This is a genomic window from Acinetobacter sp. B51(2017), assembly GCF_003711395.1.
In the GTDB taxonomy this organism is placed as follows: Bacteria; Pseudomonadota; Gammaproteobacteria; order Pseudomonadales; family Moraxellaceae; genus Acinetobacter.
In genome coordinates this window covers 1-57,235 of the sequence record NZ_PJRJ01000015.1, presented here as the reverse complement: position 1 = coordinate 57,235, position 57,235 = coordinate 1, and the positions used below count along the sequence as shown (strand labels likewise).

Genomic DNA, 57,235 nt, shown 5'->3' with positions numbered 1-57,235 from the left:
GCACAAGCCATTGGTTACCACCCAGAAATTATTTTAGCCGGTCGTCGTTTAAACGATGCGATGGGGGCTTATGTGGTCACTCAGCTGGTTAAAGGCATGATTAAGAAAAAAATTCAAGTTGAAGGCGCTAAAGTTTTAGTGCTTGGTTTGAGTTTTAAAGAAAACTGCCCAGATATTCGTAATACGAAAATTATTGATATTGTGCATGAACTGCAAGAATACCATATTCAAGCTGATGTCTATGATCCTTGGGTAGATGCCGCAGAAGCTGAGCATGAATATAACATCACGCCAGTACAAGAGTTACAAAATGGTCAGTATGATGCGGTGATTCTAGCAGTTGCACATGATCAGTTTAAAGCGATGGGTGCCGCAGAAATTCGTGCATTAGGTAAAACTGAGCATATTTTATATGACCTAAAATATGTACTTGACCAATCTGAATCTGACATCCGTTTATAATTTGAATTAAGGAATATAAAGAATGAGCCAATATCAAAGCGTATGTGAGCAATTACAGCAACAGCCTAAAACTTGGTTAGTGACAGGGGTGGCTGGTTTTATTGGCTCTAATCTTTTAGAAACCTTATTAAAACTCAATCAAACGGTTGTGGGTTTAGATAACTTTGCAACAGGGAATCAACATAATTTAGACGAAGTGCAAAGCTTAGTCACTGCTGAGCAATGGGCAAAATTCCGTTTTATTGAAGGCGATATTCGTGAGTTTGCAGATTGTCAAAATGCCTGCCAAGGTGTGGACTATGTGCTACACCAAGCGGCTCTTGGTTCTGTACCACGTTCTATTGCCGACCCGATCACCACCAATGCTACCAACATTAGTGGTTTTTTAAATATGCTGACTGCAGCGCGTGATGCAAACGTTACAAGTTTTACGTATGCAGCCAGTAGTTCAACCTATGGTGATCATCCGGCATTGCCAAAAGTTGAAGAGAACATCGGTAATCCATTGTCACCGTATGCCGTAACCAAGTATGTAAATGAATTGTATGCCGATGTGTTTGCCCGTACTTACGGTTTTAAAGCCATTGGTTTACGTTATTTTAATGTATTTGGTCAGCGCCAAGATCCAAATGGTGCCTATGCTGCCGTGATTCCAAAATGGACAGCAGCTATGATTGCGGGTGATGATGTATTTATTAATGGCGATGGTGAAACTAGCCGTGATTTCTGTTTTATTGATAATACGGTACAAGCCAATATTTTAGCTGCGACAGCGCAAGATGAAGCTAAAAACCAAGTCTATAACGTAGCTGTAGGTGACCGTACTACGTTAAATGATTTGTTTAATGCCATTAAAACATCATTAAATGCAAATGGTGTAGTTTATTCAAAACAACCTGTATATCGTGACTTTAGAGCAGGTGATGTACGCCATTCACAGGCAAGTATTGCAAAGATAAAAACATTGGTTGGTTACGAACCGACGCATAAAATAGATGATGGAATTCAGTTAGCGACTATGTGGTATACAGATTTAACATGATAAGAATTCTAAAAAAAAACAATTTTGTTAAATCTGTCAGTATACTGAGTAGTGGAGTTTTTTTTGCTCAAATCTTAATGGTTTTTACCATTCCGCTACTGACTAGATTATATACTCCTTTAGATTATGAGAAGTTAACAATTTTTGTAGGTATTACACTAATACTTTCTGGTTTGTCAACCGGAAGGTTTGAAGTTGCTATACCTAAAAAAAATGAATTAAGTGAAGTGGTGAATTTAATCCACCTTTCTTTGAGCTTAAATATTCTATTTAGCATATTATATTTAACTCTCTATATCATATTAAGTTTATTTTTTGATTTAGAAAAATACTGGATATTAATTCCAATATGCTCATTTTTTATTGGATTGTATAACATATTCTATTATTGGGCCCTTTATAGAGAGAAATTCTCTGATATTAGTAAAACCAGAGTTTCTCAAGTTATAACTAGCAATTTAATTTCTATACTTTTTGGTTTTTTAGGTGTTGGTATTGGATTATTAGTAGGACATATAGTAAACTTTGCTACGGGATTTTTTAGATTGTCTAAAGACTATTTATTAAATTTTCATAAATATGAAAATAAAATCAATCTAAAAAAAACTTTTTATGATAATTCAAATTACATAAAGTTTGCTACACCTGAGTATATTTTTCAAAATATAAGTTATTATTTACCCTTGATTTACTTAACAACATTAGCTCCTTTAGTTGTTGGTTATATATTTTTATTAACAAAAATTATAAATATACCATTAAATCTAGTGGGTAGGTCTATTTCAAATATTTTTTATCTAAAAACAAAAGATAAAAATGATTATTTTAAATATTTTATAAAAAATTATATTTTTGGTTTTATTTTATCTAGTTCTTTAATAGGTTTCATGTGTGTAGTTATTTATTATTTTAATACATTTATATTTGGCGAAAACTGGAGTGGTATAAATGATATTTTGTGGTTAATGTTGCCTATTGGTGTGGGTCAGTTCCTAACGTCTACCTATTCAACAATATTCTATAATTTAAATAAAGAAAAGATCCTTATGTTTATATCAATGTTTGGTTTCTTTTTTAGAATTTCACCTTTTATTTTTTTTAAAGAAAGCATTGTAAATATGTTTTTGATATTTAATGGAATATTTTATGTCTTGTTTAGTATTTTAATATTTTTTTTAGTTTATCATTGGAAGTCTATTACGAATAGATAGAGTATATCTCCTGGAGTTATTTTAAATGATTTATTTTATTTTAGGTATATTTACTATCTTATCTGGTATAACTTGGACTGAGAGTGATGGTGGTATAGCATCTAGACTTACTTATGCTGATATATTTGGCTTTTTTATTATAATTTATTGCTTATTTTTGATTTTAATAAATAAAAATATCTTTTTTTTTCCGAAAACTTATAAGGCATATATTCCATTTTTGATTATAATGTTATTTTCTTCAATATTTTCTTTTAAATATGAAAAGGCTGTCTTTGAATATATTATTCATATTTTTATATTTGTTGTAAGTATTGCACTAATTAATATAGCTTATTACTCTAAAAATATTGATTTAAATAATATTTTTAAATCAATTCTATACGGTAGCTCTGTTATAGCTATTATAGGTTTACTACATTTCTTTATCTTTCCACAGTGGTTTCCTGGAACTGAAGGAGGATTGTCTGGAACTTTTAGAAACACTGGTCAAGCCGGAGCTTATTTTGGCTTATTTTTAGCTATTTTATTACCAGCTTTTTTGTCAAAAAAACTAAAACCTACCATTATTAACATTTCTTTATTCACAATAATAATTTTAGCTTTGATTTTTACATTTAAAAGGGCAGCTTTATTAGGTTTTTTTTCAGGATTGTTTTTTTTGATGATAGTAACAAGTTTTTCCTTAAATAAATATGATAAAAAAATATCTGTATACTGCGCATCATTGTTTTTTATATTTTTGATAATAATATCAATTTTTTTTAGCTGGGGGATAGAAAACATTCCAGGTATGCAAAATAGATTTGAATCTAAATTTAATGAAGATACTGTCGAAAATTTTACAGAGGGTTTCTTTGCTGAGAACCTTAGAGTGATGATTAGTGCTTTTTGGGATAAGCCTATATTAGGAGTAGGTTTTGGTAATATTTCAGGAGTTTATAGTGAAGTCTATGAAATTCATAGTTCATATATGTCAATTATAGCAGCAGGCGGTGTACTAGGTTTTATTGCATATTTATATTTTATGTACATGTTTTTTGATAGTTTGAAAAGTAAATATATTAGTGGTGACTGTAAAAGATATTTATATTATTTTTTTCCTTTTTTTATAGGGTTGATAATATCTTGGGGTTATACTTACCACTTAAGAAAAAGAGAATTTTGGATTCTTTTTATGGTAATTAGTTTAGTTGTTTTGATAGGCAAAAAATTGTCTAAAAAAGGTGATATCCATGAATAAAGAGAAAGTTTTACGAGTTTTACCGTACTTTTTTCAAAATCTATTAGTTACTTTGTTTAACGTGAACCAATATAAAATGCGACATAGTGGTAAATATTATTTTTACAAAAACTATTATAAAAAAATAGAGAGTATGAATGAATTCGAGTGGCAAGAGGAAATGAACAAGAAAAAGCAAGACTTTCTTGATTATGCGACCCAAAACTCTAATTGGTATAAAGATTATAGAGGTAAAGAATTAAGTGAGTTTCCTATTCTTTTAAAAGAACATGTAATCAATAATCTAAATATAATAAAAACAATTTCTGAAGAAAAAGGTAAAGTTAGCTTAACAGGGGGTACTACGGGTGCCTCTATGAAAGTTATATACACTCATCAGGATGTACAAGAAAGATTCGCTCTTATTGATAATTTTCGCGCGAAGCATGGATATAGTTTAGGTAAAAAAACTGCATGGTTCTCAGGTAAAAATTTGGTTACTCAACATGACATAGAAAAAGGTATTTGCTCCCATTATGACTTTATAAATAAAATAAGATTTTATTCGACTTTTTTAATTAATGAAAAAAACTTTGATGTTTATTGGAAATCTTTAAATGAATTTCAGCCAGAATTTATGGTTGGATTTCCCTCTAGTGTATTTGAAATCTGTCAGATTGCTAAATCTAAAGGTTTAAAATATTCGGGTAAGGTAAAAATTTTTTTTCCAACGGCAGAAACTGTGTTGGCGGAACATAGAGAGGTTATCTCTGAAATTTTAGGTTGTAAGTTGGTGGACCAATATGCATCCTCTGAGGGGGCACCATTAATTCTGGAATGTGAAGCTGGTCATCTACATATTCATCCTTTGACAGGAATATTTGAAGTTGTAGATGATAATTTGCAACCGACTACATCTGGTCAGATGTTAGTTACATCTTTTACAACACATGGTACACCCTTAATACGTTATCGTATTGGAGACTCGATTACCTTGTCAGAGCCTTCAAAGAAATGTAAGTGCGGATCTACTTTTCCTTTAGTAGAAAGCATTCAAGGACGTACAACTGACTATATTTTTTCACCAGCATATGGCAAAGTAAATCTAGGTAATATTAGTAATTCAACAAAAAATGCTAAAGGTATTATTTGTTTTCAGCTTATTCAAGATAAAATAGACCATATAGAAGTAAAGCTTGTTGTAAATAATGAATTCACTAATGATGAAGAGTTGAATTTTATATCTGCATTGCGTGAAAGAATAGGAAATGATATTCAGTTGGATATCAATTATGTGGAAAATATTCCTAAAGAGAAGAGTGGAAAATTTAGAATTGTAAAGAATAATTTGGCGCTTAAGGATACAAAGTGAAATTTTTGATTATTTCTAGTTACTTGCCTTCTGTTTTAAATTTTCGTGGAAAACTTCTTGAAGCTATTCAAGAAAAAGGCTTCGAAATTCATATTTTTTCCCCTCATGTTGATAATTTTCCTGAGCAGAAAATTAGATTAGAAGCATTAGGTTATGCTGTATATGATGTACCAATGCAACGCACAGGTACAAACCCAGTTGCTGATTTTAACACCCTATTGGTAATGTACAGACTTATTAAACAGATTAAGCCAGATTACGTATTGTCTTATACTATTAAGCCTGTGATATATGGCACACTCTCAGCATGGATGGCTAAAGTACCAAAGCGTTTTTCCCTAATTACAGGGTTAGGCTATGCCTTTCAAAATGTAGAAGAGGGTAGTAAACGTAGCCTATTTCAAAAGATAGTTCATAACTTATATAAAAATGCTTTAGCCCATACGCATAAAGTATTTTTTCAAAATCCAGATGATCTAAAACTATTTCAGGACTTTAAACTCATTAACAAGCAATTGCCTGCTGTTGTGGTCAATGGTTCTGGGGTAAATGTTTCTGACTTTAATGTATTAGCTTTACCTATAGACCAAAACCAAGAAACCAAAATTTCCTTTTTACTTATAGCACGGCTATTAGGTGATAAAGGCGTGCGTGAATATGCAGCTGCAGCAAAAATAATAAAAAAACAATATCCGCATGTAGAGTTTAATTTGGTGGGTTGGATTGATGAAAACCCTAATGCTATTTCTCAGGCAGAATTAGATACGTGGATTGCAGAAAACACTTTAAACTATTGGGGCAAACTCAGCGATGTACGTCCTGCAATTGCTCAAAGTTCTATTTATGTCTTACCTTCCTATCGTGAAGGTACGCCACGTACTGTATTAGAAGCAATGGCAATGGGTCGCGCAATTATTACTACAGATGCACCAGGCTGCCGTGAAACCGTGATAAATGGTGATAATGGTTTCTTAGTCGAAGTAAAATCTGTAGACAGCCTTGTGCATGCTATGCAGCAATTTATTCAACAGCCCGATTTAGTTGTTAAAATGGGTCAGCGTTCGCGCCAAATTGCATTAGAAAAATATGATGTGCATCAAGTCAATAAACATATGATGCAAGAAATGGGCTTAATTTAAATGTTAAAACGTTTACTTGATATTATTATTGCAGGAACTGCATTAATTATTCTTTCTCCTTTATATTTTTATGTTGCTTATAAAGTTCGTAAAAATTTAGGATCACCAGTCATTTTTCGTCAGGTACGCCCAGGTTTACATGGTAAACCATTTGAAATGATTAAGTTTCGTACTATGACAGATGAGCGAGATGCACAAGGCAATTTATTACCTAATGAAGACCGCTTACCTAAATTTGGCAAAATGCTACGTTCAACAAGTTTGGACGAAATGCCAGAGCTTTGGAATGTGATTAAAGGTGATATGAGTATTGTTGGGCCACGTCCATTACTTATGGATTATTTACCCTTATATAATGCAGAACAGGCCAAACGCCATAACGTACGCCCTGGTATGACAGGTTATGCTCAAGTCAATGGTCGAAACTCAATCAGCTGGGAAGAAAAATTTAAACTAGATACATGGTATGTCGAAAATCGCTCTACATGGCTTGATTTTAAAATCATGTTTCAAACAGTAAAAAAAGTTTTGATTAAAGAAGGTATTAATCAATCTGAAGAAGTCACTATGACTCGTTTTACTGGAAACAAAGATGAGTAGTAATAAGATATTATATGCTATTTATGGAGCAAGTGGCTTTGGCCGTGGTGTTATGCCTTTAGCTAGAAAACAATTGAGTCATCTTGCTACACAAGATTATGAGCTGGTCTTTATTGATGATGGTGAAAATAGTGCCTTAGTTAATGGTCATAAAGTATATAATTTTGATGAGTTTACGAAGTTGCCTGCTCAGGAAAAATATGTTGCCATTGCAATAGCCAATAGTAAAATTCGAGAGAAACTTGTTGTAAAGCTGAATTTAGCAGGTATTAAAACTTGGTCTGTTTATGCAGATACAATGATTATGATGGATGACGTGAAGATAGGTGAGGGTGCAGTATTATGTAACCATGTGCACCTCACCTCAAACATTCAGATTGGTAAATGTTTTCATGCCAATTACTTTAGTTATGTCGCACATGATTGTGTGATTAGTGATTATGTTACCTTTGCACCTGGGGTAAAGTGCAATGGTAATATTCATATTCATGATCATGCCTATATAGGCACAGGTGCGGTTATTAAACAAGGTAAACCAGACAAACCTTTAGTGATTGGTAAAGGTGCCATTGTAGGTATGGGCGCGGTGGTGACCAAAAGCGTACCCGCAGGCGTGACCGTTGTGGGTAACCCCGCACGAATTTTAGAGAAAAAATAAATTTAGCTTTTAAATATTTTAGGAACCATCATGTTAAACACTGCATTTGAACCATGGCCAAGCTTTAGTCAACAAGAGGCTAATGCTGTATCTCAAGTTTTACTCTCTAATAAAGTTAATTATTGGACGGGACAAGAGTGCCGTGAGTTTGAAAAAGAGTTTGCACAATTTGCCGAGACTCAATATGCAGTTGCACTTGCCAATGGTACTGTTGCATTAGATGTGGCTTTAAAAGCATTAGGTGTAGGCGCGGGTGATGACGTGATTGTTACCTCACGTACCTTTTTAGCTTCGGCAAGTTCAATTGTAACCGCAGGCGCAAATCCAATTTTTGCCGATGTAGAGCTGGATTCACAAAACATTTCACGTCGCACTATTGAAGCAGTATTAACGCCAAATACCAAAGCCATTATTTGTGTGCATTTGGCAGGTTGGATGTGTGATATGGATCCAATTATGCAATTGGCGCAAGAAAAAGGTCTTTATGTGATTGAAGACTGTGCCCAAGCGCATGGTGCTAAATACAAAGGTAAATCTGCGGGTTCTATTGGTCATATTGCAGCATGGTCATTTTGCCAAGACAAAATTATGACCACGGGTGGCGAGGGTGGCATGGTCACCACCAATGATGAAAGCCTGTGGAAAAAAATGTGGTCATATAAAGACCATGGTAAAAACTTTGACAGCATTTACAACAAACAACACCCGCCGGGTTTCCGTTGGTTACATGATTCGTTTGGTACCAACTGGCGCATGATGGAAATGCAAGCGGTGATCGGTCGTTTACAGTTAAAGCAAATGCCAGAATGGACAGCTCAGCGTAATGCCAATATGCAAACCATCTATGCAGCATTTGCCGATAGCCCATATTTTACGGTGCATCAGCCTTCAGAGCAGTATGAACATGCAGCATATAAATGCTATGTTCAAGTGAATATTGAACAATTGCCACAAGGTTGGTCGCGTGATCGTATTATGGCGGAAATCAATGCACTGGGTGTACCATGCTTTAGTGGTTCATGCTCAGAAGTGTATTTAGAACATGCTTTTGATGATACACCATGGCGTCCAGCCCAGCGTTTAACCAATGCACAACAATTGGGTGAAAGCAGTTTAATGTTCTTGGTACATCCAACTTTAAGCACTGACAGTATGGATAAAACCGTAGCTGCAATTCATGAAGTGATTGCTCGTATCTAAATCCAATATAACAATAGGGTCAGGTAAGACCTGACCCAATTTAAAATTTTGCTATATCCATAAGTTGCAAGACTTATAATTTTTATGCACCGCATTGAGTAGAAAAATTCTGTGAAGTCCATCATTATTCGTTTGGTAGAATCGCCACGCTTAGCAAAACAATTATTTTTAATTTTATTAGATTTAGCTATTTTTCCAGTATTAATTTGGCTATGTTATGCATTAAGAGCGTTTAACTTAGGGGCAGAAGTCGTACCTAACCTTGCTTTTGGTTCAGTTTGGGTAAGTGGACTTGCAGTGTCTGCTTTGGCTATCTGTGGTATTTATCGTTTTATTGTACGGAGCTTTAACGAAGCATTTATTACCCGTTTAGCCTTGGCTACGGGTTTAGCAGTGATTAGCTTATTTGTTTTAGCTTACCTAAGCCATGCTTTTATTCCAACTTCAATTCCATTGATGTTTGGTTTTATGATGTTTGCTTGGATTTGGTTGAGCCGGGGTGTCATTCGCTTTTTGGTGCGCGCTTATACGCATAGCAATATCTTGCGTAAACGTGTGGCTATTTACGGTGCAGGCTATGCAGGTCAGCAAGTTGCCGCAACCCTACAGCGTTCCGATGAGCATACGGCCGTATTTTTCTTAGATGATAAACCGTCTTTAGCACGTCAAATGATTGGTGGTTTACGTGTGTATGCGCCTAAAGATGCTTTAGCACAGTTTGAAAAACAAAATATTGATGAAATTTTAATTGCACTGCCTTCGGTTAGTCGGGTGCGTAAAAGTGAAATTGTAAAATTTTTAGAACCAGCACATATTAAAATTACCGAAATTCCAGGTTTAACCAAATTGGTAGATGGTGAAATTCGTATCTCTGATATTCAAGAAGTGGATATTATTGATTTACTTGGTCGTGATCCTGTGCCACCAGTACAGCATTTGCTGACTAAGAATATTAAAAATAAAGTGGTGATGGTCACAGGCGCGGGTGGTTCTATCGGTTCAGAACTGTGTCGTCAAATTATTAAAAACCAGCCTAAACAGTTAATTATCTATGAATTAACTGAATTTGCGCTATATAGCATCGACAAAGAATTAGGTTTAAATAGCCAAATTGAGATTATTCCGGTTTTAGGCTCTGTGCTTGATCAAGCCAAATTAGAACGTGTGATTGAGCAGTATGCCGTTCAGACGGTTTATCATGCAGCGGCCTATAAACATGTACCTTTAGTGGAATGTAACCCTATTGCAGGTTTACAAAATAACTCAGTAGGTACGGCATTTAGCGTAAATGCTGCGGTTAAAAAAGGCGTAGAAACTTTTGTACTCATTTCCACCGATAAAGCTGTGCGTCCAACCAATGTGATGGGTGCATCCAAACGTATGGCAGAGCTCTATTGTCAGGCTATGGCAGCGGCACAACAAAAAACGCAAATTAGTATTGTGCGTTTTGGTAATGTACTCGGCTCATCAGGTTCGGTCGTGCCATTATTTAAGCAGCAAATTGCCAAAGGTGGCCCAATTACTGTGACGCATCCAGATGTCACGCGTTACTTTATGACTATTCCTGAAGCATCACAGTTAGTGATTCAAGCGGGTGCTTTGGGTACGGGCGGTGATGTATTTTTATTAGACATGGGTGAGCCTGTGCGTATTCAAGATCTAGCACGCCAAATGATTGCTTTAAGTGGTTTAAAAGTGCGTGAAGAGGGCAGTATGAGCGGTGATATTGCAATTGAATATTCAGGTTTACGTCCGGGTGAAAAACTCTATGAAGAGCTATTGATCGATCAAGAAGATACCGAAATTACTGAACACAGCCGAATTTTACGTTCATTTGAAAAGCAGTATCCTTTAGATGAGTTACTCGTTGTATTTGAACGTTTAAATCAGTTAACTGCAGTAGATGATGATATTCAATGGGCACTTACTCAGCTTGAGCATTATGTTGATGGTTATCAACGTGGCAAAGAGATTAGAGTCAATTAAGGATTAATATGAGTACAATTTTAGTTACAGGTGGAGCTGGTTATATTGGCTCGCATACCTGTTTACAACTCTTAGAACAAGGTGATCAGGTTATTGTGTTAGATAATTTATCTAACAGCTCTACTGAGGCCCTTCATCGTATACAACGCCTTGCCAATAAAGCACTTACGTTTATTGAAGGTGATATTCGCGATAGTCAGTTACTTGAGCAAATTTTTAATGACTATCAAATTGATGCAGTCATTCATTTTGCGGGTTTAAAAGCGGTAGGTGAGAGTCAGACCAAGCCACTTGAATATTTTGACAATAATATTTCAGGTTCAGTGACTTTATTGAATGCAATGCAAAAGGCGCAGGTATTTAATTTAGTCTTTAGTTCATCTGCTACGGTGTATGGTGAAAAGCATGTATCACCGCTGAATGAAAGCATGTCTACGGGTAATACCACCAATAATTATGGTTATACCAAACTGATTGTTGAGCAACTGCTACAAAAATTAGCGTTGAGTGAGCCACGTTGGTCTATTGCACTATTACGTTATTTTAACCCAGTAGGTGCACATCACAGTGGTCAAATTGGTGAAGATCCGCAAGGTACACCTAATAATCTAATGCCGTATGTGACTCAAGTGGCTGTAGGTCTAAGAGAGAAATTGTCTATTTTTGGTGATGACTATGACAGCATAGATGGTACAGGTGTACGGGATTATATTCATGTTGTTGACTTAGCCAGTGCACACTTAGCAGCGCTACAATATCGTTTAAAACAAACGGGTTGTGATGCTTGGAATATTGGTACTGGTCAAGGAGTATCGGTACTAGAAGTAATAACAGCCTTTGAACAGGTCAATGGTGTAAAAGTCAATTATGAGTTTGCACCACGCCGTGATGGTGATATTGCGACTTGTTTTGCGGACAACACTAAGGCCGTGACTGAGCTCGGTTGGCAGCCTCAATTCGGATTATCCGACATGCTACGCGATAGTTGGAATTGGCAAAAAAATAATCCGCAAGGTTATCGTTAAACAATAAAAAAGGGCGCTTGAAGCGCCCTTTTTTATATAAGGTATTATTCAACTGTTACCGATTTGGCCAAGTTACGCGGTTGATCGACGTCAGTACCACGTAATACCGCAACATGGTAAGACAACAATTGTACAGGTACACTATACACAATTGGCGCTAAAATTGGACTAATGCGTGGTACAGCTACGACGTGTTGACGATCTTTACTGGTGATGCCGCTGTTTTCATCAGCAAAGACAAATAGTTCACCGCCACGCGCTTGTACTTCTTCCATATTCGATTTAAGTTTATCAAGCATGTCATCTTGCGGTGCTAAAATCACCACTGGCATATCATTGTCTACCAATGCCAATGGGCCGTGTTTGAGTTCACCTGCTGCATAACCTTCGGCATGAATATACGAAATTTCTTTAAGCTTTAAGGCGCCTTCTAAAGCAATCGGGAACTGTGTGCCACGACCTAAGAATAGACAGTGTTGCTTTTCTACAAACAATTCAGATAAACGCAAAATTGAATTGTTATTTTGCAGGGTATCTAAAATCACTTTTGGTGTGTGCCAAAGTTCAGCGGCAATGGTAGAAATTTGTTCAGCACTAATCGTGTTTTTAACCGTACCAATTTTAAGTACCAACAGCATTAACGCTGCAAGCTGCGTGGTAAAAGCTTTGGTCGAAGCTACACCAATTTCAGGACCAGCTAAAGTTAACAAACTATGATGCGTTTCACGAATCATGCTTGATGTAGCCACGTTACAAATGGCCATGGTGCTAATATCTAAGCCTTTAGCTGCCGCACGTTTTTGTGTATCACGTAGCGCGGCTAAAGTATCGGCTGTTTCACCTGATTGTGAAATGCATAGATATAAGGTATTGCCGACAACGACTGGCAGGCGATAACGGAATTCGCTGGCAATTTCAACTTGGCAAGGTAAATCAATCAGTTGCTCAAACCAATATTTAGCGATCATACCAGCATGGTAACTGGTACCGCAGGCAATGATTTGCACTTGCTGAATTTTTTCAAAATCTACCACTGCATCTTTTAAGAAATCAGCACGTAATGTGTTGCCATCTAGTGCTTGCGAAATCGTTTGCTGAATGGCTTCAGGTTGCTCATAAATTTCTTTGAGCATGTAATGCTTATATTCGCCTTTAGAAGCATTGCTGACTGTCGCATCTAATTCTTTTACTGGACGTTCAACTAGCTTGCCATCCACAAAAACTTCAATGGTATTACGGGTTAAACGTGCAATATCACCTTCTTCAAGGTAGATAAAACGATTGGTAATTGGCAATAATGCCAGTTGATCGGAACTAATAAAGTTCTCGCCAATACCAACACCAATCACCAAAGGTGAACCTTCACGTACCGTGATCAGTTCGTCAGGATGTGAAGTATGTACGATACCTAGCGCATAAGCACCTTTAAGCTTGGGTACCACTTTCTTTACAGCTTCTAACAAGCTTGGTGTGGTTTTAAGCGCATCATTGACTAAATGCGCAACAACTTCAGTATCCGTTTGTGAAGTAAATACATAACCTAAAGCTTGAAGATCATCTTTAAGTTCTTGATAGTTTTCGATAATACCGTTATGTACTACAGCAACGTCACCTGAAATATGCGGATGGGCATTATTTTCAGTTGGCTTGCCATGTGTTGCCCAGCGGGTATGCGCAATACCCAATGACCCAGTGATATTTGATTCTTTAACCGCTTGATCAAGATTAGCAACTTTACCCACACGGCGTTCACGTAATACTTGACCTTGGCTGACTAAGGCTAGACCTGCTGAGTCGTAGCCACGATATTCAAGACGCTTTAGACCTTCAATTAAAATACTGGTAATACTACGTTCTGCAACGCCACCAACAATACCGCACATATTTAAATCCTCTTATTTTTTAACCTTTTGGGGGCGTGGATAATTTTCTTTTACCAATTGTTTGCTACGTTCAAAGGCAAGACTATGGTCTGCCACATCACGGGTAATGACTGAGCCAGCACCCACGGTTGCACCATTACCAATGGTGACAGGAGCCACTAATGAGCTATTTGAACCAATGAACGCTGCATCGCCAATCACGGTTTTAAATTTATTGGCACCATCGTAGTTACAGGTAATCGTGCCTGCACCAATATTTGAGCCTGCACCAATTTCAGCATCACCTAAATAGGTAAAGTGATTGGCTTTTGAACCTACACCTACGCTTGAGTTTTTCACTTCAACAAAGTTACCAATGTGTACTTCATTGGCAAGTTTGGCACCTGGACGTAAACGCGCAAACGGCCCAATCTGTACATTTTCACCCACCACTGCATTTTCAAATACGCTATATGGCTGTACTTTAGTCCCTGCTGCAATCGTGGTGTTTTTAATTACGCAACCTGCACCAATTTCCACGTTGTCGCCTAAAGTCACATCACCTTCAATAATGACATTAATATCAATGCGAACGTCTTTGCCAACAGTTAAATCACCACGTAAATCAAAACGACTTGGGTCAATTAAATGCACGCCTTGTTGCATTAAGCTTTTGGCTTGAAAGGCTTGGAATTCACGCTCTAAGGCTGCTAGTTGTACGCGATCATTGACACCTTCAACTTCAAAAGCCAATGTTGGTTCAACAGATGCAACGGTCATACCATCCGCTAAAGCCATGGCAACAATATCGGTTAAGTAATATTCGCATTGGGCATTGTCATTAGACAATTTTGGTAGCCACTCATGCAATTTGGCATTGCTCACGCAATAAATACCAGTATTAATTTCTTTAATTTGACGTTGCTCATCTGAAGCATCTTTATGCTCCACAATCGCTTGAATCGCACCGTTATCACGCACAATACGTCCATAACCCGAAGCGTCAGGTAGGGTCAGTGTGACTAAGCCAATACCCGTTTCTTGGGAAGCATCGAGTAGACGTTGTAAAGTATCTTGTGTCACACACGGTACATCACCCGATAAAATTAACGACATACCCTCGTTTTTAAGCACTGGCAGCGTCATTTGTACCGCATGACCTGTACCAAGTTGCTCGGCTTGTTCGACCCAATCAATCTGTTCAGCTGCAAAGGCTTGTTGTACTAAAGCGCCGCCGTGACCGTAGATTGTAATAATATTATTGGCGTTTAATTTCTTGGCAGTGGCAATCACATGACCCAATAATGGACGCCCTGCAAGTGGTTGTAATACCTTAGGTAAACTTGAACGCATGCGCGTGCCTTTACCGGCAGCTAAGATAATAACGGTCGTAGACATGAAAAATCCTACTTAATGATCTATGTCATTGTGAAATGTAAGTATGCCCAGATACATAATGCTGCCCAAATACCCGCGATAATATCATCGAGCATGATGCCAACGCCCCCACTGACTTGGCGATCTACAACATTGATTGGCCATGGCTTCCACACATCAAAGAGACGAAAAAGCCCAAATCCAATCAGTACCCAGAAGAAGCTCATTTGACCTAAGTAAATGAGAGGTAAAAAAGTAATAGACTGTCCTGCGAACTCATCCCAGACAATACGCCCGTCATCATGTACTTGCATGATTTGAGCGGTCTTTCCACAAATATAAATGCCAAGCAAAGACATTAGGACGATAGCTAATATAGTGTGTATAAAGCCAAATGCAAGCCAAATAGGAATAAATATCAATGCGAAAGCTGAACCAAATGTGCCTGGTGCTTTAGGGAGTAAACCTGAGCCAAAGCCAACGCCACAGAACACAATACTACGTTCTAACCATGACATTTTTTTGAAATGAATAGGTGGTTTATGCAAAGTGTTGATATCCGTGAAAATCTAGGGAGTAGGTCTGTCCATATTGTAAAAGTTTTAACCCAGCTTGTGCTTGTATTGTACCAATTTTCTGATAAGTCACCGGCAAATTGAGCTGTTGTAGACGAGCGTAATGTTCGGGGCTAATGGTAAAACACAATTCGTAGTCATCACCACCTGCTAAAGCATAGCGATAGCGCTGTTGCTCATCTAAAGCAGCTAATGTGGCACTTAGCGGTAAATTATTGACTTCAATCACTGCACCCACTTGAGATGCCGTTAAAATATGGGTTAAATCTTGGGCTAAACCATCTGAAACATCAATCATACTTGAGGCTAAGCCTTTTAGAGCTGAACCTAATTCACAACGCGGTGTTGGATAGTCAAGACGTTGTTGTAGTGGATGACCTAGATGTGCGAGGCCATAAGCAGCATCACCAACAGTACCACTGACACAAATGTAATCGCCTGGCTTTGCACCAGAACGGAGTACCCCTTGACCATGTTCAATCCAGCCAAGAGCAGTCACGGTAATCGTTAAATGTGGGCTTTGTGTGGTATCACCACCAATTAAACTCACTCCAAATTGATCGCAACAATCATATAAACCCTGACTAAAGCCTTTGAGCCAGTCATGATCAATTTGGGGTAGGCTTAATGCCAATAAAATACTATGCGGTTTGGCACCCATTGCAGCAATGTCAGATAAATTGACTGCTACAGATTTCCAGCCAATCGAATGGGGATCGGTATCTAAAGGAAAATGCCGACCTGCGACAGAAGTATCTGCGCAAATCACCAATTGTTGACCTTTTGGCGGGGTGAGCAGGGCTGAGTCATCACCCACACCTAAAGCGACAGAATTTTTATTCTGTCGATTAAAATAGGTGTCAATAATTGAAAACTCAGCCATCACAACAAACCAAAATTAATTTGCTTGTTGTTTTTCTGCTGCACGTAAAGTCGTTGCTAAGCGATCTAATACACCATTGATGTATTTGTGGCTATCGGCACCGCCAAAATGTTTCGCAAGCTCAATTGCTTCGTCTAATACGACGCGATACGGAATTTCAAGATGTTCTTGAAGTTCATATGCGCCTAAACGAAGGGTCGCAAGTTCAACGCCATCTAAGGCAGTTAATTCACGATCCAGCACAGGGATAAGCAGCTCATCAAGAGCTTCTGAGTTTGCAACCACTTGAGTCAACAATTCATGATAGTAGCCAAGATCCACTTTATGCATAGCATTGTCGGCACGTGTGCGTGCTTCAATTTCATGCACAGGGTTGTGGCTCATTTGCCATTCATAAATACCTTGTACAGCAAAGCGACGTGCTTTACGTTTTGCTGCATAAGTTGCTTGAAGTGTTTGCGACATAGCGTTAAATAGCCTTTAACAAGTTAACCATTTCAATAGCAGTTAAGGCAGCTTCACTACCTTTGTTGCCTGCTTTCGTACCAGAGCGTTCAATCGCTTGTTCGATACTATCCGTAGTTAATACACCGTTAATTACTGGTAAGCCAGTATCTAGACCAACAACGCCTAAACCTTTGGCACATTCCCCCGCAACAAAGTCGAAGTGAGGTGTGCTACCACGAATTACCGCGCCAAGAGCAATGATTGCATCAAACTTATTGGTTGCTGCTAATTTCTTAGCCACAACTGGAAGTTCCCAAGCGCCGGGTGCATGAACAACAGTGATATTATCCTCTGATACACCATGACGTTTCAATGTATCAATTGCACCTTCTAGTAAATGTTCTACAACAAAACTGTTAAAACGACCTACTAAAATCGCATAACGGTCTTCGTTCGCGAGATGTAACATACCTTCAATACGGCGAACAGCCATAATAACCTCGATGATTTCTTAAGATGTTTGATTTGCGGTGATGTATTCCACCACTTCTAAGTTAAAACCTGAAAGTGCATTAAAACGTAATGGCGAACTTAACAGTTTCATTTTTTCTACGCCTAAATCGCGTAAGATTTGTGCACCAACACCAATGGTTTGGTATTGCTGCGACAATGCTGCATTGGATTTAGTTTTCTTAGGTGCGGTTAAGCTGTCTAAAGCTGGGCCTAAATCTGGTAAATGACGTTGCCCAATCCACACCAAGACACCGCGCTCGCTATGTGCAATTTCTTTTAAAGCACGATCTAGGTTCCAAGCAGGTTCGCCATCTTGTTTATTAATTTTAAGCAGGTCACGCGCAGGGCTAAAACCGTGTACACGTACAGTGGTCACACCGTCTTTTGGCTCGCCTTTGACTAATGCTAAATGAATATCTGGATTACCAACTTCACGGTAACGGAATAATTCAAATGTACCGTATTCGGTTTCTAATGTTTGTTGGTCTAAACGCTCTACCGTTTGTTCATTGGTCATACGATAGTGAATTAAGTCTGCAATCGTACCAATTTTAAGACCATGCTTTTCAGCAAATACTTCTAAATCTGGACGGCGCGCCATGCTGCCATCTTCATTAATAATTTCACAAATCACAGATGCTGGCTCAAGACCTGCAAGACGTGATAAATCACAACCTGCTTCGGTATGACCAGCACGGTGTAATACACCACCTGGCTGTGCCATCAGTGGGAAGATATGACCGGGTTGTACAATATCAGCGGGTTTAGCATGCGCTGCCACCGCAGTTTGAATGGTATGGGCACGCTCTGCAGGCGAAATACCTGTTGAGATGCCTTCAGCCGCTTCAATAGAAAGCGTGAAATTGGTACCGTGCTGGGCCCCGTTAGCATCGACCATTAAAGGTAGATTTAATTGTTGGCAACGCTCTTTACTCAACGTTAGGCAAACAAGGCCACGCGCATGCGTGATCATAAAGTTGATGTCTTCCGGACGCACGTGCGTGGCAGCAATCACAAGATCACCTTCATTTTCACGGTCTTCGTCATCCATAAGAATGACCATTTTTCCTGCACGGATATCTGCTACAAGCTCTTCAACTGTATTGAGCGGCATCAACCTTCACCTTCTTGTTTGTCTCAACGGACATTTCATTGCATTGATTGTGGGTATAGTCTAACGCTTTTATAGGGCTTTTGACTATGCTTATTGCTTTTCCCTAAAGTCCATTGTTATACACAGCACTATGCACTTTGAAAAGAGGGAGACTTTAGGTTGTGTTGATTATGCAGTGTGTTTTAGTCAATAAAATGCATAAAAACTGCGAAAAATATCAGAAAAAATGCAAAGTTAAGCAGTTTTAAGACAATTTAGCCTAAAATTGCTTGAATGTTCACTGCATCAAACTTTAGTGGCAGAGTGGCTTATTTGTTTATTCTCCATCCACTGCCGATTGAGCGAGGCAAATTCAGATAATACAACGCAGACCAAATCGTCGTTGTAAACTCAAACAATAGGCGAAAAAAAACCCTGATATAAAATCAGGGTTTTTTAGAATCTGGAGCGGGAAAGGAGACTCGAACTCCCGACCCCAACCTTGGCAAGGTTATGCTCTACCAACTGAGCTATTCCCGCGGAGTCTATTCGGTTTTTTAAATAAAAAACTAAATCAAAAAAATTTTGGAGCGGGAAAGGAGACTCGAACTCCCGACCCCAACCTTGGCAAGGTTATGCTCTACCAACTGAGCTATTCCCGCGGAGTCTATTCGGTTTTTTAAATAAAAAACTAAATCAAAAAATTTTGAGCGGGAAAGGAGACTCGAACTCCCGACCCCAACCTTGGCAAGGTTATGCTCTACCAACTGAGCTATTCCCGCATGGCTACGTATAATACAGATTGAAAAAATTAGGTCAACACCTTTTTTAAAATTCGTGCATTGTTTGCATAAAATTGCAGCAATTTATTTTAATTTGATTAAAATCAAAGCACTTTTACTGGGTTTTCGTTGTAACTACTGCTTTTTTAAGGCAGCGCGTTATACTCAAATCAAAAGCAATCAATGGTGAATAAGATGTTAGAGCAGCAGTTAAAACAGTGTTTAGAGGCACTGAACCCGACTTATTTAGAAGTGGTTAATGAATCTTCTGGTCATGGTGGTTATTTTCCAGGTAAAGAATCGCATTTTAAAGTGGTGATTGTGAGTGAAGCTTTTGCAGGGCTACGTTTAGTACAACGTCATCAAAAAATTTATGCTGCTGTGGGGGATTTACTTAGCCCAGGTAAAATCCATGCATTGGCAATTCACGCTTTTGTAGCAGCTGAATGGCAAGGTCAAGATACAACGAGTCCCGAATGTGCACATGCACCTAAAGCTTAAGGTTGATTATGGAAACCCAATTACTGGTTAAAATTATTCATATGAGCTTGGCAAGTCTGCTGATTGTAGTGATGCTTGGGCGTACAGCCAGCTTATTTGTAGGCACACAGGGGCAACAGCCTAATCCTAAAGGGCGTAAGCTTTGGGTAGGCTTACAGCATTTTAGTCTGAGCTTTATTACGCTTACTGGTCTAGTATCTTTGTATTTAAAAGATTTTGTGGTGCAACCATGGTTTTATGCCAAGCTGGTGTTGTTTTTTGTGATGGTCTCTTCGATGATCAAAGCATTTAAAAAAGACGAAACTATTGCATTAGTACAGCGCCGTGCTGGTATGGTGATTAGCCTGTTGGCCTTGGCTGGATTGCTAGGTTTGGTTATTATTAAACCAGTATTTTCTTAAACTTAGCGCTTGCTCAGTTGTCACTGCTGCAACTGAGCATAAGCCAAAGCAGTCTTATATAATAAAAACAGCTAATCGTTTGTCACAGTGTATAAATTGACGTCTATCACAAAAACATTGTTCAATGCGAAAATAAATACAAATGTTGAGATTGAAATGCAAAAATTTACTGGACTCGCCTTAATTGTCAGTGTGGCTGTATTGCTCAGTGCTTGTTCGACCCCAGTCAAACCTACTTATGTTTCACCTACCCAATATCAAGCTTTAAATTGCCAACAATTGCAAAGCGAATATAATCGTATTAGCCAATACATTGCTAACGGTGTGGAAACACCTAAACGTACAGGTATGGGGGTTGGTGTTGGTTTAGGCGCAGGTTGGGGGAGCCGTGGTGGTTGGGGCTTGGCACCTAATGTATCGGTAAATATGGGGCAATCTAGCAATAGCAAACGTAGTGAAGAAGCACGTTTATTGGGACAACAAGAAGCAGTAGTACAAGCGGCTAAATTTAAAAATTGCCCCATCATTATTCGAAATAACGTAAAAAAATAATATAACAGCAGCTTAAATAGGATGTTTTAAGCTGTGGCACACAAGGGGTAGGGATGCTAGAAGACTGGGTTTTTCTGATGGCGGTATTTGCTGTACTGATGATTCCGGGGCCGACCAATGCACTGTGGGCCAGTTCGGCCCATCAACAAGGCATTGCAAAAACCAGTTGTTACCTGCCTCTGCAGCTGCTGGGTTATATCTATGCCATTAGCTTATGGGCATTGTTTATTCATTTAATGCAGCCATATTGGCCGAAAATTAGCTTGATTTTGCATGTTGGCAGTAGTGTTTATACGGTAATTTGGGCTTTTTATTTATGGAAAGCTAAACATTTACAAAAACATAGCCAACAGCATAAGGTGATTCGTCCCTATCAGTTGTTTTTTGCCACTTTAAAAAACCCAAAAGCCTTATTGTTTGCTGCTGGAATTTTCCCGCTACATACTTGGGATGATCCGCTGCATACGATGAGTGTATTTGCCGCTTTTAGTATTATTTTGATTCCAAGCGCATTGTTTTGGATGTGTTTCGGACGAGCTTTATTAGATCCAGAAAATAGCCCAAAAAATGCCGATCGCTTATATAAAGGATCGGCAGTTTTGCTGATAGTCTGTGTGCTACCCGTATTAATTGGTTTATTTTAAGCTAGATTTTTCTTAAAGAATTTTTGACGAATAAAGCCAATCACTCCTGGTAATACACTTAAAATAATGATGCCAAAAATTAAATGGGTAAAGTTATCTTTGACGATTGGCATATTACCAAATAAGTAGCCTAAAATTACAAAAGAACTAATCCACAGCGCACCACCCACCACATTATAGGTTAGGAAAAATTTATAATTCATATGACCTGCACCAGCGACAAAGGGTGCAAAGGTACGCGCAAATGGTACAAAGCGGGCAAAAATAATAGTTTTACCACCGTGCTTTTCAAAGAATTGTTGGGTAGCAAGTAAATGTTTTTTATTAATAAAGCGTGATTCGATTTCAAAAACACGCGGTCCAATATAACGACCAATATGATAGTTTAAAGTATCACCTAAAACCGCAGCCACAAACAATAAAGGAATCAAGATCCAAGGATCCATAGCACCTGTTGATGCTGCTAAAGCACCTGCTGCAAACAGTAAACTGTCACCTGGTAAAAACGGCATGACCACCAAACCAGTTTCCACAAAAATAATCAAAAACAAAATTGCATAAATCCACACCCCATAATTGATGATGAATTCAAGCAAGTGATCGTCTACGTGTAAGATAAAATCGAGGAGTTCCATGAGCGGCAGCAAGCTAAAGTGTCGCCAAATGCTAACAGTCTAAGGGGGGAAAGTCAGTAGCCAAGCAGAATAATTTGCGCTTTTGTTGCGATGTAATCAGCTTGTAAAAAAGAGCGGTTATTTGTGCATGAACATCAGCCAAATTCGCACCAAATTTTACATTGCAAACGACCTAAGCTTCTAAAATAAGAGCATGATCACAAAACCACAATCACAATAATACAGAGGTGAATATGCAAAAAATTATACTGAGTTTAAGCTGTGCAGCAGCTTTACTTATCAGTCCTTTAGCACTGGCAAAGTCTGATCAAATGCTCATACAAGAAGCGGCAAAAAATCGTGTTACTGTCGCACAAGCTAAAACCTTAAAAGATGAAACAGGCGTGACCTTAACGGGCAAGATTGTTAAGCACATCTCAGGTGATAATTTTGAGTTTGAAGATGCAAGTGGCAGCATTGTGCTTGATATTGATAATGATTTATGGAAAGCCTTACAGCTTAAAGCAGGTGACAAAGTTAAAGTCATTGGCGAGGTAGATACTCATCGTACTAAACCTACAGATATTGAAGTGATTAAACTACAACGTATGCCTTAAGCCCTAAATTTAGGCGAAAACGATAAGCTTAGAAGCTAAATGAGTTAAAAAGACGCAGTTTAGTTTTTAACCTTATCTGAATAGTGTGCCTAATCGTCGGAAAAATGCTAGAATAGCGCGCTTATATTCGTTGCCTGCATAGTTGTTTGCCATGACTACCAATACCCAAATTACTGAAGATCGTATCCTGATTCTGGATTTCGGTTCTCAATATAGTCAGCTTATTGCACGTCGTGTACGTGAAGCTGGTGTTTATTCAGAAATGTACGCCTTTGATATGTCTGAAGAAGATATTCGTGCATTTAACCCAAACGGGATCATCCTGTCAGGTGGTCCAGAAAGTGTTCATGAAGAAGGTAGTCCACGCGCACCGCAAGTTGTATTCGAACTTGGTGTACCTGTTCTTGGTATTTGCTATGGTCTACAAACCATGTCTGCACAGCTTGGCGGTAAAGTAGAGCCGGGTACTGTTCACGAATTTGGTTATGCAGAAGTGAATATTCAAGTGCGCGACAAACTCATTGGCGACCTTGAAGATTCTAAAGACCAATTAAAAGTTTGGATGAGTCACGGCGATAAAGTGACTGCCATTCCTGAAGGTTTCCAGATTACTGCTAGCACACCAAGCTGTCCAGTAGCGATGGTTTCTGACGAAGCACGTCGTTTCTACGGCATTCAATTCCATCCAGAAGTAACGCATACTGCAAAAGGTGCTGAATTACTGTCTAACTTCGTACACAACATTTGTGGTTGCCGTGCGCTTTGGAACTCTGAAAACATTATCGATTTACGTGTTGAACAACTTCGCGCGCAGATTGGTGATCAAAAAGTTCTTTTAGGTCTTTCAGGTGGTGTAGATTCATCAGTTGTTGCGGCACTTTTACACCGCGCAATTGGCGACCAATTGACTTGCGTATTCGTAGATAACGGTTTATTACGTTTGAACGAAGGCGAGCAAGTGATGGACATGTTTGCGAAAAACATGGGTATCCGTGTGATCCGTGCTGACGCTGAAGATCGTTTCTTATCTGCACTTGCAGGTGAAGTTGATCCTGAGAAAAAGCGTAAAATCATTGGTCGTGAATTCATCGAAGTATTTGCTGAAGAAGCACGTAAGTTAGATGGCGTAAACTTCCTTGCACAAGGTACGATTTACCCAGACGTGATTGAATCTGCTGCAACTAAAAATGGTAAAGCGCATGTGATTAAATCGCACCACAACGTGGGTGGTTTACCAGATGACTTAGCATTTGAATTGGTTGAGCCAATCCGTGACTTGTTCAAAGACGAAGTACGTCGTTTAGGTACCACTTTAGGTTTACCATTTGAGATGCTTTACCGTCACCCATTCCCAGGTCCGGGTCTAGGTGTTCGTATTCTTGGTGAAGTGAAGAAAGAATATGCAGACATTTTACGTCTTGCAGATGACATCTTCATGCAAGAACTTCGTGCAAGCGGTTGGTACGACAAAACTGCACAAGCATTTGCGGTATTCCAACCGGTTAAATCAGTTGGCGTAGTAGGTGATGGTCGTCGTTACGCATGGGTGATTGCACTTCGTGCCGTTGAAACTGTTGATTTTATGACAGCTCGTTTCGCGCATCTTCCATACGATCTAGTAGACAAGATTTCTACACGTATCATGAATGAAATTGCTGAAGTTTCTCGTGTTGTTTATGACGTATCGTCTAAGCCACCAGCGACTATCGAGTGGGAATAATTTTCTAACGAAAATTATTTGATAAAAAAGGGCGCTTAGGCGTCCTTTTTTTGTGTTTAATAAAATAAAGAGGGTATATATGAGTTTTTACGATTGGCTTATTGAGATAAAAAAGTTATCTCCAGCGTCAGCATCCAAATATAATTTAGTGATTAAAAATAGGATATCTGATTGGCTACCGAGTTATGAAGTTCCAGATAATATTATTGATTTTGAAGCATTAAAGCGTCTAATTTTTTCATTAGATATTTATAAAGAAAGAAATAAAGTTGGGAACAATATGTATTCCTCGGCCTTAAATCATTATGCGGACTATATAAGAGAAAAAGATCTAAATAATCACCATATTCTAGATGAAAAGCAAAATCTTACTTCAGAAGCAGAGCGTAAAGTAAAAGTTAGATTAATCCAAGCTAAGTTCAGAAAAGCTTTATTTGATGTTCATCCTAAATGCGTGATCTCAGGAGTTAATAAGCCAAGCTTTTTAATCGCATCACATATCAAACCGTGGAAAAAATCAACTGATGAAGAGCGTTTGGACTGTTTTAATGGTTTATTACTGACGCCTAATTATGATCGTCTCTTTGATAAAGGTTTTATATCTTTTAAGCACAGTGGAGAATTGATCATTTCTCCAATCTTGAGTGAAGCTGAGAGAGAGTTCTTTCGTGTACCAGAGAGGATCGAGTTTAAATTTAGTAATGCATATAAACCTTATTTGGAATTTCATCGAGATCAAGTTTTTAGGTCATCAAATTAGGTTGTAAGCCTTAATAGAGCCTTAATAGGCTCTTTTTTTGTTACTAAATTAAAATAGTGTTGTCCTAAGCATAGGATTTAGCGTATCAAATGGTAAATAGCCTGCCGCGGCTAAAATGATTAGAATTTAAAATCAGTAATATCTAGGATGTGTCATGACCAATAATACCTACACCGAAGTTTCGCATTCTGATGACTGCGCTAAATACATCAATCAATTTATTCAAACATTTACTCTACGCCGTGCCGAAATTGGCCAAGGCACTGTGATTAAACGTGCTTTACCAAGCCGTGAAAAACGTATGATTGGTGCGTGGTGCTTTTTAGATCATGCAGGGCCAGTACATTTCCCACAAGGTGATGGTTTAGATGTCGGACCACATCCACATATCGGTTTGCAAACTTTTACTTGGATGATCGACGGCACCATGTTGCATGATGATAGCTTAGGTTCGAAACAGTTAATTCGTCCCAAACAAGTCAATTTAATGACCGCAGGTTATGGTATTTCACATACCGAAGTGGCGCCAGACAATGAAACCCAAATGCATGCGGCACAGCTATGGATTGCCTTGCCAGATGACAAACGCAATATTGCACCACGCTTCGACCACTATCCTGATTTGCCAGTTGTCGTCAAAGATGACATCGAATTTACCATCTTAGTGGGTGAGTTTTTAAAAACCACCTCGCCCGTTAAAGTGCATAGCGAATTACTAGGTGTTGATTTAAGTGCTCAACAAGCAAGCACGACACAATTGGCACTAAATCCAAAATTTGAATATGGATTTATGGTGTTAGAGGGCGAAGCCACAGTCAACGGCCATGAACTAAATGATGACAATTTCTTGTTTATTGAGCCAGGTGTAGACAAAATTCAAGTTGAATTAGCGGCCAATAGTCGCGTTTTATTATTGGGTGGTGAGCCTTTTGAATCACCAATCTTATTATGGTGGAATTTTGTCGGACGTACTCAACAAGAGTTGGCTGAAGCACGTCAGCAATGGGTAGAAGGGCATGCGCGTTTTGGTACCATTCCCGCCTACGAAGGCCCTCGTTTAGAAGCACCTGTGTTGCAAGAACGGATGCGCGCCAGTAAATAACCCTCACTAAATAACAATGTTAAAGCATATAGGCGCTCGGCAGCCTTTATGTAAATCTGGCAGATTTTCTGAACTAAAGCTCGTTATAGTCAAGATCCAACGAAAAAGGAGCATTCAGATGATCTGCCTGCATCATTTAGAAAAATCGCGTTCGTTAAGAATTTTATGGGCGCTTGAAGAGCTTAAGCTCGATTATGAAGTTAAATTTTATAAACGTCAGAGCAACTTTGCTGCTCCGCCAGAACTGAAAAATATACATCCTTTGGGTAAAGCACCGGTGCTCACCGACCAAGGCTTAACCATTGCTGAATCGGCCGCGATTTTAGAATATTTACAAGAACAATATGATCAGCAAGGTCAATTTAAACCAGAAGATCAAGTGCAGAAGTTAAATTATCGTTATTGGATGCATTATGCCGAAGGTTCGTTGATGCCTTTGTTATTGATGACTTTTGTGATGAATGAAGTGCCAAAAAAACTGCCTGATCTGCTGCAAAATATGGCAGATAAAGTTTTAGATGGGGTCAAGCAGAGCTTTATTAGCCCACGTTTAAAAGAACATTTAGAGTATTTAGAAGAATATTTAGCTCAGCATGAATATTTTGCCGGTGAGTTTTCTTTTGCTGATGTGCAGATGAGTTTTGCCTTACAAGCTTTGTCGGCACGTTTTGGTGATGAATATGCCAATATTCAGGCTTATGTGCAACGTATTGAAGCACGTTCAGCCTATCAAACAGCTTATGCCAAAGATCAACAGCTCAATCAGCAAACATAAAAAAGCGACCATTTCGGTCGCTTTTTTTAGCGTTTGACTACAATGGAGTCAATACCACTATGTTGTAAGGTTTGCTGGGCGCTAACAGCAGCATCTTGCGATTCATAAGGGCCTGAAATCACGCGATACCAAGTTTCGCCATTTTCTTCAATTTTGAGTACATCTGCCGATAAACCATTCAGGATAATTTCGGCACGGCGCGCATCGGCTTGATCAGGGTCGTTATAACTACGTACTTGTAAAATATAGTTACTCTTGGCTTCTTCTGTGCTCATTAAACCGGTTTGATTTGGATTTGTTTCTGAGGCAGGTGCTTCAGGTGCTTCGATAATCACCACAGCATTGCTGCTTTTATTCTCAGGGACAGCTTGCTCTGGAATTGGCGTCACTTGTTGTTGTGGCAGCAATTCATAAAAACGGTAATCTTTATTGATATCTTCTTGAGTTTGTTCAGGAGCTACTTGGGTATTGGTCTGTACAGGTGACCACGGTTTCCACAGCATCAATGCGACAGCAAAACAAAGCACAATTAAAATCACCACAAGCATCCACAACCATGTCGGGATGAGCGGTTTCTTTTGCTTATTCGGTCGTTCAGATACGCCGCGTTGCGTTTTTCCAAACACGTAGATGTCCTTTTTAACAGATCGAGTGAATAAACCACTTGTAGCGACTCGAAGGCTTAAAGTCAAACCTTAAGCCTTACTCGTCACGATGTCATAACAATTACTTACATCGTTAAGCTGAAATGTCTGCTGTAGTTGAGTCTTGCTGCTAAAAACTGATTTTTAGCAGCAATAAAGCAGTTATTTTTAAGCAATTACATGCTTTCTGGTGCAGATACGCCCAATAACTCTAAACCATTACGGAGCACTTGTTGTACATTCACAGACAACAGTAAACGTGCTTGAGTGAGTTCAGCATCGTCACCTAAGACTTTGTTTTCGTTATACCAACCGTGGAATAACGCAGCCAATTCTTTTAAATAGTTACCTACTTGATGCGGTTCGTAGCTGTTGGCAGCACGCGCTACAATTTCAGGGTAAGCTGCAAGTTTAGCTAAAATTTCAGTTTCAGCATCGAGCTCAAGTTTTGCGGCTAAGGCACGCGCAGTTGCCACATCAAAGTTGATATTTAAAGACGCTGCTTTTTCTAACATACGGCAGATACGCGCATGCGCATATTGGATGTAGTACACCGCGTTGTCTTTGCTTTGTGATACAGCTAAGTCTAAGTCAAAGTCAATGTGTTGCTCTGATTTACGCATCACGTAGTAGAAACGTGCGGCATCGTTGCCGACTTCTTTACGTAGGTCACGTAAAGTTACGAACTGACCTGAACGAGATGACATTTGTACCATCTCGCCACCACGCCATAAGCTGACAAACTGCACTAACAGTACAGTTAGCTTTTTAGAGTCATAACCTAAAGCATCAATCGCAGCTTTCACACGTGCGATATAACCATGGTGGTCAGAACCCCAGATATCTACGATGTCTGTATAACCACGTTGCAGTTTGTTCAAGTGGTAAGCGATGTCAGAAGCGAAATAAGTGGTTTGACCGTTACGACGTTTCACTACGCGGTCTTTTTCATCACCAAATTCAGTTGATTTAAACCAAATGTTGCCGTCTTTTTCGTAAAGGAAGCCACGTTGGTCTAAAGTCTGTAACGCTTCTTCAATTTTTTCAGTTAAAGAGGCTTCACTAAACCATTGATTAAACGTTACACCAAACTCGCCAAGGTCATCTTTAATATCATCAAGAATCGCTTTTAACGCTGCTTGATGGAAGACACGGTAGCCTTCACCAATTAAGGCTTGAGAATTATGGATTAAACCATCAATGTGTTTTTCTTTATCGCCAGATAACACCACTTTGTTGCCATCTGCATCAAGTTCAGCGGCAAATTGTACGTCTTCAGGTACGTCTTTGTAGACATCTGCTACCGGACGTACGTGTGCATCACCATCTTGATTGATAATGCTTTGCGCGATTTCTTTGACATAGTCGCCTTGGTAAGCATTTTTAGGGAAAACAAGTTCTTGACCTGTTAATTCTAAATAACGTAGGTAGGTTGAAGTCGCCAAGATATCCATTTGACGACCAGCATCGTTAACATAATATTCGCGGTCAACAGTGGCACCAGTTGCTTCTAACAGGTTTGCTACGGTCATACCGTAAGCTGCACCACGACCATGACCCACATGCAGGCTAGAAGTTGGGTTAGCAGATACAAATTCAACTTGCACACGTTTTTGTGCATTCACTTGCGTACGACCAAATTCTGCTGCTTGGGCTTGAATCGCATCAAGCACCGCAAAACGTTGATCGGCATTTAAGAAGAAGTTAATAAAACCTGGGCCTGCGATTTCAGCCTTGCTAATATCTGCAACTTCAGGAAGAGCTGCTAAAATCTTTTCCGCTAAATCACGAGGCTTCATACCCGCAGCTTTCGACGCGATCATGGCGATATTTGACGCAAAGTCACCGTGACTGCGGTCTTTAGTACGCGTTAAGTTACCACTGTTATTAAAGTCGGATGGGAGTACACCTTCAGCTTGAAGGGCTTGCACTGCATGATCGAGCGCTGCTTGGATTGCCGTGTTCATATTCAGTCGAAAATAAAGGTCGCAGAAAAACAGCAAATATAGCAAATTTCCACGCCTTTAGGTGAAGGCATTTGTTGTGAATAAATAATGTACGATTTTTTTCTTGCAGCTTAAATTGCGATAAGCATGGCAAAAAATAGTGTATTTACAGGCTAATGTCATTCAAATATTAATTCTTTAAAAAAAATCCTTTAAATATAAATAAGATAAATAAAGAAAAATCTGTGGGATGATAAGGTCTAAACTTTAAAATGCCGATATTTGTCATTTAGATAAAAAATATAGCCAGATGTATACATAGAGCTAACTCACAGACAAAATTTAGCTAGATATTTAAGGCGGGCTGAATCATTTTAAGAATTGTTTTCTTTAACATGAGCATCAACCCTTTGTAAAATAAGGCCTGTAGCTACAGATCACAGAAGGCATATCTAACGCGAGCTGAAAAACACTAGATTTAACTTAGAGCTTAGGACTATTAATTAAAAAAATTAGTTTAATATCATTATTAATTTAAGAAATGTACATTTGCTTGAAAATAGGGTTAAGCTTAGACATCTTTAAGCAAGGGGTCGAACAGCCAACCCCGTATTTGCAGAAACAATAATGAGCTTAGGCATGACCGTAGACGATTTTAATAAACCACTATACCTTCCTTATGCAGGCCATAACCTGCTTGAATTGCCCTTATTAAACAAAGGTTCTGCATTTACCGCAGAAGAGCGTAGCAAATTTAATTTGCATGGCTTAATCCCACATGCCATTGAAAGCATAGAGGAGCAAAGTCAGCGTTCTTATCAGCAATATTGCGCTTTTAATGATGATATTAATCGTCATATCTATTTACGTAATATTCAAGATACCAATGAGACTTTGTTTTATCACTTAATTGAAAATCATTTAAGTGAAATGATGCCGATTATCTATACTCCAACGGTAGGTGAAGCTTGTCAGCGTTTCTCGGATATTTATCGTCGTCATCGCGGGGTGTTTATTTCACACGCTGACCGTGGTCATATTGACGATATTTTGCATAACGTCACTAAGAAAAACGTAAAAGTAATTGTCATTACAGATGGTGAACGCATTTTAGGTTTAGGTGACCAAGGCATTGGCGGTATGGGGATTCCGATTGGTAAACTATCGCTGTATACCGCATGTGGTGGGATTAGCCCAGCCTATACTTTACCTATTACTTTAGATGTAGGCACCAACAACCAGCAATTACTGAATGATCCAATTTATATGGGGCTGGCACAGCCACGGATTAGCGGTGATGAATATTACGCATTTGTAGATGAAGTGATTGCAGCGATTCAACGCCGTTGGCCGCATGCATTAATCCAGTTTGAAGACTTTGCGCAAAAAAATGCCATGCCATTGCTCAACAAATATCGTGATCAAGTCTGCTGTTTTAATGATGATATTCAAGGTACGGCCGCGGTTGCGGTAGGTAGTTTAATTGCAGCCAGCCGTGCAGCAGGTAAACAGTTAAAAGATCAAGTGGTGGCTTTCTTAGGTGCAGGTTCGGCAGGTTGCGGTATTGCTGAACAAATCGTGGCGCAAATGGTGGCAGAAGGTTTAACTGATCTTGAAGCGCGCGCACGCGTCTTTATGGTTGATCGTTTTGGTTTAATTACTGATAATCAGCCGAATTTATTAGATTTCCAGAGTAAATTAGCGCAAAACTCAGCATATGTAAGCCAATGGGCAGATGTCAATGACATGATTTCGCTAATAGATGTGGTGAAACATGCTAAACCGACTGTATTAATTGGTGTGTCAGGTCAACCAGGCTTATTCACAGAAGAAGTGATTAAAACCATGGCCAGCCATTGTGAGCATCCAATTGTATTGCCACTGTCTAACCCGACATCTCGAGTAGAAGCTGTACCAAGTGATGTGATTGCGTGGACGGAAGGTCGTGCTTTAATTGCAACGGGAAGTCCTTTTGCTCCTGTGAATTATCAAGGCAAAATCTACAATATTTCGCAATGTAATAACTCCTATATTTTCCCTGGTATTGGTTTAGGGGTTATTGCCGTTGGGGCGACAAGAGTGACAGATCATATGCTGATGGCATCGAGTAATGCTTTAGCGGAATGTTCACCTAAATTGCAGGACATTAGCGCTGACTTATTACCTGAAATTGACCAAATTCAGCAAGTGTCACGTTTCATTGCCTTTAGAGTGGCTAAAGCAGCCATGGCAGATGGGGTTGCACCGATTATTGAAGATGCAGCCCTAGAAAAAATGATTGAAAGCAATTTTTGGACACCGCAGTATCGTCCATATCGACGTGTAACTTTTTAAATAAAAAAGGCGCTTGAAGCGCCTTTTTTTATTCTGCTGCTAAAATATCTTCGAGTAATTCTTCACTTGGGGCAAAGTAATAGGCACCATCTTTAGGGCTTACAAAATGAAGCAGACGGTCATGAATACCATCGCCACTGCTGCCAAACATTTGCAATAACATTTGATCAATAATGCTTAAATCGTTGGTATAAGCAATAAAGAACAGACCTTGATCACCACCCCCATCACCGTATGGCAATGAATGACGTAAGATTGCTAATTCCTCACCTGTATCGTCTTCGACAATGGCGCGTGCGGTATGTGCATTGGCAGGTTTAATCTCATCATCAAGTTCAATGCTTTCTAGTTTGGTACGACCAATGACTTGTTCTTGCGCATCTACTTTCAAGCGTTTCCATTTTTCTAAATCATGCGCATAACGTTGGGCAAAGACAAATGAGCCATCGGCAAATATACCTGCATCTTCAGGCAATAAGGCAGTTTCTGCACGGTCATCTGGGAATTGTGGATTCTCTGTGCCATCAATAAAACCTGTTAAATCACGACCGTCAAAATTGCGGAAGCAGACGCGTTCATCTAAAACTTCAACTTTATCTTGAATCCCATCAAAGAAAGCTTGGCTTAAGGCAAAGCAAATGTCGGTGCGCTGTGCGGCAATATGAATTAAAACATCGGCTGCAACCACAGGCATGTGAAATGAACCATGAATCGCTTCGAGTTGTTTAAAGCCTTCAGGTGTTTGGTCATGGAGTTGTTGCCAGAGTTCTGGCCCAAATGCGACTGCGGTTTTGACTTGCGCTTGTGGGTGTTGGGTGATTAAACGATCACGGGTACTAAACAGTGCTGCAAGTTGTTGTTTGAGTTCATTTGGTTTTAAGTCTTTGAGACGTAAAACAATAAAGCGGGCGTGATCAGAAGGTAATGGCAGAATGACGGATTGAGCGGTCACACTAAGCTCCTTAAAATAATTGCTATATGGCTGTGGGCTATTGTGCCCGAGCCAATATCCACTGCATAGGGTAGGTGGAAAATTTCAGCACAATTGCTTCAGTCAATCTGCTGTAAAAGTCATATAATAAGGCCAATTTTAGTTGTAGGTCGCGAAAATGTCTTATCAGCTTTGGCTTGGTTTTATGTTGGCATGTTGGGTGATTAGTATTTCGCCTGGGGCTGGGGCAATTGCTTCAATGTCAAGTGGGCTCAACTATGGTTTTCGCCGTGGCTATTGGAATGCATTAGGTTTGCAATTGGCTTTATTGCTACAAATTGGCATTGTGGCTGCAGGGGCAGGGGTACTCTTTGCCACCAGTCCGTGGGCATTTTTAGCGGTGAAATGGTTTGGGGTGGCTTATTTATTGTATCTCGCTTATTTGCAATGGCGCGCACCCGTACAAAATATTGCGATTGCACATGAACAACCGACTAAGTCGGCCGCCAAATTGGTCATGAGTGGCTTTTTAGTCAATATGAGTAATCCGAAAGCAATTGTATTTTTACTTGCGGTCTTGCCGCAATTCTTAGATTTATCACGACCACAGTGGCCACAATATCTGATTATGGCAGTCACTATGATCTGTATTGATTTGATTGTTATGGCAGGCTATACGGGGCTTGCTGCTAAAGTGTTACGCTTGCTTAAATCCGCTAAACAACAAAAAATAATGAATAAAAGTTTTGCGACTTTATTTGCGGGTGCGGCTATTTTACTAAGCTTGGTACACCAATAAAAGAATAGCCAGACATCCTGTCGAGCTATTCTATATGGGGTATGTTTAGGTATAACTCCTGTCGTACCTCACGTTCCTGATGCAAGAACTTATTATCGTTGTTTTATGTTCTGGAACTTCCTGTTCCTGATGTGATCAGAATAAGCTAAACTGCAAAAATGCCAAATTCACGATTGGCGTTATGCTGTGTAAGCATTCACTGACAACAGTGTAGGTAAAAAGCAAAATAACCAGTTTAGCTGGCTTTTTCAACGATTTTGCTGCTACAGAATAGGGTAGGGGAGTGCGATTAGGCGATTTTACGCAGTTTTTGCACGGCAAAAATGCTGGCAAACAGCAGCGACATTGTAATGACAATGCTTAAACCACTCGAAATATTGAGTCCTGCGCTTGACCAAAGACCCACACTAACGCCTAGTTGCGCCACCACAAATGCCCAAATCAGCATTTGTTTAGGCGAGTGTGCCAGTAAACGTGCGGTTAAAGCAGGAATCACCAATAAAGCGCCCATGAGCAATGAGCCAACCGCTTTAAGTGCCAAGACTGTAAATAAAGCCAACAGCAACATAAATACCAAACGCTGCCATTGAGCGTTAATGCCTTCACTCACGGCAATATCTGGGTCAATGGCAATTTGAATTTGTTGATGCCAGTATTTATATAAAACCGCTAAGGCCGCCACAATAACCACAGCAAACATGGGTAAATCTGACCATGCAATTTGCAGTAAATCGCCAAATAAATAACTGAGTAGCTCTGGACGTAAACTCGGAATATGTTGAATAAACAATAAACCTGAACAGAGTAACGTGGCAGAACACAGTGCCAACAAAGCATCATTTGGCAAACGTGGATCATGTAAAACCCAAAGGATGCCGACTAATAACAGTGCAATAAAGGTCACACCCAACCAAAGGGGTAGACTCATTGCACCTGCAATGGCAACGCCTAATAAAGTACCATGTGCCATGGTGTCGGCAAAAAATGACATGCGACGCCATAACATTAAACAACCCAGTGGCGCAGTTAAAAACACGAGTAGCGTTCCCATTGTCCATGCAGGTAACAGCAGTTGTAACCAATCCATCATGTTTTAAACTTCCGGTTCTGGGTGAATATGCGGGCGCGGATCATGTTGGCATGGCGTCGCTGAATCACCATGTGCACAATGATCATGATGATGTTGATAGAACACGCGATTGGTACCAAAAATGGCTTGATATTCTGGATGCTGCTGCACATTAGCAGGTGTCCCGCTGCAACAAATATGTTTATTAAGGCACACCACACGATGCGTACCTTGCATCACCCATTGTAAATCATGTGACACCATGAGCACGGCACAGCCATATTTGGCGGGTAAACTGCTCACATAATTGTATAGTTCAGCTTCAGATTGAATATCTAAGCCTTGCATCGGTTCATCTAGCACTAAGATATCTGGCTGACGTAATAAAGCCCGTGCAATCAATACCCGTTGACGCTCGCCACCAGAAAGTTGTTGTACTTTTGAGTATTCTAATTTGCTAATACCTGTGTCACGAATAACCTCAGCTTTAGTGGCAGCATCGCATTTTTCTAAGGCCAATAAATCACACACCCGTAATGGTAGGCTGTGTGATGGATTGAATTTTTGCGGTACATAAGAAAACTTAAGTGCTTTATGGCTATGCACTTGTCCAGCTTTAGGTTTGATAATACCAAGTAAAACTTTGATTAAAGTCGATTTACCGGCGCCATTGGGGCCAATTAAGGTCACAATCTCTTGGCGATGCAGGCTAAAATCGACATTTTTTAAAATGTCACGTTCATCAATACGGACTTGAATGCCGCTTAATTCAATTAGTGGCTTATTCATTAGGCTTGACACTGTTGGCAAATGCCAGAAATCTCAATAATGCTGTGATGTGGAGTAAAGCCATCATCATCGGCTAAAGATTTTAATTGCTGTAATAAGGTTTGTGCAGAAGCCTCTTTAACCACTTTACATTGGGTACAAATTAAAAATGCAGCTTGGTGTCCTTCACGCGGATGACAACAAGGGATATATGCATTAATCGAGGTTAAACGGTGGATTAAACCTTTTTCTAATAAAAAATCTAAAGTGCGATATACCGTTGGTGGTGCTGCAGGACGATCCGATTGACCTTTGATTTTTGCCAATAAATCATAAGCACCCATCGGGCCTTTGGCATTTAAAATGAGTTCGAGTACTTCTTTACGTAATGGGGTTAAACGCGCGCCGCTGCTGGCACACAGGCTTTCTGCTTCTGCAAGACGTGCTGCCACATTGTGATGATCGTGGACGCCGTGCAAGACATTGTGGTGTTCATGCGAACATAAGCTCATGCGCAAACCTCAGTTCAGAGAGTCAAGAAAAGTGGACATTAAATTTTAGCACGAAGCGCTTTGAGTTTCGATTACGCGTAGGTATTTTTGTCTAATTGTTATATTATAACAATAGTTGAAAATTTAGCGATCTCTCCTCATGTCCCGTTTAATAGCATTTGTGTCACTGGCTTTGTTCGCGAGTTTGTCGTGGGCACAAGGTTTGGTGGTATCTACACAGCCGATTTATCTCATTGCCAAAGAAATTACCAAAGGGGTGGAAAATCCAACCTTATTATTAGCTGAACAATCAGGACATGATGTCAGCTTAACGCCAAATCATCGCAAGCTGATTCAAGACGCATCATTGGTCATTTGGTTGGGTCAGGCACATGAGGCACCTTTAGAAAAACTATTAGCGGATGATGCTAAAGCGATTGCTTTATTGGATTCTGGAGTGTTGCAAACCTTGCCGCTACGTAATACCCGTGGTGTGGCAATTAAAAACAGTGTAGATACCCATGTTTGGTTAGATCCAAACAATGCGGTGCGTATTGGTTTTTTTATTGCCGCGCTGCGTTCACAGCAAATGCCTGAAAAGCGTGAAATGTATTGGAATAATGCCAAACAATTTGCGCAAACTATATTGCTTACTGCCAAAAAATATAGTCATAGTGGTACAGCAAAAAGCTATTGGGCTTATCACGATGCTTACCAGTATCTAGAGCGTCCACTTCATCTTAAATTCGCGGGTGCTTTAACCGATGATCCGCATGTGGGTGCTACAGTTGCCCAAATCAAATATATGAATGACAACCGTCCATATCGCAAAATGTGCCTATTGGCAGAGGGGCATGCCAGTAAAAGTCAGTATCAAAAACTCGGCAATATTGTCTTTACTCGCGTGGATGAAAGTATGAGTCATGAGACGAATTTTATTCAAGCATGGCAAGCTTTGGCTGATAAAACCCAAGATTGCGTATTAAATGCGCGAAACTAAACTAAAAATTAAACAAATCAGTGATGTTAGCTTTCCTGTGCCAACATGCAAAAAAACACGACTAAGGTCGTTAAAAGATTGCATGTTGAGGGGGCTAACTCTATAATGCCTGCGATAAAAAACGATCACCCGTGAAACTTGTCAAGCATTTATGCTGTGAGTGAATAAATAAATGAGCCGAACTAGTCGCTTGATAGACCGACGATTAGCGAAAGCTTTGGTCTTCTTACAAGCATTAATGATTCCAGTCTCAGGTCTTTTGGCTTGGGCTGTGATGGATACAACCGCTGCAATCAGTGCCGCACTTGGTGCGTTTGTCTGTTGGCTAGCGAGTTGCTATTTTTCTTGGCAGTCGTTTCGTACAGCAGGCGCTCGGGCTTCTCAACAAGTTTATCTAAACATGTTTAGAGGTTTAATGGGTAAGTTTGTGATTGTGATCGTAGGATTCGTTTTGATTTTAAGCAGTGTCAAACCGTTGTCAGCGGGGGCATTGTTCTGTGGTTTTATTCTCGTTCAAGCGATGTCGTGGGTCGCACCTTTTTTGGTGTCACGTCAAAAACGATGAGTATCAGCACAAGCAAAAATTGAAAAGTTTTTTGGAGTTAAGCGAGATATCAAGCAGCACGCGATGTTCGCTTATCTCTACATTAGTATTTGACATTGACCAGGTGTGATTTATGGCTGCTGAAGAACATGCCCTTACTTCGACCGAGTATATCAAGCATCACTTGACCAACATGACCTATGGCAAAATGCCAGATGGCTCGTGGAAGTTAGCTGAGACTGCTGAAGAAGCTCAACAGATGGGGTTCACTGCTATCCACTTGGATTCAATGGGTTGGTCAATCGGCCTTGGTATCATTTTCTGTTTCTTATTCTGGATTGTAGCGAAAGCTGCAAATGCTGGTGTACCAACCAAGTTCCAGTCTGCGATTGAAATGATTATCGAGTTTGTTGACTCAAGTGTCCGTGACACCTTCCATGGCAAATCACGTTTAATTGCACCACTTGCATTGACCATTTTCGTGTGGATTTTCCTCATGAACGCAATGGACTTAATCCCAGTTGACTTCATCCCGTATGCAGCTCAAATGATCGGTGCGCACGTATTTGGTATGGACCCTCACCACGTTTACTTTAAGATTGTTCCATCTACAGATATCAACGTAACTTTAGGTATGTCGTTGTCTGTATTTGCCTTGATCTTATTCTATGGCGTACGTGAAAAGGGTGTGGGCGGCTTCGTGAGTGAATTTGCACTCAACCCGTTCAATCCAAGTAATATGTTTTTTAAAATTTTACTTATTCCAGTAAACTTAGTTTTAGAGTTAGCTACTTTCCTAGCGCGTCCAGTTTCATTGGCTCTACGACTGTTTGGTAACATGTATGCAGGTGAGTTAATCTTCATCCTAATCGCATTATTACCGTTCTGGATCCAATGGGCACTGTCTGTGCCTTGGGCAATTTTCCATATTCTTGTGATTACACTACAAGCTTTCGTATTCATGATGTTAACCATCGTTTACTTAAGCATGGCAAGTGAAAAGCACTAATCATATTTCTTATCTAATCGTTCGTTAATGATTAGATGATAATTGGTTTTGATATAACCTAACATTTGAGGATTTTTTCATGGAATTAGTACTTGGTTTATCTGCTATTGCAGTTGCTATTTTAATTTCTTTTGCTGCATTAGGTACAGGTATCGGTTTCGCACTTTTAGGTGGCCGTTTCCTAGAAGCTGTTTCTCGTCAACCAGAATTAGCTCCACAACTTCAAACACGTATGTTCATCGTAGCGGGTCTTCTAGATGCGATCCCAATGATCAGCGTTGGTATTGGCTTATTCATTCTTTTCGCTAATCCATTTGTAGGTTAATAAGCTTAATTCCTAAATTAAACTATTGAGGAATAGCAATGAACATCAACCTCACATTGATAGGCCAAGCAATTGCATTTGCGATCTTTGTCGCATTCTGCATGAAGTTTGTATGGCCACCACTAATCAATGCGATTAGTGAGCGTCAGCGTAAAATCGCTGATGGCTTAAATGCTGCTGAAAAAGCAAAAGCTGATCTTGCCGATGCGCAAGCTCAAGTAAAAGCTGAATTAGAAGCAGCAAAAGCACAAGCGGCTCAATTGATCGAACAAGCGAACCGCCGCGGTGCGCAATTGGTAGAAGAAGCGCGTACTCAAGCAGCTGCTGAAGGTGAGCGTATTCGTCAACAAGCGAAAGAAGCTGTTGATACTGAAATCAATGCTGCACGCGAACAATTACGTCAACAAGTTGCTGCTCTTGCAGTTGCTGGTGCTGAGAAAATTCTTAGCCAGCAAGTTGACGCAGAAGCTCACAATGCCATGCTGACTCAGCTGGCTGCTAAACTTTAAGAGAGGCGGATTATGGCTGAACTCTTGACGTTGGCACGCCCATACGCTAAAGCAGCATTTGCTTACGCTTCTGAGCAAAACGCAGCTGACTCTTGGTCAAATGCGCTTATTTTGCTCAGTGCTGCGGTGCAAGACGAAGCATTTTCAGCTTATCTAAATCGCCCTGAGCTTACTCCTGCTGAGCAGGTAAGTCTTTTTGCTAAAGTTTTAGGCGAAGACCAAACGCCTGCAGTGTCAAACTTTTTGACAATGCTTGCTGAAAATGCACGTTTGGCTTTGCTTCCTGAAATTCAAGCAGAATACGAACAGCTTAAATCACAGAATAACAATGTTGTGGATGTCGTGATTGAATCGGCATTCCCATTAACTTCTGTACAAGAACAACTACTTGCACATGCTTTAGAGAAAAAATTTGAAGCTCAAGTAAACGTTTCTGTAGAAGTTAACCCAGCGTTAATCGCGGGTGTGGTTATTCGTGCAGGCGACCAAGTGATAGATGATTCTGCGCTTAACAAGCTTGAAAAAATGCGGACTCGTCTTCTTGCTTAATTGCATTAAGACAGAACTTTAAAAAGATTGAGGTATAGCGCAATGCAACAACTGAATCCATCCGAGATCAGTGCGCTCATTAAACAGCGTATCGGCGATCTGGACACCAGCGCAACCGCTAAAAACGAAGGTACCATTGTTATGGTATCTGACGGTATTGTGCGCATTCACGGTCTTGCTGATGCAATGTACGGTGAAATGATCGAATTCGACGGCGGCCTTTACGGTATGGCACTGAACCTAGAACAGGATTCAGTGGGCGTCGTTGTTTTAGGTAACTACTTAAGCCTTCAAGAAGGCCAAAAAGCACGTTGCACAGGTCGTGTATTAGAAGTTCCGGTTGGTCCAGAACTTTTAGGCCGTGTAGTTGATGCTCTTGGTAACCCGATTGATGGTAAAGGCCCGATCGATGCTAAATTAACTGATGCTGTTGAAAAAGTAGCACCAGGCGTAATTTGGCGTCAGTCTGTAGATGAGCCTGTACAAACTGGTTATAAATCAGTTGATACAATGATTCCAGTTGGTCGTGGCCAACGTGAATTAATCATCGGTGACCGTCAAACTGGTAAAACAGCAATGGCGATCGATGCGATCATCGCTCAGAAAAACTCTGGCATTAAATGTATCTATGTTGCTATTGGTCAAAAACAATCGACTATCGCAAACGTAGTACGTAAGCTAGAAGAAACTGGCGCTATGGCGTATACAACTGTTGTAGCAGCAGCGGCAGCGGATCCAGCAGCAATGTTGTTCCTTGCTCCGTACTCTGGCTGTACAATGGGTGAATACTTCCGTGACCGCGGTGAAGATGCGTTAATTATCTATGATGATTTGTCTAAGCAAGCTGTTGCTTACCGTCAAATTTCATTGTTATTACGTCGTCCACCAGGTCGTGAAGCGTATCCAGGTGACGTATTCTATCTTCACTCTCGTCTACTTGAACGTGCTTCGCGCGTTTCTGCTGACTACGTTGAGAAATTCACGAACGGTGAAGTTAAAGGCCAAACTGGTTCTTTAACAGCTTTACCAATCATTGAAACTCAAGCGGGTGACGTATCTGCATTCGTACCAACGAACGTAATTTCGATTACTGATGGTCAGATCTTCTTAGAAACATCATTATTCAACGCAGGTATTCGTCCTGCTGTGAACGCGGGTATCTCTGTATCTCGTGTTGGTGGTTCTGCGCAGACTAAAGTGATCAAGAAATTGTCTGGTGGTATCCGTACTGCACTTGCACAGTACCGTGAATTAGCAGCGTTTGCTCAGTTCGCTTCTGACCTTGATGAAGCAACTCGTAAGCAACTTGAACACGGTCAACGCGTAACTGAGTTAATGAAGCAAAAACAATATGCTCCATACTCAATCGCTGACCAAGCTGTTTCAATTTATGCATCTAACGAAGGCTACATGGCTGACGTAGAAGTGAAGAAAATCGTAGACTTTGATACTGCGTTAATCTCTTACTTCCGTTCAGAACACGCTGCGTTAATGCAAAAAGTTGATGCGACTGGTGCTTGGGATAAAGATATCGAAGCAGCATTCAAATCAGGCATTGAAACGTTCAAAGCGACTCAAACTTACTAATTTAGCAACTTGCTAATTAGTGTTGGTTTGGTTCACGGAATCAACCTTCGGAAGCTCGAAAGAGCTTTCGAATACTAGGTTAAGCGTATGGCAAATTTAAAAGAAATTCGCGCCAAAGTAGCTAGTATCAAAAGCACGCAGAAAATTACTCGCGCGATGCAGATGGTAGCAGCTTCTAAGATGCGTCGTGCGCAAGAGCGCATGGCTCAAGGCCGTCCGTATGCCGAAAATATGCACCGTGTAATTGCTCATTTGGTTCAAGCGAATCCTGAATATAAACACCGTTATATGGTTGAACGCCCAGTTAAGCGCGTTGGCTATATCATCGTGTCATCGGATCGCGGCCTTGCTGGTGGTTTGAACATTAACTTGTTCAAGAAAGTGGTAAAACACGTTCAGCAGCAACAAGAGCAGTCAATTGAAGTTCAATTTGCTTTGATTGGTCAAAAAGCGGTTTCGTTTTTTAAAAACTACGGCGGTAAAGTACTTGGCGCAACTACAAATGTAGGCGACGCCCCAAGTCTTGAACAGTTATCTGGTTCTGTACAGGTGATGTTAGATGCGTTTGATAAAGGCGAGTTAGATCGTATTTATTTAGTATCTAACGGCTTTGTAAACGCCATGACTCAAAATCAAAAAATCGAACAATTGGTTCCTTTAGCAGCTGCTGAAGAAGGCGAAAGCCTTAACCGTCAATACGGTTGGGACTACATCTATGAGCCAGGCGCTGAAGAGCTGCTAAATGGCTTATTGGTTCGTTATATTGAGTCTGTGGTATATCAAGGCGTGATTGAAAACATCGCTTGTGAACAGTCTGCGCGTATGGTTGCAATGAAAGCTGCAACAGACAACGCAGGCGAGATCATTAAGAGCCTACAACTTATTTATAACAAGCTGCGTCAAGCCGCGATTACTCAGGAAATTTCTGAGATCGTTGGTGGTGCCGCTGCCGTTTAACATTATTTTGAATTGAGGAGACAGCAATGAATAGCGGTCGTATCATTCAGATCATCGGCGCGGTTATCGACGTCGAGTTTGAACGCAACAGCGTTCCTAAGATCTATGACGCTCTACAAGTTGATGGTACTGAAACTACTTTAGAAGTTCAGCAACAACTTGGTGATGGCGTAGTTCGTACTATTGCAATGGGTTCTACTGAAGGCCTTAAGCGTGGTTTGAGCGTAACGAATACTGGCGCACCGATCTCTGTACCTGTAGGTACTGCGACTCTTGGTCGTATTATGGATGTTCTTGGTCGCCCTATCGATGAAGCTGGTGATGTTGCTACTGAAGCGCGTTTACCAATTCACCGTCAAGCGCCTTCTTATGCTGAACAAGCAGCTTCTACTGACCTTTTAGAAACTGGTATTAAAGTCATTGACTTACTTTGCCCGTTCGCTAAAGGTGGTAAAGTTGGTCTATTCGGTGGTGCGGGTGTTGGTAAAACCGTTAACATGATGGAGTTGATCAACAACATCGCGAAAGCGCACTCAGGTTTATCTGTGTTTGCTGGTGTTGGTGAGCGTACTCGTGAAGGTAACGACTTCTACCACGAGATGAAAGACTCTAACGTTCTTGACAAAGTAGCCATGGTTTACGGTCAGATGAACGAGCCACCAGGTAACCGTTTACGCGTAGCGTTAACAGGTCTTACTATGGCTGAGTACTTCCGTGACGAGAAAGACGAAAACGGTAAAGGCCGTGACGTATTATTGTTCGTAGACAACATCTACCGTTATACACTAGCAGGTACTGAAGTATCAGCACTTCTAGGTCGTATGCCATCTGCAGTAGGTTACCAGCCTACACTTGCAGAAGAGATGGGTGTTCTTCAAGAACGTATTACATCGACTAAGTCTGGTTCGATTACGTCAATCCAAGCGGTATACGTACCTGCCGATGACTTAACAGATCCATCGCCTGCTACAACGTTCGCTCACTTAGACGCAACTGTAGTATTGAGCCGTGACATCGCGTCGAGTGGTATCTACCCAGCGATCGATCCACTTGACTCAACTTCACGTCAGCTAGATCCACTAGTTGTTGGTGCTGAGCATTACGAAATTGCTCGTTCAGTTCAAAACGTTCTTCAACGTTACAAAGAATTGAAAGACATTATCGCAATTCTTGGTATGGACGAATTGGCAGAAGAAGACAAACTTACTGTATACCGTGCACGTAAGATCCAACGTTTCTTCTCTCAACCGTTCCACGTAGCTGAAGTGTTTACTGGTGCTCCTGGTAAACTTGTACCGCTTAAAGAAACGATTCGTGGCTTTAAAGGTCTTTTAGCTGGTGAATACGATCACATCCCAGAACAAGCGTTCTACATGGTTGGTGGTATTGACGAAGTACTTGCTAAAGCTGAGAAACTTTAATTAGTTCCCTAATTTAGGAGATTCTCATGGCGACTATGCAATGTGATGTTGTAAGTGTTCAGGAGTCTTTGTACTCAGGCACAATCAGCATGCTAATCGCAAAAGGTGCAAGTGGTGAATTGGGTATTATGCCTGGTCATACTCCACTGGTAACTTTGCTTAAGCCTGGCGCAATTCGCGTTGTGCTTGAAAACGGTACAGAAGAGTTAATCTATGTATCTGGTGGTGTTCTAGAAGTTCAACCGCATGTTGTAACCGTACTTGCAGATACTGCAGTTCGTGCACACGACTTAGATGAAGCTGCAATTGTTGAAGCACGTAAAAATGCTGAAAACTTGTTAGCAAATCAAAAGAGCGATTTGGACGCTGCTGCTGCATTGGCTGCTCTTGCAGAAACTGCTGCTCAGCTAGAAACGATCCGCAAAATCAAAAACCGCGCTCAATAAGACACGGTTTAAGATTGAAAAAGCCACTCATTTGAGTGGCTTTTTTTATGAATTAAAGTAACTCTGAAAATTGTAATGTTTTAGGGCTAAAGATAATAAGACTCGACTGCAAAGCTTTTATTTGTTCTAGAAAATCATCAATATTTTCTATATCTAAGTTTTGTATATCTACAAAATGATATTGCCACCATTGGCTCTGTAAAAGTTTGCTGATTTGCTCAGTTGAAAAACGATATCTAAGTACTTTGGCTGGGTTGCCTCCTACAATTGCATAAGGCGGTACATCTTTTACGACGACTGAGTTAGCAGCAATAACTGCACCTGTACCAACGTTTAAATTGCGTTTTAAAACACAATTTGCGCCAATCCACACATCATGCCCAATAATTAAGCCCTGTTCAGGTTGTTGTTTGGGTAATTGACGTACTTTAAAATCTTTTGAATCCAATTTTTGGTCTTCTAAAAAACTTTGAAATATAGAAAAATTAGTATCATAGGTTGAGCTACTCGTGGTTGCCCATTCTAGGGGGTGTCGAATACCCAATACCGAAACGCCTTTAGCAATCGAGCAATAGCGACCCATTTGGGTGGTAATAGGCAAGACACTATGTGAATAAGAGAAGCTGCCCATTGACCATAAATGATTACCCTGCAAAAACGCAGTATATGGTTCAAGCTTTAGTGAACGATGGATACGAATTTTCGTATCATCTAGATGTCGCTCTGTAGCATTAACAGTAAAGAAAACTCGGTGTTGTTGTAATTTTTTTTGAATAGTGTGATACAACATTAGATCGTTCCTAGTTCTTAAGAAAAGTTTAATTAGAGTCTTCAGAGTTATTTAAGCATAGAATAAAAATATTATATTGTGGGAAAATTAATTTTTTGGAAATATTATGCAAATAATTGAAAAACAAAACCATTTTTGGGAACTTTACCAACAACAAGAGCAATACTATTTAGGCTTTGCTGTAGATACAGGCGATGCCATGCATTGTTGGCATTTACAGTTAACAGAGCAGCAAATTTTAGATTATAAGCAACAGGGTAGAGCTGCTATTGAGCAATTAGCCAAAATATTTACGCAGCATATTTATCAAGGTAATTTTAAGCAGCTAAAAGCACAGCAAGTTAATCAAGCAACGCAAGCACAGATGCAACAGGCGTATAAAGTCTGGCATCAAACAGCTTGTAGTAGCTGAATAGAAAATTGCTGACCATCTACAATTTGAACCTGATAAATTTCGCTAAAACCCTCAGTGAGTTTAGGAATTTCTAATTTTTTATAAGTTGCTCGAACGCCAGCTTCAGGAATATTAGCTTTTCCAGTTCGTTGACAGTTGCGTTGCAAAGTGCTGTTTAAATCAGTTGCAAAATAATAAGCAATAATTTCAAAACCCGCGGCTTTTGCTCGCGCGATATAACGGTTGCGTGCCTCTATATTTGGATTGGTGTTATCAATCACTATTTTGGTTTTAGAAGCTAAAGCGGCTTCAAAGAGTAAATTTTCCCGATGTCGGGTTTTGAGCATATCCAAATTTAAACGCAAATGTGTATTCGAAAAGTATTGCTGATAAAAAGTCGATTTACCAGAGGCTTGTACACCACAAAAAATAATCAGTTGCATCAAAATATGCGCATTTACTTAAACTAGATGCAGCATATTTTGATTTTTCTATGAGTACAACTTATTTATTTTTCAGGAAACTCATGACTTTATTTTTCAGGGAACTCATGACGTTCACCGCCACCATAGGTAGCAAAGCGTGGCTGTTCACGTTTAAATGTAGGTGCAGAACTTGGCCATGGCCAATTACCAAATTGGGTCGCACGATAGCGTTTAAATGCAGCATCGAGTTCTTGTTCGGTGTTCATCACAAATGGCCCACGCATGGCCACAGGTGCGCCAATCGGTTCACCTTCTAACCATAAAATCCGTGCTTCTTGATCGCCTGCAGTTAAGGTCACATCTATATCAGCTTGTAGTTCAATTAAGTGTTTAAATTTAACTGTTTGATCAAATAACTCTAGATCTGAGCCCTGATAAAAATAGGCAAAGCGGGTGGAAGTAGCAGTCGTGGCAGGTAGGGTAACTTGTGCATGAGCTGGAATTTGTATGAGAAAAATATTCACATGATTTTCATCAGCAGCAGCCCAAGAGTGCGGTGGGCGTGGTAGTGCCTTTTGCTCGTGTAATTTGCCTGAAATAACACGAATATCAGTGGTTTGACCATTGGCATCTTTTAAATAGACGTGTGGAATGTGTTCACGCCACAGCATTTTATAATCAGGATCTTGTTGTTTTTGTTGAGGTGAAGAATTAAACCAAATCTGAAAAAGTTCCATGGTATTGGCACAATCTTCATGGATCAGTGGAAACATCTCACAATGTTCAATACCGTTGCCAGTGGTCAGCCATTGCACATCACCTGCGGCATAGCGGCCACCATTACCTAAAGAATCAAAGTGATCGACCACGCCTTGTTCTACAAGCGTAATCGTTTCAAAGCCAGTATGCGGATGTTCAGGAAACCCCGGTACTGTGTCACCATAATACATCCGATATTCATCATTTAAAGCAGGATGTTTTGGGCCAAGCTCGGCATTGCCTTCAGGGAAATAATCGATATGATGCGCAGTAAAGATAAAAGGGTCTTTTAGATCTAAACGAAATTCTACGGGAACAATAGAATAAATAGCCTGTTGCATACAGGTCTCCTTACTGTTTTTTTAGTCGCTTATTAGGCTAGCAAGTTCTGTGGCTGTGCGTGTTGTAGTATCGCGATTGCGGTGTATAAACTCAGTGAAGCCAATAGACTTCACTGTTGCAATTTTTAAGATTCAGCTTTTTCTTGTGGGATTAACATGCCTGCAAGCTTAAGCATTTCTGATTGTACATTGCCCATTTGCGCTTCAATCTGCTTAAAGTTCACTTGGGAAAAATCAACTTTGCCATTTAAAAAATCGGAAGCCAGCACTTTTTGGTTCGCAGCCATAATATTGCTACGAATATCTACAATTTCTTGACTTTTAAGATCTAAACTATTTAAGGCCTGATTAAAGCCTGTTAATTGGCTATGTAGGTTTTGTGCTGCAAGTTCTAGTTTTTGATGATCTTTTAGCTCAACAGCCTCTTGTAAATCTTGCTGAGTTTGTTGTAAGTCAGCAATGTAGTTACCTGCCTTAAGTTGTACATCAGCCACATCACGTAGCAGATAAAACATATTACCTGACTTAAGCTCAGTTGTTGAATTTTCATTGTTGACAGTCGAGGTCTCAATTTTGGCCTCGGGCTGTGCAGTTGCTTCTGGCGCAGGAGTTTGGCCACAACCTAACATAACAATGCCAAAACCAAACAGAACCATTGGCATTGCCACACTTTGTAAAACCTTTTTCATGCCCCAAAACACCAAAATATTAAATCTTAATCAGAAGATACGACATAAATATGGCGAAAAAATGGATTGTTGCAAAGGCATAACAAAAATAAAAAAGAGTGCCTAAGCACTCTTTCTTCACCGAGATTGTGTAGTTTAGCCAACCACTTTAAGCACTTTATAGGTTGTGGTATTCATAAGTACATAGTCACCATTCACTTTTATCCACTGCTGATTTTTACCTGGTTTGCTCAACTTTTTCGATTGTTTATAGTCAACCTTATAGCTTGGTGCATGGAATTGGTTTGGGAGTTTATGACCTACTTTCCAATCACGTTTAGGTTGTTCAACTTTCTTTGAGGCTTTTTGATGCACTTGATGTGAAGCAGGTTTGACTTTTTGCTGCTCAAACTTGCTAACAGTTTGATGTTTTTGCATTTGTGCAGGTTTATTCGGTTGCTCGTGTGGTGCAGCAAAAGCGCTAGTTGCTGCAAACACGCCAGAAAGAGAAAATACAACAGCTTTTACTAAACGATTCATGAGATAACCTATTCAACCATTACTTGGGATAGCTGTAGATTAATCCTCATCGCTTAAAAAATAATGAATAGCATGTTGTAGAAGTATAAAAACTAAGTAGAAACTATGAATAATTTTTAAGGTTAGATATTTAATTAATTGTTTTTAAATAAGAATAAGTATCTAAATTGGACTCAGATACTTATTCTTATTGGCTTTTATTTTGCTAATTCAGCCTCAATAGCATCCATAATACGTGCATCATCTGCAGCAATATCTGGTGCAAAACGCGCAACAACTTGCCCTTTTTTATTGACTAAGAATTTTTCAAAGTTCCATAACACTTCAGGTGGCTGATTTGGTGTTAAACCATAATCCGTTAAATCTTTGACCCAAGGGCCTTCACCAATACGCTCAGGAATCGCTTGGGTCAAGGCTTGATAAAGTGGATGTTTATCTGCACCTACCACGGTGATTTTGCTAAATAGGGGGAAATCAATTTGGTAATTTACGCTACAAAATTGCTGAATTTCTGTATCGCTGCCTGGTTCTTGTGCCAAGAAATCATTCGATGGAAAGCCTAAAATTTCTAAGCCAGCCGCTTTTTTATTCTCATACAGCTTTTGTAAACCTTCATATTGTGGTGTTAGACCACATTTTGAAGCCACATTTACAATCAATAAAACTTTACCCTGATATTGATTTAAGCTAGTTTCTGCACCATTAATGGTTACTACTGGAATATCGTATACAGAAGTCGTCATGACTTATCCTTATTTGTTTTAAAGCAACTGATGTTGTAACGAGAAAATGCTAGCTGAGCAAGAGGAAACTTGTAGAGCTATCTCAAAAAAGCCCATTACAATACGTTAAACTTTCCTCATATTAGATGCTGTGCTGGCTTAGCTTTATTTAGCTGAACAGTGGATGTATGCGCCTACATTAGGTACCATGATGACCATTGCTGGCGCGATGTTGGCACAAAAGAAAAATGAAGGACAAATACATGGAACAAAGCCGAATGGCTTGGTGGGCGGTACTTTTACCGATTGCCGCAGTATTTATTTGGTCATTTAACATTGTAGTGACTCGTTATGTGACTGAATTTATTGAACCTATGAGCATTAGTTTTTATCGTTGGTTTTTAGCATGGCTAATACTCAGCCCTATAATGCTGGGCACAGTCTATCAGCAACGTCAGCAGATTCGTCCAGAACTTAGCAAAATTGCGGTATTAAGTGCATTTGGCATGGTGCTCTATCAAGGCTTGGCTTATAGTGCAGCGCACTATACCAGTGCCACCAATATGGGCTTAATTAATGCCTTTATTCCTATTTTTACCATTTTTGTATCGTTACTGATTTTAAAGCAGCGTCCCAATCGCTATGCGGTTATTGGCAGTATTTTGTCGTTTTTAGGGTTGTTATATGTAATTGGTCAAGGCAGTTTTGCCGCCATCTTGAGTATAGGTCAGCATAGCGGTGACATGGTGATGTTATTGGCCGTGTTTTTCTATGCTTTTTATGGGGTGTTTTTAAAGAAATGGCAACTGTCTTTAAGCTTGATGACCATGTTGTATATGCAAATTTGTTTTGCAGTGCTGTATCACTTACCCTTAATTGCTTATCTAGGCTTAGATCGTCTGAATAGCGACAATTTATTTAGCGTACTGTATGCGGCAATTTTTCCATCCTTGTTAGCACCTTTGCTTTGGATGTTAGCCATTAAAAAACTGGGTCCGAATAGCACCAGCATTTTTATGAATTTGATGCCAATTTTTACCGCCATCATTGCTTATTTTTGGCTTAATGAAGCATGGACGATCTATCACAGTATAGGGGGAAGCGTGATTTTAGCAGCTGTTTTATTGGCACAGCGTCGAGTCTAAGGCTTAAAAATAAGCATTTGATGTAAGTTCAAAGATATTTTTATTTTAGTTTTTCTAAAAAATCGATAGTTTTAAAAACGTAAAAAATTGATGATTATGTTAAAAATAAATAAAAAATAGTCAGATACGTTGAACAAATTGGTAAAAATATAATTAGCTAATACATTTTATGTCTTAATTGAGTTTTAAAATATATTTGTTTAAAAAAAACAGTTAGAACATAATACCGCCATCGCAAGTACTTCACTAGATCCTAATGATCTAGACTTTGCACCAGATTGACAGACCCTCTGGATGTGATTTACACATCCTTTTTATGCTCAGCCGTCCCTATATGGCTGAGCTTTTTTTTGCCTAAAATTTAAGGATTTAGGCGCGAATAATTGTCCCTGTTTCGGCATCTAAAATTCGACTTGGCTCACGGCTTAAGCCTAAATCACCATTTAAATAATTTAATTTTTGTGCAAAATAATGGGTGGCATCTTGTAAGGAACGAGCAGGTTCTAAGCCAGCTGGATTGGCACTGGTTGAGACAATAAAGCCATCAAAAGCATTACATAAAGCCACGCACAGCGGGTGGGTAGTGACACGCACCGCGACTTTCGGATGATTGCCTTTAATCCAAGTGGGGATTTTATCTGTCGCAGGTAATAACCAAGTGGTTGCACGTTCACTGGCAGTCCGATTCGTCCATGAGGCAATCACCTGTTCGCGCATAGCGGGTTCTAAATTGACCAGCAACGCTTCGACCTGATGCAAACTTGATGCCAGTAAAATCACCCCTTTTTCGATTGGGCGTTGTTTTAAGTTTAAGATTTCTAAAAATGCAGATTCGTTATAAGGATCGCAACCCAAGCCCCAAACAGCCTCTGTAGGGTAAGCTAAAACTTGTCCTTGTTTGAGACAGCGTGCCGCTTCAGCAACAGAGGTAGTAATCATGTACATCTTTCCCGTAAATTGATTTATGGAAAGGCTATTGTGAACCTTATTGCATCGAACCACAACGTAAGTACAAACCTGATTGCTGCATCACTAAGCCAAGTAATTCAAGTTCCATTAATTGGCCCGTTAAACTGGCTGCATCGCACTTTAATTGCAAACAAAGCTGATCTAAGTCTTGGCCTTGCCAATTTAAGGCGGCATACAATGCTGCTAAGTGCTCAGGTACCGTGCTTGATCGCGTTGCATCAGGTTGCTGCATGGGAGCAGAGCCAACTTTGCATGTGGTTTTTGAGTATTGTTGATGTTGCCAAGTGGTCGCTAAAGCTAAATCTTCGATGACTTATTCAGGATGATCTACAAGGGTCGCCCCTTCACGAATCAGTAGATGACAACCTTGATGATAAGCATCATAAATATGCCCAGGAATAGCAAAAATATGTTTGCCTTGTTCAGCAGCAATTTTGGCGGTAATCAGTGAGCCACTTTGTAAAGTCGCTTCAGCGACAATCACACCTAAACTTAAGCCACTAACAATCCGATTACGCCGTGGAAAATGATGTTGCAAGGGCAGGGTCTTAGGTAGAAACTCGGTGATGACTGCACCACTTTGGGCAAGCAGTTGTCGAAGCTGTAAATGTTGCTGAAGATAAGTGCTATCTAAGCCAGTCGCCATCACCGCAAGGCTACGTCCATGTTGTAAGCCGCCTCGATGTGCTGCTTCATCTATTCCTAAAGCCAAACCACTATTGATATAAAAACCTTTTTCACTTAAATAATAAGCAAAATCATAAGCCACTTGCCGGCCTTGCGGGCTAGGCTTACGACTTCCGACTATAGCAATTTGCGCAGCATTCAGAATACTGACATCACCTTGACCAAATATAATCGGTGGTTTATCACTATAGTAATTCAGTTGTTGTGGATAATCAGCATCATCTATACAGATCACAAAGTCACTATGCTGCTGAATCAGTTTGAGAATATCTTCAAACGTGCTTTGAGCTGTAGATTGCTCGAATTCTTGAACGCGTTTTAAATGACTGGCATGCAAATTTAATTTGGCCCAGTCATGCCGCGCCTGAAAAGCTGCTGCCGCTGAGCCATAATGGTGAATAAGTTTATAAAAACTAGATAAGGAATGTTGCACCAAATACCATATGCGGATGGTATCAATTTGATTTTGTGAGAGCTGCTGCAACATACCTCACCTCATATGAGATTAGTCATCACTGTCTGGGGCAACTAAATTTGCACCCACCTTAATTGGTAATTCACTACTGAGTACATAGCCATAGCTAAATTGATCAAAGGTTTTAAATACCATAACTTGACCAATACGTTGACCTGGTAATTGAATACGTTCTTTGGTTTTTGGATCCGTCACAATTTCACCTTGTTGTGAAATAGCAAACACATGACCACTTTGTACACCGTGTTGACTGCCACGGTCTAAAGTCACCACGCTGCCTAGAGCCGCTGTACCAATTGAACCTTGAACACGAATCACTCGACCATCTTGTATTACATTTTCTGCTTCTACAGGATAGAACAAAGTTGGCAACATTGGATCATAAATTGGTAACACGCGATCGCCACGACGGACTTCGTAGTTATAAGTATCGCTAATTTCTAAAGTGGTAATGTCGCCAGTGTTTTTGCTGGCAATTGCAGTAGCCACTTGGGTAAGTTCAAGCGCAATTGGATATTTACGTCCTTTCGCATCAACAGCTGTATATGGTTCGCCTTCACGATAAATCGCATAATTTTGCCCAGACTCTAAGCCCATGCCACGCGCATACACAGTTTGACCTTTGGCCGCTAACACACGTTGATCGGCAGCACCGACAATATAAGGTGTCGCATCTAAAGCATCAGGTGCAATAATATGTGAACGTTCTAAGAAGTTTTTAATGTCATCTAAGGCAATCACAGGAATGGCATTATTAATAGACTCTAAACGCACTTGTGGTTTTAAGTTTTGATGACCTAAGTAGCGATTAATAATGCCTTCACAGCCATCGCCTTCATCTTTACCTAAAATTGGTCGTCCTTGGTAATCACACATTAATAGGCGGTCACCAGGGAAAATCCAATGCGGATTTTTGACATGTTTATTACTGGCCCAAATCTCGCGCCAGCGCAGTGGATTTTTTAAAAAGCGTTTTGAAATGTCCCATAGCGTATCGCCTTTTTTGACAATATACACATTAGGTGCATTGGCTTTTAAAGCAGGTGGATTGACGTTACGTGCCGGTGCAGCTTGTGCCACACTGATCATACCTAGCCCCAAACTGGTACATATTGCAACAGCTAATAATTGCTGCTTAAACCCCAAGACACGAAAAATAGCAGTGTCTGTCAAAACCTTTTTCATTATCATAATTCCTAAAATTATGTATGTAGTTGCGTTATAATAACGATCTTACACACAATTTTCTGATGAAGCATTCCTTCATTGGGTTTTTTAGTTCAATGGCAGAAATTGAGGACGCAGTATGGCCTTGTTACCTATTTTAAGTTTCCCGGATCCCCGTCTTCGTACCATTGCGAAACCTGTCGAAGAAGTTACTGATGAAATTCGTCAGCTTGCTGCAGATATGTTTGAAACGATGTATGCAGCCCCCGGCATTGGCTTGGCTGCCACTCAAGTTGATCATCATATCCAATTGATCGTGATGGATTTATCTGAAACCAAAGATCAACCTTTGGTGTTCATTAACCCAAAAATTACTCCACTGACCACAGAGACCCAACCGTATGAAGAGGGCTGTTTATCAGTGCCTCAAATATACGATAAAGTTGAGCGTCCGTCACGCGTAAAGATCGAAGCAATTAACCTTGAAGGTCAAGCATTTGAGATGGAAGCAGACGAACTTCTCGCAGTTTGTATTCAGCATGAAATGGATCACTTAAACGGTAAACTTTTTGTTGACTATCTTTCTCCGCTTAAGCGTCAACGTGCACGCGAAAAAGTAGAAAAAGTGGTCCGTCAACGTCAAAAAGTAAAACGTTAATAAAGTAGGCTACTTTTTGTAGTCACTTTGTTATAATAAAACCCATACTTAAGCTATGGGTTTTTGTTTTTGTATAGCCGCAGTGGGTTACTGCTTTCTTTTGCAGCCGTATTATTACAGATCGCTGTATTTTTACAGCCTTTACTGCCAGCACAATATCAAGTGGCGCCGGTTTGTGAAACTATTGCTCAAGCTTTATTAAATCCAAGCGCAGAAACACATAGTTATCATCATGCTGTAGAACAGCACCATGAGCATCACCATCATGATGCCAACCATCAATGCCAATATTGTACTGTGTATGGCAACTTAGTTTTGCCTCCTGAATTATCCGTCAAAGAAGTGCTGGATCGTATTCAGGTGCGTTTTGCTGCATGGCAAAATAGCGCAGCTTATGTTTGGTTTGTTCTACAACGTTTATTTTTATTGCCGCAAGGGCGAGCCCCACCACTTTTTGCATAAATCTCGAAGGTTTTTTTAGGGTCTTTACTGGCTCTAGCCCAGTCGTATTTATGTTTTAAGTGAGTTTATCATGACATCAAGTCAATTTTTATTACAGCCATTAGCCGCTGCGATCGCGATCGCCTATTCAAGCACAATTTTTGCTGTGGAAGACTTAGAAAATCAGCCCCTATCGTTAGCGCCGATTGTTGCCACGGCACAACAAGGCAATGATGCCAATGGTTTAATTGTGCGGGCTGATCCTAAATTGCCGATTCAACCGATTCCAGCAGCCGATGGCGCAGATTACTTACAAAGTATTGTAGGGTTTAGCGCCGTGAATAGTGGTGCAGGGACCAATGGCGATGTCACCTTCCGTGGTATGTTTGGTTCGAGAATTAAAATTTTAACCGATGGCACAGAGAATTTGGGGGCTTGCCCAAGTCGTATGGATTCGCCGAGCTCTTATATTTCTCCCGAAAGCTATGATCAAATTTCGGTGATCAAAGGGCCGCAAACCGTACAATATGCCAATACAGGCTCGGCCGCGACGGTGATTTTTGAAAGACGTCCTGAGCAATTCTCACAGGATCACAATTATCGTGGTCAAGCCAGTATCGTCATGGGCTCTTATGGGCGTTTAGACCATAATATCGAAGCTGCGGTTGGAGATGAGCAAAAATATATCCGCCTAAACACCAATCGTTCGGTCGCAGATAGTTATCAAGATGGTGATGGTAATACTGTGCCTTCAGATTGGCAGCGTTGGAATGCAGATTTGGCTTTGGGTTGGACACCAAATCAAGATACTTGGGTGGAGCTGACTGCGGGTAAAGCGGATGGTGAAGCGGTGTATGCAGGCCGTGCCATGGATGGATCTAAATTTGCGCGCGAAAGCTTAGGTTTACGTGCTGAAAAGAAACACTTAACTGATCATGTAAAAAAGCTCGAAGCTCAAGTGAATTACAACTTTAATGATCATGTGATGGATAACTTTAGCTTACGTGAGTTTAATCCAGCGGGTGGCATGAAAATGCCTATGGCGACTAATGTGGCACGTAAAACCTTAAATGCCCGTGTGGCAATGACCAATGAATGGGATAAGGTTCAACTTATTAGCGGTATAGATACGCAAAACAATGAGCATAGTATCCGTAAAGGTATGCACGATAGTTATAAAGATCTGACGCGCCAAACTGATATGCAGTTCCAATCTTATGGTGCATTTGCTGAATTAACTTATGACTTAGGTGATGATAACCGTATAGTGACAGGTGCGCGTGTTGACCAAGTAAATGTAGAGGACAAGCGTAGCGAAACTCCTGTAGGAGTGAATCGTAATCTCGATCAAACTTTGCCAAGTGCTTTTATTCGTTTGGAAAATATTCATCCTGAACATGAAGATGGCAAAACCTATATTGGCGTGGGCTATGTGGAACGTATGCCTGATTATTGGGAACTGTTTAGCCCTAAATCAGCCAATGGGCATAGCAATAGCTTTAATCATCTAGATACCGAAAAAACCTTGCAGCTTGATCTAGGCTATCAACATCACCAAGGTGCTTGGAATTCTTGGATATCGGCTTATGCAGGTTTAGTACAAGACTATATTTTAACGACGTATCAAGCTACAGGTATGCAAGGTGCTTTAGAGGCGCATAGTCGTAATGTTGATGCCAGCATTGCTGGGGCAGAAGCCGGAATTGGATATCAATTTACTGATACGATTTCAGCAGATATGAGTGCTATGTATGCATGGGGTGAAAACACCAGTGATAATACGCCTTTGCCACAAATCTCTCCTTTAGAGGCACGCGTAAATCTGCGCTATAGTCAAGAAAACTATAATTTAGGATTATTATGGCGTGTGGTTGATGGACAAGATCGGGTTAGTTTAGCTCAAGGCAATATTGTCGGTTATGACCTAAAACCAAGTCAGGGCTTTGCCACTTTGTCACTCAATGGCACCTATCATGTAACTCAAGGTGTTGATTTAGCGCTAGGTGTCGATAATGTTTTAAATAAAACTTATGCTGAGCATTTAAATAAGATGGGTAATGCAGGTATTGGTTTTGCTGGCGATCAGCAGTTTAACAATATTGGACGTAATTACTGGGCACGCTTAAGTATGAAGTTTTAAAAAGTCTAAAGTGTAAAATAATAGCAACCAGTCCAAGTGTAATTTTAGCTTTGACTGGTTTTTTTGTTTGCAGAGAAAAAAAGCACTATTTTTTACTTGTTTAATCAATTAAATATGCAAATTAAAACGAATTGGAATCAATTTTAGTAAAATTGTTAAAAATAATTTTATATAAAATTCAATAATTTGTTTTTATTTTTGTTGATATGGTTAGCATTTGTTAAAAATACTACTTGCCAGTGTTGGATTTTTATCTATAATGCTCATCCATCGGTAGCGAACGAGATTTGCTGACCGTCTTACTTCTGACGAAGAAGTAAGAAAATCATTAAGAGATTATGAAGAACAACTTGTGTGGATTTTTACTGGTTGATCAATCGAATATATTTTCATTGATAATTGGTAAGAATTTCTCGAAGTTTATTTGAGCAAATTTTTTGTCAGTAATTG

At 39.9% G+C, this 57,235-nt stretch carries 60 protein-coding genes, 3 tRNA genes and 1 pseudogene (1 of these 64 cut by a window edge); 38 read left to right on the top strand and 26 right to left on the bottom strand.

The window, feature by feature from the left end; genetic code table 11:
* The 11 genes from tviB to galE form a co-directional block, all read left to right on the top strand.
* On the top strand, window positions 1-462 hold the 3' portion of the coding sequence (gene tviB, locus CYK47_RS08950) for a Vi polysaccharide biosynthesis UDP-N-acetylglucosamine C-6 dehydrogenase TviB (protein ID WP_122900943.1). 816 nt of this gene lie to the left of the window's left edge; the window shows 462 of its 1,278 coding nt (coding positions 817-1,278); its start codon lies off the left edge, out of view; the stop codon is at window positions 460-462.
* A 22-nt stretch (window positions 463-484) separates the two neighbouring features.
* Entirely contained in the window at window positions 485-1,504 is a 1,020-nt protein-coding gene (locus CYK47_RS08945; protein WP_122900941.1) for an NAD-dependent epimerase/dehydratase family protein, read from the top strand.
* Window positions 1,501-2,715 carry a lipopolysaccharide biosynthesis protein gene (locus tag CYK47_RS08940; RefSeq protein WP_122900939.1) on the top strand — a complete coding sequence of 405 codons (1,215 nt, stop codon included), beginning with the start codon at window positions 1,501-1,503 and terminating at the stop codon, window positions 2,713-2,715. The genes CYK47_RS08945 and CYK47_RS08940 overlap by 4 nt, the downstream gene beginning before the upstream one ends.
* 25 nt (window positions 2,716-2,740) lie before the next feature.
* The gene (locus CYK47_RS08935; RefSeq protein ID WP_122900937.1) at window positions 2,741-3,958 is read left to right on the top strand and encodes an O-antigen ligase family protein; all 1,218 of its coding nucleotides are present in this window, start codon (window positions 2,741-2,743) and stop codon (window positions 3,956-3,958) included.
* Window positions 3,951-5,309, top strand: a complete 1,359-nt coding sequence (locus tag CYK47_RS08930) for a phenylacetate--CoA ligase family protein (RefSeq protein ID WP_252150268.1) — start codon at window positions 3,951-3,953, stop codon at window positions 5,307-5,309. Before CYK47_RS08935 ends, CYK47_RS08930 begins: the two co-directional genes overlap by 8 nt.
* The gene (locus CYK47_RS08925; RefSeq protein WP_122900935.1) at window positions 5,306-6,448 is read left to right on the top strand and encodes a glycosyltransferase family 4 protein; all 1,143 of its coding nucleotides are present in this window, start codon (window positions 5,306-5,308) and stop codon (window positions 6,446-6,448) included. The genes CYK47_RS08930 and CYK47_RS08925 overlap by 4 nt, the downstream gene beginning before the upstream one ends.
* Window positions 6,449-7,048, top strand: a complete 600-nt coding sequence (locus CYK47_RS08920; RefSeq protein WP_122900933.1) for a sugar transferase — start codon at window positions 6,449-6,451, stop codon at window positions 7,046-7,048. It abuts the gene before it with no gap.
* Window positions 7,041-7,706, top strand: a complete 666-nt coding sequence (locus CYK47_RS08915; RefSeq protein WP_122900931.1) for an acetyltransferase — start codon at window positions 7,041-7,043, stop codon at window positions 7,704-7,706. Before CYK47_RS08920 ends, CYK47_RS08915 begins: the two co-directional genes overlap by 8 nt.
* 30 nt (window positions 7,707-7,736) lie before the next feature.
* Window positions 7,737-8,906 (top strand): DegT/DnrJ/EryC1/StrS family aminotransferase, encoded by a 1,170-nt coding sequence (locus CYK47_RS08910; protein WP_122900929.1) that lies wholly within the window; start codon window positions 7,737-7,739, stop codon window positions 8,904-8,906.
* 111 nt (window positions 8,907-9,017) lie between these two features.
* Window positions 9,018-10,892 carry a polysaccharide biosynthesis protein gene (locus CYK47_RS08905; RefSeq protein WP_122900927.1) on the top strand — a complete coding sequence of 625 codons (1,875 nt, stop codon included), beginning with the start codon at window positions 9,018-9,020 and terminating at the stop codon, window positions 10,890-10,892.
* Window positions 10,893-10,900: 8 nt separating this feature from the next.
* Window positions 10,901-11,917 carry a UDP-glucose 4-epimerase GalE gene (galE, locus tag CYK47_RS08900; RefSeq protein ID WP_122900926.1) on the top strand — a complete coding sequence of 339 codons (1,017 nt, stop codon included), beginning with the start codon at window positions 10,901-10,903 and terminating at the stop codon, window positions 11,915-11,917.
* Window positions 11,918-11,961: 44 nt separating this feature from the next.
* Here the strand turns inward: galE and glmS are convergent, their stop codons facing one another.
* The 10 genes from glmS to CYK47_RS08850 all read right to left on the bottom strand — a co-directional run bounded on the left by glmS (window position 11,962) and on the right by CYK47_RS08850 (window position 19,449).
* A complete protein-coding gene (gene glmS, locus CYK47_RS08895) occupies window positions 11,962-13,800 on the bottom strand; it encodes a glutamine--fructose-6-phosphate transaminase (isomerizing) (RefSeq protein WP_122900924.1) in 1,839 nt (612 codons plus the stop codon).
* 12 nt (window positions 13,801-13,812) lie between these two features.
* On the bottom strand, window positions 13,813-15,177 hold the full coding sequence (glmU, locus tag CYK47_RS08890; RefSeq protein ID WP_122900922.1) for a bifunctional UDP-N-acetylglucosamine diphosphorylase/glucosamine-1-phosphate N-acetyltransferase GlmU: 1,365 nt from the start codon (window positions 15,175-15,177) through the stop codon (window positions 13,813-13,815).
* 20 nt (window positions 15,178-15,197) lie between these two features.
* Complete coding sequence (locus tag CYK47_RS08885) at window positions 15,198-15,674, bottom strand: phosphatidylglycerophosphatase A family protein (RefSeq protein ID WP_122900920.1); 477 nt, start codon at window positions 15,672-15,674, stop codon at window positions 15,198-15,200.
* A gap of 22 nt (window positions 15,675-15,696) precedes the next feature.
* Window positions 15,697-16,614, bottom strand: a complete 918-nt coding sequence (thiL, locus tag CYK47_RS08880) for a thiamine-phosphate kinase (RefSeq protein WP_122900918.1) — start codon at window positions 16,612-16,614, stop codon at window positions 15,697-15,699.
* A gap of 15 nt (window positions 16,615-16,629) precedes the next feature.
* Window positions 16,630-17,079: a transcription antitermination factor NusB gene (gene nusB / locus CYK47_RS08875; protein ID WP_122900916.1), complete on the bottom strand. Its 450-nt coding sequence runs from the start codon at window positions 17,077-17,079 to the stop codon at window positions 16,630-16,632.
* A gap of 4 nt (window positions 17,080-17,083) precedes the next feature.
* A complete protein-coding gene (gene ribH, locus CYK47_RS08870) occupies window positions 17,084-17,554 on the bottom strand; it encodes a 6,7-dimethyl-8-ribityllumazine synthase (protein ID WP_122900914.1) in 471 nt (156 codons plus the stop codon).
* An 18-nt stretch (window positions 17,555-17,572) separates the two neighbouring features.
* Window positions 17,573-18,688 (bottom strand): bifunctional 3,4-dihydroxy-2-butanone-4-phosphate synthase/GTP cyclohydrolase II, encoded by a 1,116-nt coding sequence (ribBA, locus tag CYK47_RS08865; RefSeq protein ID WP_122900912.1) that lies wholly within the window; start codon window positions 18,686-18,688, stop codon window positions 17,573-17,575.
* A 443-nt stretch (window positions 18,689-19,131) separates the two neighbouring features.
* Window positions 19,132-19,207 (bottom strand) — tRNA-Gly (locus tag CYK47_RS08860).
* A gap of 46 nt (window positions 19,208-19,253) precedes the next feature.
* Window positions 19,254-19,329, bottom strand: a tRNA-Gly gene (locus tag CYK47_RS08855).
* Window positions 19,330-19,376: 47 nt separating this feature from the next.
* Window positions 19,377-19,449: transfer RNA gene (locus CYK47_RS08850), tRNA-Gly, on the bottom strand.
* A gap of 195 nt (window positions 19,450-19,644) precedes the next feature.
* On the opposite strand from CYK47_RS08850, the gene CYK47_RS08845 reads away from it, so the two are divergent.
* From CYK47_RS08845 to CYK47_RS08830, 4 genes are all read left to right on the top strand, one after another.
* Complete coding sequence (locus CYK47_RS08845) at window positions 19,645-19,950, top strand: BolA family protein (protein WP_122900971.1); 306 nt, start codon at window positions 19,645-19,647, stop codon at window positions 19,948-19,950.
* A gap of 8 nt (window positions 19,951-19,958) precedes the next feature.
* The gene (locus CYK47_RS08840) at window positions 19,959-20,351 is read left to right on the top strand and encodes a SirB2 family protein (RefSeq protein ID WP_122900910.1); all 393 of its coding nucleotides are present in this window, start codon (window positions 19,959-19,961) and stop codon (window positions 20,349-20,351) included.
* Between the two features lie 156 nt (window positions 20,352-20,507).
* A complete protein-coding gene (locus CYK47_RS08835; RefSeq protein WP_122900908.1) occupies window positions 20,508-20,903 on the top strand; it encodes a hypothetical protein in 396 nt (131 codons plus the stop codon).
* Between the two features lie 53 nt (window positions 20,904-20,956).
* Window positions 20,957-21,547 carry a LysE family translocator gene (locus CYK47_RS08830; RefSeq protein WP_122900906.1) on the top strand — a complete coding sequence of 197 codons (591 nt, stop codon included), beginning with the start codon at window positions 20,957-20,959 and terminating at the stop codon, window positions 21,545-21,547.
* On the opposite strand, the gene CYK47_RS08825 is transcribed toward CYK47_RS08830, so the two are convergent.
* Window positions 21,544-22,182 carry a DedA family protein gene (locus CYK47_RS08825; protein ID WP_122900905.1) on the bottom strand — a complete coding sequence of 213 codons (639 nt, stop codon included), beginning with the start codon at window positions 22,180-22,182 and terminating at the stop codon, window positions 21,544-21,546. The genes CYK47_RS08830 and CYK47_RS08825 overlap by 4 nt on opposite strands.
* Window positions 22,183-22,415: 233 nt before the next feature.
* Here CYK47_RS08825 and CYK47_RS08820 point away from each other — a divergent pair, with 233 nt between their 5' ends.
* The 5 genes from CYK47_RS08820 (at window position 22,416) to CYK47_RS08800 (ending at window position 27,135) form a co-directional block, all read left to right on the top strand.
* A complete protein-coding gene (locus tag CYK47_RS08820) occupies window positions 22,416-22,778 on the top strand; it encodes a NirD/YgiW/YdeI family stress tolerance protein (protein ID WP_122900903.1) in 363 nt (120 codons plus the stop codon).
* Between the two features lie 151 nt (window positions 22,779-22,929).
* A complete protein-coding gene (gene guaA, locus CYK47_RS08815; protein WP_122900901.1) occupies window positions 22,930-24,498 on the top strand; it encodes a glutamine-hydrolyzing GMP synthase in 1,569 nt (522 codons plus the stop codon).
* Between the two features lie 79 nt (window positions 24,499-24,577).
* Window positions 24,578-25,258, top strand: coding sequence for an HNH endonuclease (locus CYK47_RS08810; RefSeq protein ID WP_122900899.1), 681 nt, complete (start codon window positions 24,578-24,580; stop codon window positions 25,256-25,258).
* Between the two features lie 154 nt (window positions 25,259-25,412).
* Entirely contained in the window at window positions 25,413-26,360 is a 948-nt protein-coding gene (locus tag CYK47_RS08805) for a pirin family protein (RefSeq protein WP_122900897.1), read from the top strand.
* Between the two features lie 118 nt (window positions 26,361-26,478).
* Window positions 26,479-27,135 carry a glutathione S-transferase family protein gene (locus CYK47_RS08800; RefSeq protein ID WP_122900895.1) on the top strand — a complete coding sequence of 219 codons (657 nt, stop codon included), beginning with the start codon at window positions 26,479-26,481 and terminating at the stop codon, window positions 27,133-27,135.
* A 26-nt stretch (window positions 27,136-27,161) separates the two neighbouring features.
* Here the strand turns inward: CYK47_RS08800 and CYK47_RS08795 are convergent, their stop codons facing one another.
* Both CYK47_RS08795 and argS read right to left on the bottom strand, forming a co-directional pair.
* Entirely contained in the window at window positions 27,162-27,761 is a 600-nt protein-coding gene (locus CYK47_RS08795; RefSeq protein WP_122900893.1) for an SPOR domain-containing protein, read from the bottom strand.
* Between the two features lie 194 nt (window positions 27,762-27,955).
* Entirely contained in the window at window positions 27,956-29,746 is a 1,791-nt protein-coding gene (gene argS, locus CYK47_RS08790; protein ID WP_122900891.1) for an arginine--tRNA ligase, read from the bottom strand.
* A 618-nt stretch (window positions 29,747-30,364) separates the two neighbouring features.
* On the opposite strand from argS, the gene CYK47_RS08785 reads away from it, so the two are divergent.
* On the top strand, window positions 30,365-32,059 hold the full coding sequence (locus CYK47_RS08785) for an NAD-dependent malic enzyme (protein ID WP_122900969.1): 1,695 nt from the start codon (window positions 30,365-30,367) through the stop codon (window positions 32,057-32,059).
* A 28-nt stretch (window positions 32,060-32,087) separates the two neighbouring features.
* Here CYK47_RS08785 and CYK47_RS08780 read toward each other — a convergent pair whose 3' ends face one another.
* On the bottom strand, window positions 32,088-33,011 hold the full coding sequence (locus CYK47_RS08780; RefSeq protein ID WP_122900889.1) for a Dyp-type peroxidase: 924 nt from the start codon (window positions 33,009-33,011) through the stop codon (window positions 32,088-32,090).
* Between the two features lie 157 nt (window positions 33,012-33,168).
* Here CYK47_RS08780 and CYK47_RS08775 point away from each other — a divergent pair, with 157 nt between their 5' ends.
* The gene (locus CYK47_RS08775) at window positions 33,169-33,789 is read left to right on the top strand and encodes a LysE family transporter (protein WP_122900887.1); all 621 of its coding nucleotides are present in this window, start codon (window positions 33,169-33,171) and stop codon (window positions 33,787-33,789) included.
* 289 nt (window positions 33,790-34,078) lie between these two features.
* On the opposite strand, the gene znuB is transcribed toward CYK47_RS08775, so the two are convergent.
* The 3 genes from znuB to CYK47_RS08760 are packed head-to-tail and all read right to left on the bottom strand — an operon-like array spanning window position 34,079 to window position 36,138.
* Entirely contained in the window at window positions 34,079-34,879 is an 801-nt protein-coding gene (znuB, locus tag CYK47_RS08770) for a zinc ABC transporter permease subunit ZnuB (RefSeq protein WP_122900885.1), read from the bottom strand.
* Between the two features lie 3 nt (window positions 34,880-34,882).
* Window positions 34,883-35,668 (bottom strand): zinc ABC transporter ATP-binding protein ZnuC, encoded by a 786-nt coding sequence (gene znuC, locus CYK47_RS08765; protein WP_171407312.1) that lies wholly within the window; start codon window positions 35,666-35,668, stop codon window positions 34,883-34,885.
* Entirely contained in the window at window positions 35,647-36,138 is a 492-nt protein-coding gene (locus CYK47_RS08760; protein WP_122900881.1) for a transcriptional repressor, read from the bottom strand. The genes znuC and CYK47_RS08760 overlap by 22 nt, the downstream gene beginning before the upstream one ends.
* 139 nt (window positions 36,139-36,277) lie before the next feature.
* Here CYK47_RS08760 and CYK47_RS08755 point away from each other — a divergent pair, with 139 nt between their 5' ends.
* From CYK47_RS08755 to CYK47_RS08710, 10 genes are all read left to right on the top strand, one after another.
* The gene (locus CYK47_RS08755; protein ID WP_122900879.1) at window positions 36,278-37,117 is read left to right on the top strand and encodes a metal ABC transporter solute-binding protein, Zn/Mn family; all 840 of its coding nucleotides are present in this window, start codon (window positions 36,278-36,280) and stop codon (window positions 37,115-37,117) included.
* Between the two features lie 172 nt (window positions 37,118-37,289).
* Window positions 37,290-37,682, top strand: coding sequence for an ATP synthase subunit I (locus tag CYK47_RS08750; RefSeq protein WP_122900877.1), 393 nt, complete (start codon window positions 37,290-37,292; stop codon window positions 37,680-37,682).
* Between the two features lie 112 nt (window positions 37,683-37,794).
* Window positions 37,795-38,670, top strand: a complete 876-nt coding sequence (gene atpB, locus CYK47_RS08745) for a F0F1 ATP synthase subunit A (protein ID WP_122900875.1) — start codon at window positions 37,795-37,797, stop codon at window positions 38,668-38,670.
* Between the two features lie 79 nt (window positions 38,671-38,749).
* Window positions 38,750-38,995 (top strand): F0F1 ATP synthase subunit C, encoded by a 246-nt coding sequence (atpE, locus tag CYK47_RS08740; RefSeq protein WP_104989258.1) that lies wholly within the window; start codon window positions 38,750-38,752, stop codon window positions 38,993-38,995.
* Between the two features lie 38 nt (window positions 38,996-39,033).
* Entirely contained in the window at window positions 39,034-39,504 is a 471-nt protein-coding gene (locus CYK47_RS08735) for a F0F1 ATP synthase subunit B (protein WP_122900873.1), read from the top strand.
* Between the two features lie 12 nt (window positions 39,505-39,516).
* Complete coding sequence (locus CYK47_RS08730) at window positions 39,517-40,053, top strand: F0F1 ATP synthase subunit delta (RefSeq protein WP_122900871.1); 537 nt, start codon at window positions 39,517-39,519, stop codon at window positions 40,051-40,053.
* 42 nt (window positions 40,054-40,095) lie between these two features.
* Window positions 40,096-41,640: a F0F1 ATP synthase subunit alpha gene (gene atpA, locus CYK47_RS08725; protein WP_122900869.1), complete on the top strand. Its 1,545-nt coding sequence runs from the start codon at window positions 40,096-40,098 to the stop codon at window positions 41,638-41,640.
* 87 nt (window positions 41,641-41,727) lie between these two features.
* Window positions 41,728-42,597 carry a F0F1 ATP synthase subunit gamma gene (gene atpG / locus CYK47_RS08720; protein ID WP_122900867.1) on the top strand — a complete coding sequence of 290 codons (870 nt, stop codon included), beginning with the start codon at window positions 41,728-41,730 and terminating at the stop codon, window positions 42,595-42,597.
* A 26-nt stretch (window positions 42,598-42,623) separates the two neighbouring features.
* Window positions 42,624-44,018, top strand: a complete 1,395-nt coding sequence (gene atpD, locus CYK47_RS08715) for a F0F1 ATP synthase subunit beta (RefSeq protein ID WP_122900865.1) — start codon at window positions 42,624-42,626, stop codon at window positions 44,016-44,018.
* Between the two features lie 26 nt (window positions 44,019-44,044).
* Window positions 44,045-44,464 carry a F0F1 ATP synthase subunit epsilon gene (locus tag CYK47_RS08710; protein WP_122900863.1) on the top strand — a complete coding sequence of 140 codons (420 nt, stop codon included), beginning with the start codon at window positions 44,045-44,047 and terminating at the stop codon, window positions 44,462-44,464.
* 52 nt (window positions 44,465-44,516) lie between these two features.
* Here CYK47_RS08710 and CYK47_RS08705 read toward each other — a convergent pair whose 3' ends face one another.
* Window positions 44,517-45,254: a CatB-related O-acetyltransferase gene (locus CYK47_RS08705; protein ID WP_122900861.1), complete on the bottom strand. Its 738-nt coding sequence runs from the start codon at window positions 45,252-45,254 to the stop codon at window positions 44,517-44,519.
* Between the two features lie 106 nt (window positions 45,255-45,360).
* On the opposite strand from CYK47_RS08705, the gene CYK47_RS08700 reads away from it, so the two are divergent.
* Window positions 45,361-45,666, top strand: coding sequence for a hypothetical protein (locus CYK47_RS08700; protein ID WP_122900859.1), 306 nt, complete (start codon window positions 45,361-45,363; stop codon window positions 45,664-45,666).
* Here CYK47_RS08700 and CYK47_RS08695 read toward each other — a convergent pair.
* The 5 genes from CYK47_RS08695 to CYK47_RS08675 all read right to left on the bottom strand — a co-directional run bounded on the left by CYK47_RS08695 (window position 45,645) and on the right by CYK47_RS08675 (window position 49,124).
* Window positions 45,645-46,091 carry an ATP-binding protein gene (locus CYK47_RS08695; RefSeq protein WP_122900858.1) on the bottom strand — a complete coding sequence of 149 codons (447 nt, stop codon included), beginning with the start codon at window positions 46,089-46,091 and terminating at the stop codon, window positions 45,645-45,647. The genes CYK47_RS08700 and CYK47_RS08695 overlap by 22 nt on opposite strands.
* 89 nt (window positions 46,092-46,180) lie before the next feature.
* On the bottom strand, window positions 46,181-47,173 hold the full coding sequence (locus CYK47_RS08690) for a pirin family protein (RefSeq protein WP_122900856.1): 993 nt from the start codon (window positions 47,171-47,173) through the stop codon (window positions 46,181-46,183).
* A gap of 125 nt (window positions 47,174-47,298) precedes the next feature.
* A complete protein-coding gene (locus CYK47_RS08685; protein ID WP_122900854.1) occupies window positions 47,299-47,862 on the bottom strand; it encodes a PM1805 family lipoprotein in 564 nt (187 codons plus the stop codon).
* A gap of 135 nt (window positions 47,863-47,997) precedes the next feature.
* Window positions 47,998-48,381: an RcnB family protein gene (locus CYK47_RS08680; RefSeq protein ID WP_122900851.1), complete on the bottom strand. Its 384-nt coding sequence runs from the start codon at window positions 48,379-48,381 to the stop codon at window positions 47,998-48,000.
* A gap of 197 nt (window positions 48,382-48,578) precedes the next feature.
* Entirely contained in the window at window positions 48,579-49,124 is a 546-nt protein-coding gene (locus tag CYK47_RS08675) for a glutathione peroxidase (protein WP_122900849.1), read from the bottom strand.
* 163 nt (window positions 49,125-49,287) lie between these two features.
* Here CYK47_RS08675 and CYK47_RS15470 point away from each other — a divergent pair, with 163 nt between their 5' ends.
* Together CYK47_RS15470 and CYK47_RS08670 are read left to right on the top strand one after the other, a co-directional pair.
* Window positions 49,288-49,437 carry a hypothetical protein gene (locus tag CYK47_RS15470; protein ID WP_164709171.1) on the top strand — a complete coding sequence of 50 codons (150 nt, stop codon included), beginning with the start codon at window positions 49,288-49,290 and terminating at the stop codon, window positions 49,435-49,437.
* On the top strand, window positions 49,367-50,248 hold the full coding sequence (locus CYK47_RS08670; RefSeq protein ID WP_122900847.1) for a DMT family transporter: 882 nt from the start codon (window positions 49,367-49,369) through the stop codon (window positions 50,246-50,248). The genes CYK47_RS15470 and CYK47_RS08670 overlap by 71 nt, the downstream gene beginning before the upstream one ends.
* 369 nt (window positions 50,249-50,617) lie before the next feature.
* Here CYK47_RS08670 and tsaC read toward each other — a convergent pair whose 3' ends face one another.
* The 3 genes and pseudogenes from tsaC to CYK47_RS08655 all read right to left on the bottom strand — a co-directional run bounded on the left by tsaC (window position 50,618) and on the right by CYK47_RS08655 (window position 53,564).
* Window positions 50,618-51,187: an L-threonylcarbamoyladenylate synthase type 1 TsaC gene (gene tsaC / locus CYK47_RS08665; protein ID WP_122900845.1), complete on the bottom strand. Its 570-nt coding sequence runs from the start codon at window positions 51,185-51,187 to the stop codon at window positions 50,618-50,620.
* A 46-nt stretch (window positions 51,188-51,233) separates the two neighbouring features.
* Window positions 51,234-52,391: pseudogene (gene dprA / locus CYK47_RS08660) on the bottom strand (DNA-processing protein DprA).
* 18 nt (window positions 52,392-52,409) lie between these two features.
* Window positions 52,410-53,564 (bottom strand): LysM peptidoglycan-binding domain-containing protein, encoded by a 1,155-nt coding sequence (locus tag CYK47_RS08655; RefSeq protein ID WP_122900843.1) that lies wholly within the window; start codon window positions 53,562-53,564, stop codon window positions 52,410-52,412.
* A 121-nt stretch (window positions 53,565-53,685) separates the two neighbouring features.
* Here CYK47_RS08655 and def point away from each other — a divergent pair, with 121 nt between their 5' ends.
* From def to CYK47_RS08640, 3 genes are all read left to right on the top strand, one after another.
* Window positions 53,686-54,204 (top strand): peptide deformylase, encoded by a 519-nt coding sequence (def, locus tag CYK47_RS08650; protein WP_122900842.1) that lies wholly within the window; start codon window positions 53,686-53,688, stop codon window positions 54,202-54,204.
* Window positions 54,205-54,273: 69 nt separating this feature from the next.
* The gene (locus CYK47_RS08645) at window positions 54,274-54,666 is read left to right on the top strand and encodes a DUF2946 family protein (protein WP_122900840.1); all 393 of its coding nucleotides are present in this window, start codon (window positions 54,274-54,276) and stop codon (window positions 54,664-54,666) included.
* Between the two features lie 70 nt (window positions 54,667-54,736).
* Entirely contained in the window at window positions 54,737-56,785 is a 2,049-nt protein-coding gene (locus tag CYK47_RS08640) for a TonB-dependent copper receptor (RefSeq protein ID WP_122900838.1), read from the top strand.
* Window positions 56,786-57,235: the final 450 nt, after the last annotated feature.

Coding starts and splice junctions, on each gene's coding strand:
- CYK47_RS08945 (WP_122900941.1), top strand. CDS start 485: ATGAGCCAATATCAAAGCGTATGTGAGCAATTACAGCAACAGCCTAAA.
- CYK47_RS08940 (WP_122900939.1), top strand. CDS start 1,501: ATGATAAGAATTCTAAAAAAAAACAATTTTGTTAAATCTGTCAGTATA.
- CYK47_RS08935 (WP_122900937.1), top strand. CDS start 2,741: ATGATTTATTTTATTTTAGGTATATTTACTATCTTATCTGGTATAACT.
- CYK47_RS08930 (WP_252150268.1), top strand. CDS start 3,951: ATGAATAAAGAGAAAGTTTTACGAGTTTTACCGTACTTTTTTCAAAAT.
- CYK47_RS08920 (WP_122900933.1), top strand. CDS start 6,449: ATGTTAAAACGTTTACTTGATATTATTATTGCAGGAACTGCATTAATT.
- CYK47_RS08915 (WP_122900931.1), top strand. CDS start 7,041: ATGAGTAGTAATAAGATATTATATGCTATTTATGGAGCAAGTGGCTTT.
- CYK47_RS08910 (WP_122900929.1), top strand. CDS start 7,737: ATGTTAAACACTGCATTTGAACCATGGCCAAGCTTTAGTCAACAAGAG.
- galE (WP_122900926.1), top strand. CDS start 10,901: ATGAGTACAATTTTAGTTACAGGTGGAGCTGGTTATATTGGCTCGCAT.
- glmS (WP_122900924.1), bottom strand. CDS start 13,800: ATGTGCGGTATTGTTGGTGGCGTTGCAGAACGTAGTATTACCAGTATT.
- glmU (WP_122900922.1), bottom strand. CDS start 15,177: ATGTCTACGACCGTTATTATCTTAGCTGCCGGTAAAGGCACGCGCATG.
- CYK47_RS08885 (WP_122900920.1), bottom strand. CDS start 15,674: ATGTCATGGTTAGAACGTAGTATTGTGTTCTGTGGCGTTGGCTTTGGC.
- thiL (WP_122900918.1), bottom strand. CDS start 16,614: ATGGCTGAGTTTTCAATTATTGACACCTATTTTAATCGACAGAATAAA.
- nusB (WP_122900916.1), bottom strand. CDS start 17,079: ATGTCGCAAACACTTCAAGCAACTTATGCAGCAAAACGTAAAGCACGT.
- ribH (WP_122900914.1), bottom strand. CDS start 17,554: ATGGCTGTTCGCCGTATTGAAGGTATGTTACATCTCGCGAACGAAGAC.
- ribBA (WP_122900912.1), bottom strand. CDS start 18,688: ATGCCGCTCAATACAGTTGAAGAGCTTGTAGCAGATATCCGTGCAGGA.
- CYK47_RS08845 (WP_122900971.1), top strand. CDS start 19,645: ATGTTAGAGCAGCAGTTAAAACAGTGTTTAGAGGCACTGAACCCGACT.
- CYK47_RS08840 (WP_122900910.1), top strand. CDS start 19,959: ATGGAAACCCAATTACTGGTTAAAATTATTCATATGAGCTTGGCAAGT.
- CYK47_RS08835 (WP_122900908.1), top strand. CDS start 20,508: ATGCAAAAATTTACTGGACTCGCCTTAATTGTCAGTGTGGCTGTATTG.
- CYK47_RS08830 (WP_122900906.1), top strand. CDS start 20,957: ATGCTAGAAGACTGGGTTTTTCTGATGGCGGTATTTGCTGTACTGATG.
- CYK47_RS08825 (WP_122900905.1), bottom strand. CDS start 22,182: ATGGAACTCCTCGATTTTATCTTACACGTAGACGATCACTTGCTTGAA.
- CYK47_RS08820 (WP_122900903.1), top strand. CDS start 22,416: ATGCAAAAAATTATACTGAGTTTAAGCTGTGCAGCAGCTTTACTTATC.
- guaA (WP_122900901.1), top strand. CDS start 22,930: ATGACTACCAATACCCAAATTACTGAAGATCGTATCCTGATTCTGGAT.
- CYK47_RS08810 (WP_122900899.1), top strand. CDS start 24,578: ATGAGTTTTTACGATTGGCTTATTGAGATAAAAAAGTTATCTCCAGCG.
- CYK47_RS08805 (WP_122900897.1), top strand. CDS start 25,413: ATGACCAATAATACCTACACCGAAGTTTCGCATTCTGATGACTGCGCT.
- CYK47_RS08800 (WP_122900895.1), top strand. CDS start 26,479: ATGATCTGCCTGCATCATTTAGAAAAATCGCGTTCGTTAAGAATTTTA.
- argS (WP_122900891.1), bottom strand. CDS start 29,746: ATGAACACGGCAATCCAAGCAGCGCTCGATCATGCAGTGCAAGCCCTT.
- CYK47_RS08785 (WP_122900969.1), top strand. CDS start 30,365: ATGACCGTAGACGATTTTAATAAACCACTATACCTTCCTTATGCAGGC.
- CYK47_RS08775 (WP_122900887.1), top strand. CDS start 33,169: ATGTCTTATCAGCTTTGGCTTGGTTTTATGTTGGCATGTTGGGTGATT.
- znuB (WP_122900885.1), bottom strand. CDS start 34,879: ATGATGGATTGGTTACAACTGCTGTTACCTGCATGGACAATGGGAACG.
- CYK47_RS08760 (WP_122900881.1), bottom strand. CDS start 36,138: ATGAGCTTATGTTCGCATGAACACCACAATGTCTTGCACGGCGTCCAC.
- CYK47_RS08755 (WP_122900879.1), top strand. CDS start 36,278: ATGTCCCGTTTAATAGCATTTGTGTCACTGGCTTTGTTCGCGAGTTTG.
- CYK47_RS08750 (WP_122900877.1), top strand. CDS start 37,290: ATGAGCCGAACTAGTCGCTTGATAGACCGACGATTAGCGAAAGCTTTG.
- atpB (WP_122900875.1), top strand. CDS start 37,795: ATGGCTGCTGAAGAACATGCCCTTACTTCGACCGAGTATATCAAGCAT.
- atpE (WP_104989258.1), top strand. CDS start 38,750: ATGGAATTAGTACTTGGTTTATCTGCTATTGCAGTTGCTATTTTAATT.
- CYK47_RS08735 (WP_122900873.1), top strand. CDS start 39,034: ATGAACATCAACCTCACATTGATAGGCCAAGCAATTGCATTTGCGATC.
- CYK47_RS08730 (WP_122900871.1), top strand. CDS start 39,517: ATGGCTGAACTCTTGACGTTGGCACGCCCATACGCTAAAGCAGCATTT.
- atpA (WP_122900869.1), top strand. CDS start 40,096: ATGCAACAACTGAATCCATCCGAGATCAGTGCGCTCATTAAACAGCGT.
- atpG (WP_122900867.1), top strand. CDS start 41,728: ATGGCAAATTTAAAAGAAATTCGCGCCAAAGTAGCTAGTATCAAAAGC.
- atpD (WP_122900865.1), top strand. CDS start 42,624: ATGAATAGCGGTCGTATCATTCAGATCATCGGCGCGGTTATCGACGTC.
- CYK47_RS08710 (WP_122900863.1), top strand. CDS start 44,045: ATGGCGACTATGCAATGTGATGTTGTAAGTGTTCAGGAGTCTTTGTAC.
- CYK47_RS08705 (WP_122900861.1), bottom strand. CDS start 45,254: ATGTTGTATCACACTATTCAAAAAAAATTACAACAACACCGAGTTTTC.
- CYK47_RS08700 (WP_122900859.1), top strand. CDS start 45,361: ATGCAAATAATTGAAAAACAAAACCATTTTTGGGAACTTTACCAACAA.
- CYK47_RS08695 (WP_122900858.1), bottom strand. CDS start 46,091: ATGCAACTGATTATTTTTTGTGGTGTACAAGCCTCTGGTAAATCGACT.
- CYK47_RS08690 (WP_122900856.1), bottom strand. CDS start 47,173: ATGCAACAGGCTATTTATTCTATTGTTCCCGTAGAATTTCGTTTAGAT.
- CYK47_RS08685 (WP_122900854.1), bottom strand. CDS start 47,862: ATGAAAAAGGTTTTACAAAGTGTGGCAATGCCAATGGTTCTGTTTGGT.
- CYK47_RS08680 (WP_122900851.1), bottom strand. CDS start 48,381: ATGAATCGTTTAGTAAAAGCTGTTGTATTTTCTCTTTCTGGCGTGTTT.
- CYK47_RS08675 (WP_122900849.1), bottom strand. CDS start 49,124: ATGACGACTTCTGTATACGATATTCCAGTAGTAACCATTAATGGTGCA.
- CYK47_RS15470 (WP_164709171.1), top strand. CDS start 49,288: ATGTATGCGCCTACATTAGGTACCATGATGACCATTGCTGGCGCGATG.
- CYK47_RS08670 (WP_122900847.1), top strand. CDS start 49,367: ATGGAACAAAGCCGAATGGCTTGGTGGGCGGTACTTTTACCGATTGCC.
- tsaC (WP_122900845.1), bottom strand. CDS start 51,187: ATGATTACTACCTCTGTTGCTGAAGCGGCACGCTGTCTCAAACAAGGA.
- CYK47_RS08655 (WP_122900843.1), bottom strand. CDS start 53,564: ATGAAAAAGGTTTTGACAGACACTGCTATTTTTCGTGTCTTGGGGTTT.
- def (WP_122900842.1), top strand. CDS start 53,686: ATGGCCTTGTTACCTATTTTAAGTTTCCCGGATCCCCGTCTTCGTACC.
- CYK47_RS08640 (WP_122900838.1), top strand. CDS start 54,737: ATGACATCAAGTCAATTTTTATTACAGCCATTAGCCGCTGCGATCGCG.